The organism is Streptomyces gobiensis (assembly GCF_021216675.1).
GTDB lineage: Bacteria > Actinomycetota > Actinomycetes > Streptomycetales > Streptomycetaceae > Streptomyces > Streptomyces gobiensis.
Map to the genome: position 1 here is coordinate 2634007 of NZ_CP086120.1, position 56723 is coordinate 2690729.

52 protein-coding genes, 1 tRNA gene and 1 riboswitch (2 of these 54 only partly in view) are annotated in these 56723 nt (G+C 69.3%); of the genes, 25 read left to right on the plus strand and 28 right to left on the minus strand.

The window, feature by feature from the left end; genetic code table 11:
• Both test1122_RS12180 and test1122_RS12185 read left to right on the plus strand, forming a co-directional pair.
• On the plus strand, positions 1-253 hold the end of the coding sequence (locus tag test1122_RS12180; RefSeq protein ID WP_232269191.1) for an ABC transporter permease. Its footprint begins 599 nt before the window's first position; the window shows 253 of its 852 coding nt (coding positions 600-852); its start codon lies beyond the left edge, outside the window; its stop codon occupies positions 251-253.
• Positions 246-2024, plus strand: a complete 1779-nt coding sequence (locus tag test1122_RS12185; protein ID WP_232269192.1) for an ABC transporter ATP-binding protein — start codon at positions 246-248, stop codon at positions 2022-2024. Before test1122_RS12180 ends, test1122_RS12185 begins: the two co-directional genes overlap by 8 nt.
• A gap of 550 nt (positions 2025-2574) precedes the next feature.
• Here the strand turns inward: test1122_RS12185 and test1122_RS12190 are convergent.
• Together test1122_RS12190 and test1122_RS12195 are read right to left on the minus strand one after the other, a co-directional pair.
• Complete coding sequence (locus tag test1122_RS12190; protein ID WP_232269193.1) at positions 2575-3432, minus strand: NAD(P)-dependent oxidoreductase; 858 nt, start codon at positions 3430-3432, stop codon at positions 2575-2577.
• Positions 3433-3841: 409 nt separating this feature from the next.
• Complete coding sequence (locus test1122_RS12195; protein WP_232269194.1) at positions 3842-4870, minus strand: SCO1860 family LAETG-anchored protein; 1029 nt, start codon at positions 4868-4870, stop codon at positions 3842-3844.
• A 566-nt stretch (positions 4871-5436) separates the two neighbouring features.
• Between test1122_RS12195 and test1122_RS12200 the strand changes: the two genes are divergently transcribed.
• A complete protein-coding gene (locus test1122_RS12200) occupies positions 5437-7929 on the plus strand; it encodes a SpoIIE family protein phosphatase (RefSeq protein WP_232269195.1) in 2493 nt (830 codons plus the stop codon).
• Between the two features lie 36 nt (positions 7930-7965).
• Here test1122_RS12200 and test1122_RS12205 read toward each other — a convergent pair whose 3' ends face one another.
• Together test1122_RS12205 and test1122_RS12210 are read right to left on the minus strand one after the other, a co-directional pair.
• Complete coding sequence (locus tag test1122_RS12205; protein ID WP_232269196.1) at positions 7966-8499, minus strand: hypothetical protein; 534 nt, start codon at positions 8497-8499, stop codon at positions 7966-7968.
• Positions 8499-8720 carry a hypothetical protein gene (locus test1122_RS12210; RefSeq protein ID WP_232269197.1) on the minus strand — a complete coding sequence of 74 codons (222 nt, stop codon included), beginning with the start codon at positions 8718-8720 and terminating at the stop codon, positions 8499-8501. The genes test1122_RS12205 and test1122_RS12210 overlap by 1 nt, the downstream gene beginning before the upstream one ends.
• A gap of 111 nt (positions 8721-8831) precedes the next feature.
• Between test1122_RS12210 and test1122_RS12215 the strand changes: the two genes are divergently transcribed.
• Entirely contained in the window at positions 8832-9419 is a 588-nt protein-coding gene (locus tag test1122_RS12215) for a TetR/AcrR family transcriptional regulator (RefSeq protein WP_232269198.1), read from the plus strand.
• On the opposite strand, the gene test1122_RS12220 is transcribed toward test1122_RS12215, so the two are convergent.
• Positions 9376-9807 carry a heavy metal-responsive transcriptional regulator gene (locus tag test1122_RS12220; RefSeq protein WP_232269199.1) on the minus strand — a complete coding sequence of 144 codons (432 nt, stop codon included), beginning with the start codon at positions 9805-9807 and terminating at the stop codon, positions 9376-9378. The genes test1122_RS12215 and test1122_RS12220 overlap by 44 nt on opposite strands.
• 55 nt (positions 9808-9862) lie before the next feature.
• Here test1122_RS12220 and test1122_RS12225 point away from each other — a divergent pair, with 55 nt between their 5' ends.
• Positions 9863-10045, plus strand: a complete 183-nt coding sequence (locus tag test1122_RS12225; protein WP_232269200.1) for a hypothetical protein — start codon at positions 9863-9865, stop codon at positions 10043-10045.
• A 67-nt stretch (positions 10046-10112) separates the two neighbouring features.
• On the opposite strand, the gene test1122_RS12230 is transcribed toward test1122_RS12225, so the two are convergent.
• The gene (locus test1122_RS12230; RefSeq protein WP_232269201.1) at positions 10113-10313 is read right to left on the minus strand and encodes a DUF5999 family protein; all 201 of its coding nucleotides are present in this window, start codon (positions 10311-10313) and stop codon (positions 10113-10115) included.
• A gap of 367 nt (positions 10314-10680) precedes the next feature.
• Here test1122_RS12230 and test1122_RS12235 point away from each other — a divergent pair, with 367 nt between their 5' ends.
• The 4 genes from test1122_RS12235 to test1122_RS12250 all read left to right on the plus strand — a co-directional run bounded on the left by test1122_RS12235 (position 10681) and on the right by test1122_RS12250 (position 15854).
• Positions 10681-12057 carry an MBL fold metallo-hydrolase gene (locus test1122_RS12235; RefSeq protein ID WP_232269202.1) on the plus strand — a complete coding sequence of 459 codons (1377 nt, stop codon included), beginning with the start codon at positions 10681-10683 and terminating at the stop codon, positions 12055-12057.
• A gap of 145 nt (positions 12058-12202) precedes the next feature.
• Entirely contained in the window at positions 12203-13867 is a 1665-nt protein-coding gene (locus tag test1122_RS12240) for an SPFH domain-containing protein (protein WP_422396972.1), read from the plus strand.
• Positions 13864-15153, plus strand: coding sequence for an SPFH domain-containing protein (locus test1122_RS12245; RefSeq protein WP_232269203.1), 1290 nt, complete (start codon positions 13864-13866; stop codon positions 15151-15153). The genes test1122_RS12240 and test1122_RS12245 overlap by 4 nt, the downstream gene beginning before the upstream one ends.
• A gap of 113 nt (positions 15154-15266) precedes the next feature.
• Positions 15267-15854, plus strand: coding sequence for an HhH-GPD-type base excision DNA repair protein (locus test1122_RS12250; RefSeq protein WP_232269204.1), 588 nt, complete (start codon positions 15267-15269; stop codon positions 15852-15854).
• Between the two features lie 165 nt (positions 15855-16019).
• Here test1122_RS12250 and test1122_RS12255 read toward each other — a convergent pair whose 3' ends face one another.
• The gene (locus tag test1122_RS12255) at positions 16020-18746 is read right to left on the minus strand and encodes a helix-turn-helix transcriptional regulator (RefSeq protein ID WP_232269205.1); all 2727 of its coding nucleotides are present in this window, start codon (positions 18744-18746) and stop codon (positions 16020-16022) included.
• Positions 18747-19036: 290 nt separating this feature from the next.
• Between test1122_RS12255 and test1122_RS12260 the strand changes: the two genes are divergently transcribed.
• A complete protein-coding gene (locus test1122_RS12260; RefSeq protein ID WP_232271881.1) occupies positions 19037-19933 on the plus strand; it encodes an alpha/beta hydrolase family protein in 897 nt (298 codons plus the stop codon).
• A gap of 251 nt (positions 19934-20184) precedes the next feature.
• On the opposite strand, the gene test1122_RS12265 is transcribed toward test1122_RS12260, so the two are convergent.
• Positions 20185-21285, minus strand: coding sequence for a M20 family metallopeptidase (locus test1122_RS12265; protein ID WP_232269206.1), 1101 nt, complete (start codon positions 21283-21285; stop codon positions 20185-20187).
• 109 nt (positions 21286-21394) lie between these two features.
• Between test1122_RS12265 and test1122_RS12270 the strand changes: the two genes are divergently transcribed.
• Positions 21395-21637 (plus strand): hypothetical protein, encoded by a 243-nt coding sequence (locus tag test1122_RS12270; protein ID WP_232269207.1) that lies wholly within the window; start codon positions 21395-21397, stop codon positions 21635-21637.
• A 118-nt stretch (positions 21638-21755) separates the two neighbouring features.
• Here test1122_RS12270 and test1122_RS12275 read toward each other — a convergent pair whose 3' ends face one another.
• The 12 genes from test1122_RS12275 to test1122_RS12330 all read right to left on the minus strand — a co-directional run bounded on the left by test1122_RS12275 (position 21756) and on the right by test1122_RS12330 (position 38179).
• Positions 21756-22805: a hypothetical protein gene (locus test1122_RS12275; RefSeq protein WP_232269208.1), complete on the minus strand. Its 1050-nt coding sequence runs from the start codon at positions 22803-22805 to the stop codon at positions 21756-21758.
• Between the two features lie 328 nt (positions 22806-23133).
• Positions 23134-24501 (minus strand): glutamine synthetase family protein, encoded by a 1368-nt coding sequence (locus test1122_RS12280; RefSeq protein ID WP_232269209.1) that lies wholly within the window; start codon positions 24499-24501, stop codon positions 23134-23136.
• On the minus strand, positions 24498-26303 hold the full coding sequence (locus test1122_RS12285; RefSeq protein WP_232269210.1) for an IucA/IucC family protein: 1806 nt from the start codon (positions 26301-26303) through the stop codon (positions 24498-24500). The genes test1122_RS12280 and test1122_RS12285 overlap by 4 nt, the downstream gene beginning before the upstream one ends.
• The gene (locus tag test1122_RS12290; RefSeq protein WP_232269211.1) at positions 26300-27562 is read right to left on the minus strand and encodes an MFS transporter; all 1263 of its coding nucleotides are present in this window, start codon (positions 27560-27562) and stop codon (positions 26300-26302) included. The genes test1122_RS12285 and test1122_RS12290 overlap by 4 nt, the downstream gene beginning before the upstream one ends.
• Positions 27559-28962: a lysine N(6)-hydroxylase/L-ornithine N(5)-oxygenase family protein gene (locus test1122_RS12295; protein WP_232269212.1), complete on the minus strand. Its 1404-nt coding sequence runs from the start codon at positions 28960-28962 to the stop codon at positions 27559-27561. The genes test1122_RS12290 and test1122_RS12295 overlap by 4 nt, the downstream gene beginning before the upstream one ends.
• Positions 28959-30716 carry an IucA/IucC family protein gene (locus tag test1122_RS12300; protein ID WP_232269213.1) on the minus strand — a complete coding sequence of 586 codons (1758 nt, stop codon included), beginning with the start codon at positions 30714-30716 and terminating at the stop codon, positions 28959-28961. Before test1122_RS12300 ends, test1122_RS12295 begins: the two co-directional genes overlap by 4 nt.
• 16 nt (positions 30717-30732) lie before the next feature.
• Entirely contained in the window at positions 30733-31980 is a 1248-nt protein-coding gene (locus test1122_RS12305) for an alanine racemase (protein WP_232269214.1), read from the minus strand.
• Positions 31981-32047: 67 nt separating this feature from the next.
• Entirely contained in the window at positions 32048-33541 is a 1494-nt protein-coding gene (locus test1122_RS12310) for a pyridoxal phosphate-dependent decarboxylase family protein (RefSeq protein WP_232271882.1), read from the minus strand.
• Between the two features lie 104 nt (positions 33542-33645).
• Positions 33646-34977 (minus strand): diaminobutyrate--2-oxoglutarate transaminase family protein, encoded by a 1332-nt coding sequence (locus test1122_RS12315; protein ID WP_232271883.1) that lies wholly within the window; start codon positions 34975-34977, stop codon positions 33646-33648.
• A gap of 213 nt (positions 34978-35190) precedes the next feature.
• Positions 35191-36093, minus strand: a complete 903-nt coding sequence (locus test1122_RS12320) for an ABC transporter ATP-binding protein (protein ID WP_232269215.1) — start codon at positions 36091-36093, stop codon at positions 35191-35193.
• Positions 36090-37166 (minus strand): FecCD family ABC transporter permease, encoded by a 1077-nt coding sequence (locus tag test1122_RS12325; protein WP_232269216.1) that lies wholly within the window; start codon positions 37164-37166, stop codon positions 36090-36092. The genes test1122_RS12320 and test1122_RS12325 overlap by 4 nt, the downstream gene beginning before the upstream one ends.
• A gap of 53 nt (positions 37167-37219) precedes the next feature.
• A complete protein-coding gene (locus test1122_RS12330) occupies positions 37220-38179 on the minus strand; it encodes a FecCD family ABC transporter permease (protein ID WP_232269217.1) in 960 nt (319 codons plus the stop codon).
• Between the two features lie 178 nt (positions 38180-38357).
• Here test1122_RS12330 and test1122_RS12335 point away from each other — a divergent pair, with 178 nt between their 5' ends.
• Positions 38358-39368, plus strand: coding sequence for an ABC transporter substrate-binding protein (locus test1122_RS12335; protein WP_232269218.1), 1011 nt, complete (start codon positions 38358-38360; stop codon positions 39366-39368).
• A 309-nt stretch (positions 39369-39677) separates the two neighbouring features.
• On the opposite strand, the gene test1122_RS12340 is transcribed toward test1122_RS12335, so the two are convergent.
• From test1122_RS12340 to test1122_RS12355, 4 genes are all read right to left on the minus strand, one after another.
• The gene (locus tag test1122_RS12340; RefSeq protein WP_232269219.1) at positions 39678-40307 is read right to left on the minus strand and encodes an HhH-GDP family DNA glycosylase; all 630 of its coding nucleotides are present in this window, start codon (positions 40305-40307) and stop codon (positions 39678-39680) included.
• Between the two features lie 49 nt (positions 40308-40356).
• The gene (gene mgt, locus test1122_RS12345) at positions 40357-41583 is read right to left on the minus strand and encodes a macrolide-inactivating glycosyltransferase (RefSeq protein ID WP_232269220.1); all 1227 of its coding nucleotides are present in this window, start codon (positions 41581-41583) and stop codon (positions 40357-40359) included.
• Positions 41580-42224 (minus strand): phosphatase PAP2 family protein, encoded by a 645-nt coding sequence (locus tag test1122_RS12350; protein ID WP_232269221.1) that lies wholly within the window; start codon positions 42222-42224, stop codon positions 41580-41582. The genes mgt and test1122_RS12350 overlap by 4 nt, the downstream gene beginning before the upstream one ends.
• 199 nt (positions 42225-42423) lie before the next feature.
• The gene (locus test1122_RS12355) at positions 42424-42789 is read right to left on the minus strand and encodes an SH3 domain-containing protein (protein WP_232269222.1); all 366 of its coding nucleotides are present in this window, start codon (positions 42787-42789) and stop codon (positions 42424-42426) included.
• Positions 42790-43094: 305 nt separating this feature from the next.
• Between test1122_RS12355 and test1122_RS12360 the strand changes: the two genes are divergently transcribed.
• The 3 genes from test1122_RS12360 (at position 43095) to test1122_RS12370 (ending at position 45975) form a co-directional block, all read left to right on the plus strand.
• Positions 43095-44681 (plus strand): M28 family metallopeptidase, encoded by a 1587-nt coding sequence (locus tag test1122_RS12360; protein ID WP_232269223.1) that lies wholly within the window; start codon positions 43095-43097, stop codon positions 44679-44681.
• A 251-nt stretch (positions 44682-44932) separates the two neighbouring features.
• Positions 44933-45229 carry a type II toxin-antitoxin system VapB family antitoxin gene (locus test1122_RS12365; protein ID WP_003999914.1) on the plus strand — a complete coding sequence of 99 codons (297 nt, stop codon included), beginning with the start codon at positions 44933-44935 and terminating at the stop codon, positions 45227-45229.
• A 104-nt stretch (positions 45230-45333) separates the two neighbouring features.
• On the plus strand, positions 45334-45975 hold the full coding sequence (locus tag test1122_RS12370) for a LytR C-terminal domain-containing protein (protein ID WP_232269224.1): 642 nt from the start codon (positions 45334-45336) through the stop codon (positions 45973-45975).
• A gap of 12 nt (positions 45976-45987) precedes the next feature.
• Here test1122_RS12370 and upp read toward each other — a convergent pair whose 3' ends face one another.
• Positions 45988-46623: a uracil phosphoribosyltransferase gene (upp, locus tag test1122_RS12375; protein WP_232269225.1), complete on the minus strand. Its 636-nt coding sequence runs from the start codon at positions 46621-46623 to the stop codon at positions 45988-45990.
• 103 nt (positions 46624-46726) lie between these two features.
• On the opposite strand from upp, the gene test1122_RS12380 reads away from it, so the two are divergent.
• The 8 genes from test1122_RS12380 (at position 46727) to test1122_RS12415 (ending at position 51595) form a co-directional block, all read left to right on the plus strand.
• Positions 46727-46915, plus strand: coding sequence for a hypothetical protein (locus test1122_RS12380; protein ID WP_232269226.1), 189 nt, complete (start codon positions 46727-46729; stop codon positions 46913-46915).
• A gap of 145 nt (positions 46916-47060) precedes the next feature.
• Entirely contained in the window at positions 47061-47597 is a 537-nt protein-coding gene (locus test1122_RS12385; RefSeq protein ID WP_232269227.1) for a tRNA adenosine deaminase-associated protein, read from the plus strand.
• A 30-nt stretch (positions 47598-47627) separates the two neighbouring features.
• A complete protein-coding gene (gene tadA / locus test1122_RS12390) occupies positions 47628-48131 on the plus strand; it encodes a tRNA adenosine(34) deaminase TadA (RefSeq protein WP_232269228.1) in 504 nt (167 codons plus the stop codon).
• A gap of 10 nt (positions 48132-48141) precedes the next feature.
• A tRNA-Ser gene (locus tag test1122_RS12395) sits at positions 48142-48228 on the plus strand.
• 303 nt (positions 48229-48531) lie between these two features.
• On the plus strand, positions 48532-48699 hold the full coding sequence (locus test1122_RS12400) for a hypothetical protein (RefSeq protein ID WP_232269229.1): 168 nt from the start codon (positions 48532-48534) through the stop codon (positions 48697-48699).
• Positions 48700-48878: 179 nt separating this feature from the next.
• Complete coding sequence (locus test1122_RS12405; protein ID WP_232269230.1) at positions 48879-49670, plus strand: RNA polymerase sigma factor SigF; 792 nt, start codon at positions 48879-48881, stop codon at positions 49668-49670.
• A 200-nt stretch (positions 49671-49870) separates the two neighbouring features.
• Complete coding sequence (locus test1122_RS12410) at positions 49871-50755, plus strand: RNA polymerase sigma factor SigF (protein ID WP_232269231.1); 885 nt, start codon at positions 49871-49873, stop codon at positions 50753-50755.
• Positions 50756-50827: 72 nt separating this feature from the next.
• Positions 50828-51595: a hypothetical protein gene (locus test1122_RS12415; RefSeq protein ID WP_232269232.1), complete on the plus strand. Its 768-nt coding sequence runs from the start codon at positions 50828-50830 to the stop codon at positions 51593-51595.
• A gap of 19 nt (positions 51596-51614) precedes the next feature.
• Here the strand turns inward: test1122_RS12415 and test1122_RS12420 are convergent, their stop codons facing one another.
• Positions 51615-51824 (minus strand): hypothetical protein, encoded by a 210-nt coding sequence (locus test1122_RS12420; protein ID WP_232269233.1) that lies wholly within the window; start codon positions 51822-51824, stop codon positions 51615-51617.
• A 208-nt stretch (positions 51825-52032) separates the two neighbouring features.
• On the opposite strand from test1122_RS12420, the gene test1122_RS12425 reads away from it, so the two are divergent.
• On the plus strand, positions 52033-53532 hold the full coding sequence (locus test1122_RS12425; RefSeq protein WP_232271884.1) for an MDR family MFS transporter: 1500 nt from the start codon (positions 52033-52035) through the stop codon (positions 53530-53532).
• A gap of 13 nt (positions 53533-53545) precedes the next feature.
• Here test1122_RS12425 and test1122_RS12430 read toward each other — a convergent pair whose 3' ends face one another.
• Together test1122_RS12430 and test1122_RS12435 are read right to left on the minus strand one after the other, a co-directional pair.
• Positions 53546-54310 (minus strand): TetR/AcrR family transcriptional regulator, encoded by a 765-nt coding sequence (locus test1122_RS12430; RefSeq protein WP_232269234.1) that lies wholly within the window; start codon positions 54308-54310, stop codon positions 53546-53548.
• Positions 54311-54452: 142 nt separating this feature from the next.
• Complete coding sequence (locus test1122_RS12435; RefSeq protein ID WP_232269235.1) at positions 54453-55325, minus strand: amidohydrolase family protein; 873 nt, start codon at positions 55323-55325, stop codon at positions 54453-54455.
• Positions 55326-55881: 556 nt separating this feature from the next.
• A riboswitch (cobalamin riboswitch) is annotated at positions 55882-56094 on the plus strand.
• 139 nt (positions 56095-56233) lie between these two features.
• Between test1122_RS12435 and metE the strand changes: the two genes are divergently transcribed.
• Positions 56234-56723, plus strand: the start of a protein-coding gene (metE, locus tag test1122_RS12440) for a 5-methyltetrahydropteroyltriglutamate--homocysteine S-methyltransferase (RefSeq protein ID WP_232269236.1). Its footprint extends 1826 nt past the window's final position; 490 of the gene's 2316 nt are visible here — the first part of the coding sequence; it begins with the start codon at positions 56234-56236; its stop codon lies beyond the right edge, outside the window.

The following is a 56723-nucleotide window of genomic DNA, read 5'->3' on the forward strand; positions in this document are numbered from 1 at the left end:
CGTGACCCCCCTGCTGGCCGATGTCGGCGTACGGGCCACGGCGGTGATCGGCCTGGTCGGCACCGCGAACTTTCTCGGCCTCGGCCTGCAGCCACCGCTCGCCGACTGGGCGCTGATGATCGCGGAGAACCGCTCGGGCCTGATGCTGCAGCCCTGGGCGGTGCTGGCGCCCGCCGGGTGCATCGCCGTCCTGGCCATCGGGATCAACGTCACCGCTGACGCCCTCGTACACACCAGGAGCCGCCATGCCTGACGTTCTCGCCGAGGTCAGCGGGCTGCGCGTCGAAGCGCCCGCAGGGGCGGTGCTCGACGGCGTCGGCCTCACCGTCTTCCCGGGCGAACTGCTCGGCGTTGTCGGTGAGTCCGGCTCCGGCAAGACCACCCTCGCGCTCGCCCTGCTCGGTGCCTCCCCTCCCGGTACCCGCGTCACCGGCGGGCAGGTCACGGTCGCCGGGGCCGCCATGCTGCGCGGCACCGAGGCCCAGCGGCGCCGGCTCCGAGGCGATCTGGTCGCGTACGTGCCGCAGGACGCCGCGCTCGCGCTCAACCCCGCCATGCGCATCGGGGACCAGGTCACCGAGGTGGCCCGCGCCCATCCCGGCCGCACGCCCCCCGACGAGCTGGTGGCCCGTGCGATGCGGCGCGCGGGTCTGCCGTCCGAGCGCCGGTACCTGCGCCGCTGGCCGCACCAGATCTCCGGGGGCCAGCAGCAGCGGGTGACGCTTGCTCAGGCGCTGGTCAACGAGCCACGGCTGCTTGTGCTCGACGAGCCCACCACCGGGCTCGACGCCGACGCCCGGGACGCACTGCTGACCCGGCTGCGGCAGCTCGGGGAGGACACCGGCTGCGGCATGGTGTACATCACCCACGACATCGCGGCGGTCACCACCATCGCCGACCGGCTCGCCGTGCTCTACGCGGGCCGGATGGTGGAAACCGCACCCACCAGCGAACTCCTGAAGCAGCCCCGGCACCCCTATACGGCGGCGCTGCTGGCCGCGGTGCCCGGCCCGGCGCTCGACCGCCGACCCGTGGGACTGCCGGGCAGCGTCCCGCCGGTCGGTGCGCGGGAGACCGGTGGATGCGGCTTCGCGCCACGGTGCGCGCTCACCGAGCCCGGGTGCAGGACGACGGCGCCCACCGCGGTGGCGCTCGCCGAGCGTCACTTGGTCGTGTGCCACCGGCACGATGTGGTCCCCGCCACGCCGCCGCACACCGAGCCGCTTCCATGGCGTCCGGAAGCGCCGGGGCCGGAGGCACCGAGCGTGGTCACCGTAGACGGCCTGCATGCCGTACACCGCGGACCCCGGCGGCACACCGTGGTCGCCGCGGCGAGTGTGTCGTTCACCCTGGCCGCTGGGGAGTGCCTCGCGCTCGTCGGTTCGTCCGGCTCCGGCAAGAGCACCATCGCCCGGTGCCTGGCAGGGCTGCACCGGCCGGAAGCGGGCAAGATCCGGCTCGGTACGGCCCTGCTCGCCGCCCGGGCGCGCAAACGCAGCCGGGAGCAGCGGCGGGCCATCCAACTTGTCCCGCAGAACCCGGCGGACTCCCTTGACCCCTCCCGCACGGTGGGTGAGCAGGTGGCCCGGCCCGCCAAGCTGCTCCGTGGACTGAGCACCCGTGACGCGGGCGTGGCGGCCCTGGACATGCTGGACCGCGTGCGCCTGCCCTCCCCCGTCGCCACCCGGTTGCCGGGCGAGCTGTCCGGCGGCGAGCGCCAGCGGGTGGCCATCGCCCGCGCCCTGGTGGCCCGGCCCGAGCTGCTCATCTGCGATGAGATCACCTCGGCCCTCGATGTCTCGGTTCAAGCGGCCGTACTGGAGCTGCTGGCCGAACTCCAGCGTGACCTCGGTCTTGCGATGCTGTTCATCAGCCACGACCGCGCTGTCGTCGCCACGGTCGCGGACCGGATCGCGGTACTCGCCGAAGGCACGCTGAGCGAGCTCGGGGCCGCGGATCACCTACCCCAGGACGCGGCGAACCGTTCCCCGACGGACCCGAGTCGCCCGACCACGACGCGATGACCCACGCCTCTGGAGCCCATGCCCCAGCGGACCCTTACTCCGGCGCGGCATCTGTACCAGCGAGGCGCGGACCCGGGCGACCGCGGTCTCTCCGGGGCAGAAGCAGGCCGCGCCTGGCGGCGGCGCATCGACGCCCAACGGCGCACGCGTTGAGCGTCTTACTTGAAGCGACTGTCAGCAACGCCGCCGAGGTGCACCAACAGGGCGACAAGGAGCAACCCAAGCGCCATGAAGCACCCGCAGCCGCCACTCGTGAGTGACTCGATGGAGTCCTTACGTCCTTCGCAAAGGTAGAACGCGACCGCCAGCCCAATACAGATGATCGCTATGAGACTGGCCATGAATCCTCCATCTGGCAGGGGCCAGCCTCATCGGCGCACGACGTTACCTGCCGAGAGAGGGCCCGCTGCGCCGTTCTTGAAGGTTCCAGGAGACCGAAGGCCGACATTCGAAACAACACGTTGAACCACCTACGCCTGACCCGCCGTCACCCACCACACTCCCAAAAACAGCATCTGACCAGCGGCAATAGCGAAGTACCACTGGAGTACTAGTCGTGGTGGGCGTCGTGGCTCGTTGAGCGCAGATGCGTGAGGGTGTCTTCCAGCGTGAGGTTGTTTTTGTCTTTGTCCCGGTTCCAGTGCTGCATGGTGGTGGCTGCGGCTTGGGCGAGGTCTGGGGGCAGGCCGGCTTCCCGGAGGGCGTTTGCGACTTCGTGCATTTCCGGGCCCCAGCGCCAGGCGCGGGCGGCGACGCTGGGCAGATAGTCGGTGTCGGCCAGGACGGCTGCGGCCATGGTCCGGCCCTCGGCGGTCAGTTCTTCTGTGACGTCGTGGGTGGCGGCGAGTGCGTGCGAGACGGCGGCCAGGGTGCGGGCGGCTTTCTGGTAGCCGCCGAAGGCCATCTTCAGTGCTGAGGCCGCGCCCAGGGGTTTGTCCAGGGGACGTGCGGTGACCTGGGTGCCGGTGAAGAGGGCGGCGGCCTGGGTGACGGCTGGGGTGTGACCGGCAAGGTAGAGCCGGGCGGTGGCGGTGCCGCGTGGTGCTGGGCCGATGATGGCTCCGTCCACCGGGGTGGCTCCTTGCGCCTGCTGGCGGTCGGCTATACGGCGCATGCGTTCGGGGCTGATGGCGTTGGCGTCGACGTAAACGCCGTTAAAAGCGTGGCTGGCGACGATTGCGGCGACATCTTCGGCGGCTGCCGGAGGGCAGACGGACAGCACGATGTCGCTTGCCGCCAGAGCGGTGGGCAGGTCTGCTGCGGGGGTGAGTCCAGCGGCCTCGGCGCGGGCCTTGGTGGCGGCACTGCGTTCGGCGGGGAACCAGAGGACGGTCGCTCCGGAACGGGCCGCCTGTGCGCCGATGGCGACACCCATCGCACCGGGGTGGAGCAGGGTCACGGTGGTCATCGGGGGCCTCCTGGCGGCAGCTCGCGAGCGCGTTGCTCGTGGTACGCGGCAATGCTGTCCTGCATATTCAACCCCTGTGCGAGCTTCCGGCCGGTGCTCCTCGCGCACCCGCCAGGGGGTGATGGAGGCACCGTCCGCGATCTCCAGGTTCCGCGCACCTAAGATGTCCTGCTCGGCGATGTTGATCCGGGCCACCGTGATCCAGGGCGATGACCAAGTCCATTGGAGTAGCGCACGACGGGCGCCACCGCGACCGGGCGGGGTCGGGGCCCCTGCTGTCTGCCGTGCTCCGGCTGCCTGTTGGCGAAGGCCGAAGCTCATCGCCGCCCCCGGGTGCGGGGCTGCGATGAGCTTCGGCCAGGTGCGATCCGGTCGCCGAGCGGGAGCGCGGCCTGTGACCGTTCCCGCGTCAGCTGTCCTGGGCGCTGCTGCTCCGGCGGCGGATCACGTACATGGCCCCGCCGGCAAGGAGTAGGGCAGCGCCCACACCGGCGATGATGGGTGTGGCAGAGCTGCTGCCGGTCTCGGCGAGGTCACCGGTCTGGGTGGTGGGCTGGTTGTCCGCGGAACCGCCGTCCTCGGCGCCGTTCGAACCGGCGGAACCGCCGGAGCTGCCCTCGGTCGAGCCGCCGTCCGAACCGCCGCTGGTCGAGCCGCCGTTGGTCGAGCCGCCGTTGGCGGAGCCGCCATCGGTGGACCCGCCATCGGTGGAGCCGGAGCTGTCCGGCATGGCGCAGGTGGCCTCGGCGAGGACGATCTCACCGGATGCCTTCACGACGTCCAGCTTGGCCGGCTTCACCGTGTACGTCAGCCGGAGCGCGGTGGCGGTAGCCGTGCTGTTCGTCGTGGCCGTCTCCTCCAGAGCGAGGTCAACGGTGCCGACGCCGGGCACCTCAACCTGTGTGGCACCCGTCCCGTTGACCGTGACCGGCTTGCCGAGGACGGACAGGTCCGCCAGCGCGGTCTTGGCGGATGGCTTCTTGCCGGTCTCACAGGAAGCGGTGGCCTTCAGCAGGCCGGCGCTCAGCAGCGGGGTGGCGGACAGGCCGGGTGCGTAGGCCTTGACGCCGACGAGCTTGACGTCGCCTATGGACCGCTGTGTGTTCGCCTGCGCGCTGGCATGTGCAACCTCGGCCTTGACCAGCGTCACGGGCCGGCCGTTGTTCGCGCCCTTCACCTCGGCCGTGAGCAGTTTCTGCTCGGCGTCGGCGGGTGCGCTGACGTCACTGAGAGACGCCTTGACCGGAATCTCGCCGACGCCCTTCACGGAGACATCCAGGTCGGCGCGCGCCGCGACGGCGGTTGCCTTGCCGGTGCCACCGGAGTGTGCGTCCGCAGGCGTGGCATAGGCCGGGCCTGCGGTGAGCGCACCGCCGGCCGCGAGGGCAGCGGCGCCAAGGAGAGCGGCTGAGCGTGCGGGGATACCAAGGACTCGCATGGACAACTGAAACCCCTACAGAGGTATGAGGCAGTCGACGTAGCGACATGGGGGGACGGGATGCGTTCGCCGACGGCCTTGGCTTGGGTGGCATGGCGTGCAGACGGTCTGCTACGACCATCTGATGGCTGGTCACTCTAATAGACTGCCGCCCCGTCTACATCGAAACTTACGTCACAGTAATAAGCTTGAGACCTCCTGGTCCGGTCCAGGGCACCGTGGCTGACCGGGCCGCCGCGTGCTGATGCGATCATCCGGGAATGTCGGGAGCGCCCACGACAGGAAAATGGCGTGCAGGAATGCGTCTTCCGGCCGATGTGGATGTCATGCGGACCAGCTTCAAGGTCCATGCGGCGTGGCCTTCGCGGTGAGCGCGCTCGCGCTGCGGGTGTCCGTGCCCGATGACGTACCGCCATCGTCCGGCTTCCGTAGGTAACCCATCGTGTGCCAGCTGCTTCGCCGGCAAGGTTCTTCAGCACTGATGCGACATCACCGTACAAAGCCTGGTAAACAAGATTAAAGCGGCCATTGCAGCGATGGGGGCCAAGGTGTCAGGCAGGAGTACGGTGCCGGACGCGCACCCGTTCGGCGCTGCGAGCACCGACAACACGGCGGAGCGTGACGACGCACTGGCTGGTGCCGTTGTCAGGGCCGTCGAGGTGACCGGGGCGCATGCGGGCAGCGTGTTTCTGCTCTCGCGTGACCGTCACTCGCTGGTGCTCACCGCGACGTCAGGGACGCCGCCCTCGCTGCTCGGCGGGTGGCGGCGGATCCCGGTGAACAGTCCCATCCCCGTGGCGGAGGCGTTCCGTTCCGGCCGGACGGTCCATCTGGCCGACAGCGACGAGACCATGCGCCGGTATCCCCAGCTCGCGGTGGCACTGCCCTACGCGTTCGGCTCCGCCTCCGTGCCGGTCAAGGCGGGCAAGGACACCTTCGGGGCCATGGCCGTGGTGTGGGGTGCCGGGCTCGGTGAGCATGGGCTTTCCAAGGCACAGCGACGGCAGTTGCGTGCCACGGCCGGCCGTCTCGGCGCGTCGCTCGCCGAGCTGGAGGCACGCGGCGCTCTCCCCGAGTGCGACGCGGAGACCGTTCTCGAGGTCCCGGTGGACTCCGCTCCAGCGGTACGGGTGGGCCTGTTCGACTGGAACCTCGACACCGGAGCCCTCGTAGCGGATGACGAGCTGTGCGCGATGTTCGGTCTCGCCCCGGACGAGTTCGACGGACGGGCGGCCACGCTGGCGGCCAGGATCGACCCCGCTGACCTTCCCGGCTTCCGGGCCGCCGCCCGCACCGCGGCCGAGAAGGGCCGCATCCTCGCCCCGCGCCTGCGGGTGCGGGAGAGCAGCGGCGGTCACCACACCGTCGAGCTGTGGGGCCGCGTACCCGACACCACCGCCGACCAGGAGGCACGTTCTCACCTGGTCGGCACCGTCCTTGACCCGGGAGCCGGGATGGCCGCCGTCGCGGCGGTCGAACGGCTCACGGACGGCTTCCTCTCCCTCGACCGGGAGGGATATCTGGCGTACGTCAACCACAGCCTGGAGCGGCTGCTGGACGTCCGCCGCGATGAACTGCTGGGCCGACGCCTGTGGGACGTCCTGCCCTGGCTGGCCGATCCGGTGTACGAAGACCGGTTCCGAGCCGCCATGATCACCCAGCAGCCGGTCTCCTTCCTGGCCTGCCGCCCACCCGGCCAGTGGCTCGTGTTCTGCCTCCACCCGGACCCGCAGGGCATGACCGGATGGGCGACACCCGCCGGACAGCCGGTCCCGGCCGAGGCCGAGCCCGGGGCACCGGCCGCCGGAGAAGAGCCGGTCTCCCGGCCCTCCGCGCGGCCCGCGCCGACGCGTCTGGGCGTCCTCTACCGCGTCCTCCAGCTGGGCAGCGCCCTGACCGAGGCGGTCACCGTACGGGAGGTGTGCGATGCCGTCGCCGACCAGCTCCTGCCCGCTTTCGGCGGCCACCGGCTGGCGATGTACGTGGTGCAGGACCGGTCCCTGCGCCTGCTGTCGCAGACCGGCTACCGCGAGAGCTTCCTGGCGCGGTTCGAGGGCACGCCGCTCCACGCTCACCTGCCCGTGACCGACGCGCTGACCTCCGGAGCCCCGCTGTTCGTCGAGTCGCCGCAGGAGCTCTCGCGTACCTATCCCGGACTTGAACCGGAGTCGAGCTCCGCTGCCTTCCTGCCCCTGATCGCCTCCAGCCGCCCGGTGGGCGCCTGCATCCTCGGCTTCGACACGCCCCACCGGTTCCCCACCGAGGAGCGAAGCATCCTGACCGCGCTGGGTGGCCTGATCGCCCAGGCACTGGAACGTGCCAGGCTCTACGACGCCGAGTTCGCCCTCGCCCGCGGCCTGCAGAACGCGCTGCTGCCGCACCAACTACCCACCCTGCCGGGCGTCAGCGTCACGGGCCGGTATCTCCCCGGCACTCGCGGGATGGACATCGGCGGCGACTGGTACGACGTCATACCCACCGGCCGCGGCGTCGCACTGATCGTCGGAGATGTCGAGGGCCACAATGTCACCGCTGCCGCCACCATGGGCCAACTGCGCAGCGCGGTAAGGGCCTTCGCCACCGCCGGCCACCGGCCGGGCGACGTGATCGCCCGTACCAACCAGCTTCTCCTCGACCTCGACCCCGGACTGCTCGCCAGCTGCTGCTACGTCTGCCTCCATCCCGATGCGGGGATCGCGCAGGTGGTCCGCGCGGGCCACTGCCCGCCCCTGCTGCGCCAGCCCGACGGACGCACCCAGGTCCTGGCGGTGCCGGGCGGACCCATCCTCGGTGTGGAGCCCGCCGTCACCTACCCCGAATCAGAGCTGAGTCTCCAGCCCGGTGCTGTCCTGGCCCTCTACACGGACGGGCTGATCGAGACCCGCGACTCCGACATCGATGTGGGTATCGACCGGCTCCGTACCTCGTTGGCCCACAGCGCGACGGAATCCCTGGAGGAGCTGGCCGACGAGCTTCTGCGGGAGGTCCGCCGGGCGCCGAACCGCATGGACGACATCGCGCTGCTCCTCACCACATACGCTCCCGCCCCGGCCCACTGAGTACGCGGAAAACCCGGAAACCCTGGAAAATCCGGACTACCCCACCGGCGCCGTGCGTTGCCCGCGCTGCTGACGACGCTCCTCCTGCTGCTTACGCCACCCGTACCGGGTCAGCCCCCGAGGCTTGAATACCGAGAGGACCACGATGATGAGCAACACCACCAGGCCGCCGGCGGAATGGAGGAGCGTCCCAGGAAGCTCGCCGGGATCGGCACTGGACGCTGCCGTCTCCGCCAGGTAGCTCACGGTCCGGGTCTGTATCAGCAAGACGGCGGTGGCGAAGATGGTGAGCAGGAGTTTGACCAGGACCCAGTAGTGCCGGAACAGGCCCCACGATGTGCCCAGCGCGTTGACGATCCCGATGAGTACCGACGCCAGGGCCAGCGGGGCTATGACATACAGCACCATCACCTCCATCGCCATATACGCGGCACGCACCTTCTGAACGTCCTGGCTGGTCACAGCAGTGACATCGAGGGCGAGGTAGGCAAGGACGGCGCCGAGCCAGCCCACCGAGGTCGCGATATGCGTGGTGAGCACGACCCTGCGGAGGCGGGGAGGCACGGTCATCAGGAGTCACTCTTGAGCAGCGTGTAGCCGCCCAGGCCGGTGCCGGTGTGGCGACCCGGGCCGTGATCGCCGCCACCGAGGCCGGTGACCTTCACGGTGATGGCCAGCAGGACAAGTGCGGCCACGACGATCCCGGACACCTTCACCCAGCGTGGCATGCCTGGTGGCGATCCGCGGTCGGACCCCAGGCCGGTGTCGGGGCGGCGGGGCACGTCAGCCATGTGTTTCCTCCGGGGCGCGGGACCGTCAACATCGTTCTGAGCCAGTTTACGAGACAATGTGTCTATCGTCGATCAAAGTGTTGTGAGCCCGTCGTCACGTATACTGCGGTGGTGCCGAAGCTGTGGAACGAGACGATCGAGGCGCACCGTCACGCGGTGCGCGAGGCGATTTTGGACGCCACGTGGGCACTGGTGACCGAGCACGGGCTGACGTCGGTGACGATGTCGCAGATCGCCGAGAAGACCGGCATCGGACGTGCGACGTTGTACAAGTACTTCCCGGACGTCGAAGCGATCCTGGCCGCCTGGCACGAACGTCACGTCACCGGCCATCTCGAATATCTCACCGAACTCCGCAACCAGCCCGGCGCCGCCGACGAGCGGCTGGAAGCAGTGCTGACGGCCTACGCCCTCATCTCCCACCACCGCGGGCGCCACGGCGCCGACCTCATGGCGCTCCTGCATCGAGGTGAGCCCGTCGCGCGGGCGCAGCAGCGTCTCAGCGACTTGATCCAAGATCTGCTGAGGGAGGTCGCGGCTACCGGCGACCTCCGGGATGACGTCGCTCCGGAGGAGCTCGCGAGCTACTGCCTCCACGCCCTCGCAGCAGCCAGCAGCCTGCCGTCCAAGGCGGCGGTCCACCGGCTTGTCACGGTCACCCTGGCCGGGCTGCGCCCCCCGGAGAGCTCTCCTCGATGATGGCGCAGACGACGGCTGACGCGTCGTCGCAGGCCTCGGCCCCCTGGCGGGTGGCGACAAGGCTTTCCCGGAGGGCGAGGAGCTCGCTGACGGCGGTGTCGATCTCGGCGAGACGGGCGTCGAGGACGTCCCGGACGGCGGCGCAGGGCGGGGCACCGCCGTTCTTGATGCTCAGGATGGACCGGATGTCATCAAGGTGCAGGCCGAGGGTGCGGGCGCGGCGGATGAAGGTCAGCAGCTCAACGTCGGCCTGGTCATAGAGCCGGTAACCGGCCGTGCTGCGCTCGGCCTCCGGCAGCAGCCCCTTGGCCTCATAGACCCGGACGGCCTTGCGGGTGACTCCCGCGGCGCGGGCCGCCTGCCCAATGGTCAGTCCGTGCGGTGCCATAACGGTCACCTCCCGCTGTCCAGTGTTGACCTTACCCCTGGGGCCGGGTTCTAGCGTGACGGACGAAAACAACGAACCGGAGGTGAGCGCCATGCCGCTGCGTGAAGGTGAGATTTACCGCTGCCCGCTGCAGGAGTGCGGGTGCGAGGTGACCGTGACCAAGGGGGCACCCACGAGCTGTCAGGGCCAGCAGGCCCCGACCTGCTGCTGTGGGCAGACCATGGTCAAGGGCGACTGAAGGCCCGTACACGGCTGAGGGCCCGGACCGTCAACGGTCCGGGCCCTCAGTCCTGGATGCCTCTGCCTCACTTGGCCGACGCGAACCCGTCGGTCGGGCGACGGGGCGGGAGGACCGTCCCGTCGGGCAGCAGCTCACCGTTGTCCTCGAAAACCACCACGCCGTTGCACAGCAGGCTCCAGCCCTGCTCCGGGTGGAAGGAGACAACGTGGGCGGCCTCTCGGTCATGCGCACATGCTTCGGGGCAGTGAATCCGGTGCTGGCACATAGTGCCACCTTCGTTCCGAGTGGGGGTCGGTCCGGCGTCAGGCCGACCGGGTTTTCCGATAGATCAAGATTCCCCGAGGATGAATTGCTGAGCCCAGTGAGAAACGGCTCGGAAAGTATTCCATCCACCTGACTCGCCTGGAGGCAACCGTTTGTGACGCCAATCACTCTGATTCTTTGAGTAACCGGCCGATGAACTGGGCACTGCAGGTCAACTGGCGGTCCACTCTGCGTGCACGACCGTGCACCACCGTGCGCCCCGGCCCGGGCCCGTCGCCGAGATCAGACAGAGCTGCCTCTGACCGCGCGTAGGCCGTGCCGGCGGGGGTACCCGGCGGCGGTACTTCTCCGGCGGAGGTGAGCGGGCCGTGTTCTTCGTCGACACCCTGGAGCTGGCGGGGCTGGGCAACCACAGCTATCTCGCGGGTGGCCGCGCCGGTGCGGTCGCGGTGGATCCGCCACGGGACATCGAGCAGGTCATCACGGCAGCAGCCCGGCGAGGGGTGCGGATCACCCTCGTAGTGGAGACGCATCTGCACAACGACTATGTGTCCGGTGGCCTGGAGCTGGCCCGGGTGACGGGCGCGTTGTATCTGGTGCCGGAGGGTGCCCGGGTGGAGTTCCCGCACGGCACGGTCGCCGACGGAGACACCGTGGCCGTGGATGAGGGCCTGACGCTGCGGGCCATCGCCACCCCCGGTCACACCCCGCACCACATCTCGTACGCGCTGCAGGAGGAGAAGCGGCCCGTAGCGGTGTTCACCGGGGGATCGCTGCTGATCGGCGCGGTGGGCCGCCCGGACCTGGTGGAGCCGCGGCTGACGGAGCAACTGGCTCGCGCACAGCACGCGTCCGCCCACCGGCTGGCCGTCGAGCTGGACGACGACGTCTCGGTGCTGCCCACCCATGGCTTCGGCAGTTTCTGCGTCTCCGGCCGGACGGAGGGGGACGCCACCACGATCGGGAGGGAACGGACCAGCAATGACGCGCTGGTGATGGACGTGGACCGGTTCGTCGCCAAGCTGCTGGCCGGGCTGGAGGATGTGCCCGCGTACTACGCGCACATCGGACCGGCCAACGCGGCGGGGCCGGCCCCGGTGGACCTGACACCACCACGGCGGGCGGACAGCGAGGAGATTGCCGCGCGGCTCGCGGCCGGAGAGTGGGTGGTGGACCTGCGCAACCGGGTGGCGTTCGCGAGCGGCCATGTCGCCGGGTCGTTCAACTTCGAGGGCGACGGCAGGCTCGCCACCTATCTGGCCTGGCTGATCCCATGGGGCAAGCCGGTCACGCTGCTCGCCGGGACATCTGGCGAGCTCTTCCGGGCGCACCGGGAACTGACCAGGGTCGGCATCGACCGGCCCGCCGCTGCCGCCACCGGTGCCCCTGACTCCTGGGTGACCGACGGACAGTCACTGAGGTCGTACCCCCTGGGTACGTTCGCGGACCTGGCCGCCGCCCGCGATCAGGGCAAGGCCGTGGTGGTGCTGGATGTACGCCGGAACTCCGAGCGCGCGCGAGGGTACGTCCACGGCTCGGTGCACATCCCCATCCATGAGCTGCGCGGCCGCCTGCGAGAGGTGCCGGACGGGGTGGTGTGGGTGCACTGCGCGAGTGGGATGCGGGCGACCATCGCCGCCTCCCTGCTGGACGCGGCCGGCCGGGAAGTGGTCACTGTTGACGACAGCTTTGCCGCCGCCGCGGACACCGGCTTGACGGTCGTGCCGGACGCCGCCGCACGCTGACGTGTCTCCGTGCGGACACAATAGCCGCCCCCGCCTTATCTCTTGGCCGCCGCATGGTGTGGGATAGCCCCGCACTCTGCACAGCTACGACGACGGATGACGACCGAGAACCGGCGTGAACAACCGGCGTGAACAAGGGGGAGTTTTGGCACGGGCCCAGAATCTACGGAGAGTCGCGCGGGCGGTGGCCGAAGGGGCCGATCCGCGTGCGCTGGCCGAGGAAGAGCTGCGCAGCCGCAGCGGCCGCGGACGGGGTGGCGGCGGCCAGGGACAGCCCGCCGAGTCCGCCGGGGCGCATGAGGAGAGCGATCCCCAGGACAGCGGCCAGGACAACGGTATGGACCCTGCCGACTTCCCGGCCGCCCGGGAGCAGGGCGGCAGCATCGACACCGTCATGGCGCAGCAGACGGTCCCGCTGGATGAGGCCGGGGAAACGCTCAACCGCAGCGGGCAGAGCCGGGTGGACGGACAGCAGGTGCACGCCATCTGTCCGATGGTGATTCCGCGCGGCCGCTCGTTCCTGAGCATGCTGCCCGTGCTGCTGCTGCTCATCGTGGGCGCCATCGGCACCGCCGTAGCGGCGGCCACCGCGTCCGTCACCGGCGGCAGCGTGCTGACCAACCCGCTGTTCGGGGTCCACTACTGGGTGCTGGCACTGCTGGCGGTGGGCTTTGTGTGGTGGCGGCAGGGCATGGTGATGGTGCCGGACGGCTGCCAGGCGCTGATCACCCGTTTCGGCAAGCTGGAGCAGGTCGTCGGCCCGGGCCGGGTGATCCTGCTGAACCCGTGGAAGCGGGTGTCGTACATCCTCAACACCACCCGCGAATACCCGTTCAACGCGCCGGTGCGCGAGGCGCCGACCCGGGGCGGGGTGAAGGCCTCGATCGATCTGTTCATCCAGTTCCGGATCAGTGACCCGGTGGAGTTCGTCTATACGCTCGGCGCGGTGCGCGGCTTTGAGGAGAAGCTGAGCAACGCCGTGAGCGAGACGATCCGCAGCCTGATCTACGAGCAGGAGGCAGCGGGCATCTACGACATGGTGGGTGAGGACACCGGCCGCCTGCTGGAGCAGCTGAACCAGCAGTTCCGTCCCGCGGTGGAGCTGACCAACGCCAACGTCACCCACGCCGAGCCCTCCGATCGCCGCTACCGCATGGACCTGGCGGCGCCGGAGATGGTGCGGGTCGCCAAGGAGGCGTATACGCATGAGTACGCGCTCCAGCTGCGCAAGGAGCAGGACGAGGGTGACCTGACCAAGGAGCTGGCCGCCCAGCAGGAGGAGCTGTCCGCGATCGAGGCGGACATCGCCCACTACCAGGCGCAGATGGACACCGCCGTGGAGCGGGAGACCAACCGGGCCGAGGCGCTGGCCCGGCAGCGGTACGTACAGGCCGAGTCGGAGGCGAAGGCCAACGCGGCGCTGCTGGAGGCGCAGGCCCTGGACCTCCGTGCGGTGACCGCCGCGGAGGCCCCGGAGATCCTTGAGTACCGCTATCAGCAGCAGGTCCTGGACACCCTGGAGGAGGTGGCGGACCACCTGCCCCGGCTGGTACGGATCGGCGGCTCCGGCGGCCCCGAGGGCGGCGCCGGGGTCGACTTCCTGGCACTCGCCCGCGAACTGGTCGGCGAGCGGGGCGCGGAGCTGTTCTCCGCCGACGATATGGCGGCCGTACGGGGCAGGCTGCCGGAAGTCTCCGCCCGTATCGCCGGGCGTGAGACGGAGATCAACGCCCTGCTGGAGGCCGAACGCCCGACCGTCCCGGCCGCCAGGGCCGGGGACGGGGACGCATCCGAGGAGGCCGGAGAGTGAGCGCCGCACGCATCAACCGGAGGTCGGTCATCTCGGAAGAGGTGGCGCCCTGGAGCGAGATCCCGCAGCTGCTGCGCGGCGGCGAAGCGGGCACCCTGGTGCCGGTCATCATCCCCCGCCACCGGCGCCGGCTGTGGTGGCTGCTGCCGCTGTGGCTGGGGCTGTTCGCGGTGCTGACCGGCGTGATGCTGACCGTACGCGGGGCGGACAGCGCCGCCGAGGTCGCCTATGACGCCCTGGCCGTGCTCAGCTACGTCTTCGGGGCCTGCATGCTGCTGATCGGTGGGCTGTGGTGGTGGCGCTCCTCGATCGTGGAGATCGAGCAGGGCACCAACGGCGTCCTCACCCACTACGGGGCCATCTCCCGGACCCTGGAGCCGGGCCGCCACTATCTGTGGCACCCGTGGTCGCGGGTGGACTTCGTCGTGGACACCGCCACCGAGATTCCGTACTCGGCCCCGGTGGTGGCCTGCCCGACCCGGGAGAACGTTCCGCTGCGCTCGATTGAGTTCTTCCTGAAGTTCCGCATCACCGACGCGGTGCTGTTCGTACGGACCATCGGCGCGGGCAACTTCGATCTGGTGCTGTCCAGCGCCGTGCAGGACGCCATCCGGCAGCGGGGCCGCCAGGTGCCGACCGAGCGGGCGTATGACCTGCGGGGCTCGGATGTGGCCGATATGCAGGAGCTGCTCACCCGCCAGCTGTCCCACTACGGGGTGCGTATCACCGGCTGCAACATCCCGGATGTACAACTGCCCGCCCAGTACCAGCAGCACCTGGCCACCCGCGAGCGGGTGGCCAAGGAACGCACCGCGTACGACCAGGAGTGGGGCCTGATGCGCAAGCGCCGCATCGACAGCCTGCAGATGGACATCGAGCGGGCGAAGAAGGTGCGCGACGCACGCATCGTCGAGGTGAAGGCCGCGCTGAACAAGGCCCGTGAGGAGGTGGCCCAGCTGCTGGAGGAGCAGGAGACCAACGCGCAGCGGGTCCGGTTCGAGATCGAGACCCGTGGCCGCAGCGGGCTTATCGCCGCCGAGAACGAGGCCAGGGCCCAGCGCCGGCTGGCACAGGCCTACCGCGACAACCGCGCCGTGCTCCAGTACGAGCTGGCCCGCCGACGGCTGGAGGTGGGCGCGGTCCTGGCCCAGAAGGCACCGCGGCCGGTGGTGGTCCACACCGATGGCGCGGGCGGCAGCCCCGACGGCGGCGCGCTGTCCACGCTGCTCACCGCGCAGCTGCTGCCGAGGCTGTCCGCTCTGCCGCCCGCGGACGGCGAGCAGTAGCGAGCCGACGACGGGCCGGGCCGGGTCCGGTGTGCTGGGTCCGGTGTGCTGCGGCACGCCGGACCCGGCCCGGTGCGTATGCGGCGCGACCGCGCTCGGGGGATCATCAGTGGATGAACATCACCCTTCGCCTCGCACAGCGCCCGGAGGCCGACGAGCTGCTCGGCCGCAGCCCACTGGCCGCCCTGGTGGGCATGCTTCTTGATCAACAGGTGCCGATGGAGTGGGCGTTCTCCGGCCCCTACACCATCGCCCAGCGCATGGGCAGCAACGATCTGGACGCGCACGAGATCGCCGCCCGTGACCCCGAGGAGTTCGCGGCGCTGCTCTCCGCCAAGCCCGCCGTACACCGCTACCCCGGTTCCATGGCCGGACGGGTGCAGACCCTGTGCCAGTACCTGGTCGATCATTACGACGGTGACGCGAGCGCGATCTGGCGCGACGCCGCCACCGGCAAGGAACTGCTGAACCGGCTGAACGCCCTCCCCGGCTTCGGCAAGCAGAAGTCCCAGATCTTCCTGGCCCTGCTGGGCAAGCAGCTAGGCGTCACCCCGGAGGGCTGGCGCGAGGCAGCGGGCCCTTACGGCGAGGAGGGCTGCCACCGTTCGGTCGCCGATATCACCGGCCCCGAGTCCCTGGACAAGGTCCGCGCCTACAAACAGGAGGCCAAGCGGGCCGCCAAGAAGTCGGCCGCGACGTAGGCGGAGATCGGGAGTGCGGCACCGCATCAATGGACAGCGCCGGCAGGAGCCCGAGGGCAGCGACGCGCTTCTGGGCTGAGCGATCAGCCGTCCGCGAGCCGTTCGACCGCCGCGACGGCGGCCAGCCTGTCCTAACAGGGGAGCCGGGCAGGTGACTTGGCGCCCTCAGTCCTGGAATCGTTTGATGAGGGCGGCCCGGGAGGTGATGCCCAGCTTGGTGAAGATGTTGCGCAGGTGGTAGTCCACGGTCCGAGGGCTGACGAAGAGTTGGGCCGCTACCTCGCGGTTCGTCTCGCCACGGGCCACATGGCGGGCGATCTGCAGTTGTTGAGGGGTGAGCACTCCCAGGGTAGGGGTGTCGCTGTCGGCAACGGTCTCACCCGCGGTGCGCAGCTCGTGTCTGGCGCGCTCGCTCCAGTACTCCATCCCGAGCCGCTGGAAGACCTCCCACGCCTCTCTCAGGAACGGGCGGGCCTCCGCGCGGCGGCGGTGCCGGCGCAGATGGGAGCCGTAGAGCAGCGCGGTCCGGGCTCTCTCCACATCGCGCTGGCTGCGCCGGTGCAGGTCCATGGCCGTGTGGAAGTGGGTGTCGACGTCGTCTCCGGTTGCCATCAACGCCCGGCACCGATGAATCAGGGCCTCGGCCCAGGCGCACTCGACGCTGTCGGTCCAGTCCGCGAAGACGGTCAACGCCCGCTCAGCGCGAACGCGTTCGCCGCTCAACACGGCCGCCTCCACGTAGTGCGGGATGGACAGGACGGTGAACCAGCCGTGGCTGTGCCCCGGTCCGGCGCGCGCCATGGTCCGCAGGCGTACCGCGGCCTTGGCGAAACGGCCTTCCACGAGATCTCCCACGGCCAGCGCCCAGGAGGCGACGGCGGCGCTGAGCCCGAGGTGGTGTGCGCGGGCCTGCTCCAGGGCCTTGGCCGCCTCGTCCCTGCTGGTGGCCACGTTGCCGGCCAGCGCCGCATGGAGGGCAAGCAGGGCCCGCAGGTGGCAGGCGGAGTTCACCTGACCGGTCTCCGTGGCGAGGCGCAGACCCTCGGCCGCGTTGGCTCCGGCCAGCGGGAAGCGGCCGGTCCACAGCTCGCTGTACACCACCAGTTCCAGCGCCTGGGGAGCGGTCGCGACCGCTCCCTTGGCGCGGGCGTGGCCCAGGGCGCGGGCGGCCAGGGCGTGCGCACAGGTGTCGTCGCCGGCCATCAGCGCGACCGTTGCCGCCCAGATCAGGGTGGGCGGGTCGTCGGCGCCGGTTGCGAGGTTGAGGACAGCCCGCAGGGAGGCGAGCGCTTCCTTCATGGAGCCCGCGGCGGCCCGCTCGACGCCGTGCAGATAGCTGCGGATGAGGTCGGCGTAGGCGCCCTCGACGCCCCGCAGACCGGCGAGACGCCGACAGGCCACAGCGAAGCGCGCCCGGTCTCCCGCGTACGTGGCCGACTCCGCGGCCCGCATCAGTGCGGTGAGAGCGAGGGTCGGGTCCTCACCGGTCAGCCGGTCTACCGCGGACATCAGGGCGACATAGGCATGGAGGGTGACTCCGCTGCGCAGCCAGATGGAGCCTCGCTGGAAGTCGATCGCACCCAGTACCCGCGACATGCCCTGCTGTTCGGCCATCGGCCAGGCACGGTCCATGAGGGCGAGTGCCTGTCCGGGCAGTCCGGCCAGCCAGCTGTTCCAGGCGGCTGCCACGTTTCGGCGGGCGCGGTCCGCGTCGTGCTCGCTCAGCTCGGCGGCACGTTCCAGCGCCCGGGCCGCGGCGGCGTACCCGCTGCGCACCTGTGCCCGGGCCGCCGTTCGCTCCAGATCGGTGGCCAGGCGTTCATCGGGGGCGTAGGCGGCGGCGGCCAGATGCCACACGCGGTGCTCGGCCGCGCCTGTGCGGGCCAGCAGCAGATGCGCCCTGCGGCGGCACGAGGGCGGTGCGCCGCGGTATACGGCCGACCGAATCAAGGGGTGCCGGAAACGCACGGCCGTGTGGGTCACCTCGATGAGCCCGGCGGCCGCCGCCGCGTCCAAGCCGCCGAGACCGAGGCCGCCGCCGCGCGCGGCCTGTTCCAGCGAGCCCAGGTCGCCCGTTGGCTGGATCGCGGCCAGCAGGAGCAGTTCCTGTACCGCGGGAGCCAGTGCCGCGACCCGCTCCTCGTACGCCCGCTCCAGCTTGGGTCCGATGGGCAGCAGACAGGGCAGTGCCGACCGTCCGGCCAGCTGCTCTTCCGACAGCGCGGCCAGAATCTCGGTAAGCGCGAGTGGATTCCCCGCCGTCTCCGCGACGATGCGCGCCTCCACTACCCGGGCGACGAAGTGGCGGCACTCGGCGGTGATGAGTTGTCGGCACGCCTCGCGGTCGAGGCCGCGCAGCTCCAGCTCGGGCAGCCCGGGAAGGGCCGGGGAGGGCTGCGGCCGGGATGCCGCCAGCAGCACGACGCCTTCGGCGTCGAACCGCGATGCCGCGAACGACAACGCGTCGGCGGACGGGCGGTCCAGCCAGTGGGCGTCGTCGACGACGACCAGTAGCGGCCGCTCTTCGGCGAGCTCCGAGAACACGCTCAGCACGGCGAGCGAGATCAAGAACCGGTCCGGCGGAGGACCGGCGCGGATACCGAGGGCTACCTCGAGGGCATCGGCCTGGGGGCGGGGAATGGCGGTCAGCGCGTCGGTGAACGGGATCAGCAGCCGGTGCAGCCCCGCGAAGGGCAGGTCTCCCGCGGCGAGACCGCCCTGCGTCGAAATCGCACGGCAGTCGGCGGTGGCGACGCTTCTCGTAAGAACGGCCGTCTTGCCCACGCCTGGCTCGCCCACGAGCACGAGTGCGCCGCTGCGTCCCTCGTACGCGGCGGCGACCAGTGCCCGGATCTCCCCCAACTCTCTCTCCCGGCCGAGCACTTCGCTCACACCAGCCCTCATCACACGGCAGGAGTTTACCGCTGGTTACCAGTTGCGTGAACAACGTGAACAACGTGAACACCGTGAACAACGTGAGGACCGTGAACACCGCGTCATAGGCCGCAGGCGACCCGTTGAGGAACCAACGCCCTTTTAAAGACTGGTGACTTCGCCGGTGACACCTCGCAGACGGCTCCCCACACTGGCCCGCAAGAGCTCAGACCAAGCCCCCAGCGCGACCCCCACCCTCAGGCGGGGCTTGGCGGAACCCTTCCCCCAGAGAGGTGAGAGCCGTGACCATGCGTACCGGAACCCCCACGTCCGCAGCGTCCTCAGCGTTCCCGCACCGCCGCCACCGGCTGACCACATGGCTGATCGCGGGCATCACCGCGAGCGCCGTCGGTCTGGTCCATGTGCCCCAGGCCCAGGCTCAGACCCAGGCGACCGGGGAACCGGGCGCCAGACCAGCCGTCACGGCCGCCTACGACGTCGCCACCGTTACCGTCCCCCGCTGGGCGACCGGCGGCAGGTTCGGCGGCGGCACCATCTACTACCCGACCACCGGCGGCCCCTACGGCGCGATCGCCGTGTCGCCCGGCTACACCGGGACCCAGTCCTCCATGGCCTGGTACGGACCGGCTCTCGCAGCCGAGGGCTTCGTGGTCTTTACCATCGACACCAACAGCATCTTCGATCAGCCCGCCTCCCGCGGCACCCAACTGCTCGCCGCACTCGACTATCTGACCGGCAACAGTTCCGTGCGTGACCGGGTGGACGCGAGCAGGCTGGGCGTCATGGGGCATTCGATGGGCGGCGGGGGCACCCTGGAGGCTGCCAAGACCCGGCCTTCGCTGAAGGCCGCCATCCCCCTGACCGGGTGGAACCTCGACAAGACCTGGCGCGAAGTGCGCACCCCCACGCTCGTCATCGGTGCCGAGAACGACTCCATCGCTCCGGTCGCCACGCACTCCGAGCCGTTCTACCGGAACCTCCCCGCCAGTTTGGACAAGGCGTACCTGGAGCTCAACAACGCTGATCACTTCGCCCCGAACAGAAGCAACCCCACCATCGCGAAGTACACCACCGCCTGGCTCAAGTTCTTCCTCGACAACGACACCGGCTACCGGTCGACCCTGTGCCCCGGCCCCTCCCCCGACGCGCGGATCGAGGAATACCGCAGCACCTGCCCGTTCTGAGCACGCCGCCTACCCCGCGGCGCAAGACGGGGGCCGCGGTGGCGGTCCTCCCCACAACACGCAAAGAGCCCCGGCCTGATCCCCTGACGAGGATTCAGGCCGGGGTCTCGTCTCATGTGCGATTGGCCAACGGTGTCGGCCCTGCTGGGGCCATGCGCCGACGTGGGGCAATGCACGAACGGGCCGGTCTTGTAACGGTGGTGCGCCTCCACCCGCACCACGAGGTGGCCGGGCCCGCAGCTCTCGGTCCCCTATGCGTTCTGAATCGCGTTCACCAGTCCAGCAACAAGGTTCGCCCGCTCGGCCATGGCTTCGATCACCAGGTACTCGTGGTCGGCGTGGGCACCGCCCCCGACCGCTCCAAGGCCATCGAGCGTCGGCACCCCCAGTGCGGCCGTGAAGTTGCCGTCGCTTCCGCCGCCCACTGCCTTGCCTTCGAGGCCAGGAAGCAGCTGCTTGGCCACCGCAAAGAGCTGGGCCGACGCCGACTCAGGCATCGGGGGCCGGCTGACAGCTCCCTGAACCGCGATCTCCGCCTCATCGAGATGCGGAGTCAGCGCTGCGAACGCAGACTCGATGCGTTCTTTCTCGTCGGCCGACTCGACCCGGACGTCGACGATGACGGTCGCCTCTGCGGGAACGACGTTGACCAGGGTTCCTGCGGACGCGACGGTCGGGGTAACCGTCGTGCCGGTGTCGGGTCGACCGAGCGCTGCGATGTCCAGTACCTGGTGTGATGCTTCGATCAGAGCGTTGACCCCGGCTGCGGGCTCAAGACCTGCGTGCGACGCCCGGCCCGCGATGGAGACTTCGAACGCGCCGCAGCCTTTACGGCCGGTTTTCAGGGCTCCGCCATCAGCGGCGCCCTCACACACAAGTACTGCGCCGCAAGCAAGGGCTCGTTCTTCGATAAGAGCTCGAGAGGAACGGGAGCCGGCCTCTTCGTCGGCGGCCACCAGGATCTCGACGCCTGACCGGTCATCGAGCGTCGCCAGACCATGGACGGCCTGTACCAAACCGCCAAGCATGTCAAAGACCCCGGGGCCGGTCGCATGCCCGTCTTTGACCATGAACGGGCGGCGTTCAAGGGTGCCGAGCGGAAACACCGTGTCGTGATGACCGAGGATCAGCACTTTGGGATCGCCACCAGCTGACCAGTGGACGTGCGGCCCCGCTTCGCTCTCAACGAGGGTGGCCTGCCCACCAAGGCGGCTCTCGATGACAGCGGCGACAGCTTTGGCCGATGCCATCAAGGCGTCAAGATCGCGCGATGGAGACTCGATTTCGACGAGCGTCCTGAGGTCCTCAATCATCGCGTCGACACTCGGATGGACGGCCTTGTGCATCGTCATGTCGCAAGGGTAGCTGGCAGGCCGTGGCGGAAAGGGGGCGCCACTGATTCGGTTGGTCTCCGCGCGTTCTTCTAGACTGCGGAGAGGAGGGCGACCGACAGGAGGGGACATGAAGTATCCACCGATGGCAGTGATCTCACTGACCGCAATTGCGCTGGCTGTAGCGAGCCTTGTCGCCTTGGGTTTTGCCATCATCGGGCTGTTCGCTGTCGTCGGTATGTATCTCCAGTCCGCATCCGATATTGGCGGCGCCATACGCACCCTTGGGCTGGTGACGGCCTTCGGCGTGGTGAGCGGGGTATTGTCCCTGCGCATGCGTTCCTTCGTACGGCGTTCGGAGCGTTCCCGGTAATCCGCCTGACGGAAACGGCCTGATGAAAACGGCCCTGATGAATACGGCCCTGGTGAAAACGGCCGGTCAGGGACGGCTCTTCAGCCGTCCCTGACCCTCTATGGCTCCCGGTGAGCCGTCAGCAGCTGGTGCCCCACCCCTTCGGCAGCTTGTACTGGATCACGAACTGGGACTGGTCGTTCGCCCGGAAGAAATAGCCTTCACCGAGCGAAGGAGCGTCGAGACCAGCCGATCCGAAGTCGGTCTGGGCGGACGCACCGGCCCCGAAGATGGGGCTGGACGTCGAGGTGGTCTCCGTGCGTACCGTGAAGTGGTACTGGTGCCCGGGTGTGGAGTCGATGTTGGCGTAAAGCGCCCGGCCATCGTTGTAACCGGGCCAGTTCCAGCGCTCCATGACGGTAGTGCCGTCATTCCTGGTGAGGCTGAGGTCCCAGGGCGTTTGCCAGCGAGCATCGTTGTCCCGGGCGATGCCCAGCTGAATCTTCTCGCCACCGGTGGCCTTGGACTGGGCGAAGGTGAAGGGCGAGTGATTCGACTTGACGCGGGCGGCACCGTCGAAGGAGGGGTTGACGAATCCGGTGATCTGGGACGGCTGCGGCCAGTTGGCCCCGATGTTGATCGCCAGGTCGTAGTTGATCGTGGCCTTTGAGGTGTGCTCTGTCTGGCCGAATCCGCCTTGCGAGTCAAAGGACTGCGCGAAGCCGTAGAGGTTCGCGGCCGAAGCACGCGCCAGCGGGTACTGGTTCCCCTGCGCAGGCGGCGCGGGTGAGGCATCGACCGTCGTGGGCGTGTAGGTGCACACCACGGTCGACCAGTCGTCGTCGGCGGCTGTGCGTGCGGAGTCCGTCCGGTAGGCCCGCGGCTGGGGAACCTCTCCCGGTGCCAGGCGGACAGCATTGCCGGAGACCGCCTGAGGTGTCTTCGCGGTGCCGAAGCGCGCCCCGTCCACCGTGGCCGGTGGTATGGCCGGCGGCACAAGCCGGGACGAGGGCTTGGCGTCGGTGGCGTCGGCGGAGTCAGCCGGCTTTAACTCTCTCGGAGCCGATCCTTCCGAGTAATCGTTCCAGGAATCACTGGATTCCGCGCTGGCCGTAGCCATCGGCATGAGGAGTGAGATCACGGCGGCCGCGCCTATAGTGAGCCCGGACTTCCGTTTGAGAAACCGCATGAATGCCTCCTGCACTGTGGACAGTAGCTGTGAGGACCCAACGGAAGTTACTCAATGCATCACACATGCGCCATGGCATACTTCTCATTCCGGCCAGTATCGACTGCGGTGCTCAACTCTCCCGGCCAAGCCCCATACGACCGTCCGGTCGCGCCGGGAGGGGCTTTTTCACTCGCAGGCCGCTATGACGTCCGGGGCCTCCTGGCCGACATATTTCCTCTCTTGTGTCCCCCGCGCTGGCCGCCCTAATATGCCCCGCCCGTGGTCAGTCGCTTCCCTGACGATGTCTCAAACAGGCCTCTTGAACATAAGCCGCAGACGGCTGGAGCTAGAGGCGTTCGAAGCCGCGTACGCGTTCCCAGTCCGTCACCGTCCGCTCGAAAGCGGCCAGTTCCGTACGGGCGGCCTGGGCGTAGTGGCTGACCACCGTGTCGCCGAAGACCTTGGCGGCAATCTCGCTGGTCTCCCAGCGGTGCAGGGCCTCGGTGAGGGTGCTGGGGAGACGGGGGACGGCGGGGTCGGCCAGGGCGTTGGAGGCGTGCGGGGCGGGGAGGGGGAGACGGTTCTCGATGCCGTGCATGCCTGCCGCTATGGCTGCGGCTACCGCGAGATAGGGGTTGGCGTCACCGCCGGGTACGCGGTGTTCGATGCGCAGGGAGTGCCCGGAGCCGATGACGCGGACGGGGCAGGTGCGGTTGTCCCGGCCCCAGCCGATGCCGGTGGGGGCGAAGGCGCCGGGCTGAAGACGCTTATAGGAGTTGATGTTAGGCGCCATCAGCAGGGTGAAGTCGGCGAGGCAGGCAAGCTGTCCGGCGACAAAGTGGCGCATCAGGTCGGACATGCCGTCGTGCGATGCGGGGTCGGCGAGGGCGGCTGAGCCGTCGGTGCCGCGCAGTGAGAGGTGGATATGGCAGGAGTTGCCCTCGCCTTCGTCGAACTTGGGCATAAAGGTGACGGCGTGGCCCTCCTGCGCGGCGATCTCCTTGACGCCGTTTTTGAAGAGGACATGGTTGTCGCAGGTCGTCATCGCCTCGTCGTAGCGGAAGACGATCTCGTACTGGCCGGGGTGCACTTCGGCGCGGGCGGTCTCCATGGTGAGTCCGGCCCGGGTCATCTCCCGGCGGATGCGGCGGACCAGGGGTTCGAGGTCGCCCAGGCCCTGGAGCGCGTAGTCGACGTTGTAGCGGGTGGCGGGCTCCAGGCCGTGGTAGCAGCTTTCCCATGCCTGGCGGTAGGAGTCGCGGAAGGTCAGGAATTCCAGTTCGGTACCGGCGTAGGCGGTGAGTCCGCGCTGGGCCAGGCGGTCGAGCTGGGTGCGGAGGATGTGCCGGGGGGCGATATCGACCGGTGCGCCGCTGGGCCAGGTGGCGTCGGCGAGGACAAGGGCGGTGCCCGGGTCCCAGGGGAGGGTGCGCAGGCTGGCCGGGTCGGGGTGCAGGGTGAAGTCGCCGAAGCCGGTGTTCCAGGCGTCGATGGCGTAGCCCGGGCCGGTGTCCATCTCGACGTCGGTGGCGAGGAGATAGACGCAGGCACCGAAGCCGCTGTGGGCGGCTTCGTCCAGGAAGTGGGATACGGACAGGCGGCTGCCCTGGAGACGGCCCTGGAGGTCGGGGACGGCGACGATCACCTCCTCGACGCGTCCTGCGGCGGCCTCGGCGCGGAGGTGTTCATAGGTCTCGGTGGTCTCGGTGGTCACTGCTGCTCCTGGGGGGTGGCGGTGGCGAGGGGGTTTCTGATGCGGCCGTGGACTACGTCGAATCCCTCGTCGCGCTCGGCGCGGTCGTGGAAGCCGCCGCCGAGGAGCTGTTCGCGGTTGAGCGCCACCCGGTCGAACTCGGGGGCGAGCAGGCCAAAGGCCGGGAAGCGGTCGGCCAGTTCGGGGAAGCGGGTGTGGTAGCGCTCGATTTCGGTGCGGACCATCGCCCAGAACTCGGCTTCGGGGATGGACAGATGCTCGTCCAGCAGCGGGGCGAAGAAGCGGAAGTGGCCCGCGAAGACGGCGCTGAGGAGGGAGTGCGCCAGTTCATGGGCGGGCCAGCGGAGCAGGATCTTGTTGGCGCGCTCGGACAGGCCGGCGTATTCGGGGTGGTCGCCGGGGAGGAGGTTGACGTCCTCCGCGAAGTCCTTGACCGCGATACCGACCGGGGTGTCGTCGGCGTCGTAGAGGATGACGGTGTTCTCGCCGTGCGGGCAGAAGGCGACGCCGTAGCGGTAGAGGTGGTGCAGCAGGCCGGGGAGCAGGGTGCCGAGGAAGCGGCCGAGCCAGTCGTGCGGGGTGCGGCCGGAGCGCTCGATGAGCTCGGTGACCAGGGCCCGGCCGTCGGAGCCCACCTTGAGCAGCGCGGCCATGGTGCGGGCCTGCTCGCCGTCGTGCAGCTGGGCCGCCACGGGTTCGCGCCAGACCGCGCCCAGCAGCTCGTGGTAGCGGTACGGGGCGTCATCGACGGCTTCGTAGAGGGGATGGCTGACGGCCACAGCGGCGACCTCACCCAGCGGGTGGAAGCGCAGTTCATCGCGGAGGTAGGGGTCGGCGTCGCGCAGGGTGTGCAGCCAGGCGCTGACATCGGGGGCCGCGTGGGTGGGTTCGGTGGACAGGCCGCGCCAGACAAGGGTGTTGCGGATGAGGAGGGGGACTTTGACGTTACGGCGGTGGGGGTGGTCGATGTTGGCGAGGGTGCGGATGGACTGGAGGGGACGGTAGCGGTCCGGTCCTTCGCCGAGGCGGACGATGCGGCCGTCGGCGAGGTAGGCGGCGAAGAGGGTTTCCACGGCCTCGTCCCAGTGGAAGGGGTGGACGGGCAGCCAGGTGAAGTCGGCGGGCGTGTGGCCGCCTTCGCCTTCGGCGCAGGCCTCTTCCAGGGCGGCGGTGAACTGTTTACGGGTGTCCGTGTCCAGTTCCTCCGCCAGCAGCGTATCGGCGTCGAGTCCGGGGACGCCGGAGTAGCGGGCGAGGCTGGTGTGGACGGCGGCCCAGATGAGATGTACGGCGGTGGCGGTCTCCGGGGCGTAGGCGGCCGAATCGGCGGCGGAGAAGCCCAGCCGTCCCTTGTTGAGGAGCATGCAGGGGTGGCCGTCCTGGTGGGCTTCCAGGTCGAGATGGTCCAGATCGGCGAGGTCGGCCGCGGGCAGCGCGCGGGCGAGGGCTTCGGCGTCCACCCGCTGGGTGGCGCTGAGCTCACGCAGGGCCTCGGCGGTGGTGGGGCCATCCCAGCCGAGGACGGTACGGGCGTCCAGGAGGAACCGTTCGGGGCCCGGCGCCCCCTCGGTGGGTGCGGGGTGACGGCGGAGGGTGCCGTCGATGAGCCGCCAGGTGCCGAAGGTGCCGCGCGTGGCCCGGAAGGTCCAGTGGACGGTGTCGGAGAAGTCGAGCCGGTAGGCGTCGTCGGTGTGCGGCTCGGGGACGGGGGTCAGCAGCTCTTCGTAGGCGAACTCCTCGATGGCCTTGACCAGCAGCCGTCGGCCTGCTTCTGCCCAGGTGGCGCGGTTGGGGCGGTTCATCGGTGGTTCTCCTCGGCTCTAGCGGGGGCGGAGAGGGATATCAGGCTGGCGGGGATCAGTACGGCGGCGGCGATGGCCAGCGGAAGCGCGAGGTCCTGGGAGACCGCCGCCGCGGCGACCAGCGGGGCGGCCAGCAGTCCGGCGGACCGGACGGTTTCCACGGCGGTGAAGGCCGGACCGGCCGTACCGGTCGCCCGGAACATCCGCAGCTCAACGGCGACTTGGCCGAGGCCCAGCCCCAGCCCGAACAGCAGTCGGCCGCCCGCCAGCGTGGGCAGCCCGGCGGCCAGATACTGCGAGGCGAGCCCGACCGCGCCCAGGGTGAGGGCCACCGGCAGCAGCCGGTCGCCCAGCAGATCATGGCAGCGGCGGGCGGCGGGCAGCACGGCCAGCGCGGCGACGCTGGGCAGGAAGAACAGTACGGCGGCCCCGGTGGGCCCGCTGTCCAGGCTGAGGGAAAGCTCGGTGAAGAAGGGCCGGGCCACGCTGACCGCGAAGTCGAACGCCACCCCGATCAGGGCGGCCTGAGCGAGCAGCAGCAGCCAGGGCACGCTGAGACGGGCGACGGGGGTGGTCCGTGAGGTGGGCTCTTCCGGTGCTGGTGGCGGCAGCTGGCCGAGGACCCGGTAGATCAGCACGGCGAGCACCACGTCCAGGAGGGCGAACGCGGAGATGCCCACCCGTGGCTCCGGCAGCGCGAGGACTCCGGCGCCGGTCACGGTCGCGGCCACCGAAGCCACATGGAAGACCACCACAAAGGAGCAGATCCCGGCCAGCCTGGCGTGTGCGCTGCTGGTTGCTCGCTGTCCCGATACCGCCTTACGGCTGTGCTCGGCGATAAAGGCCGGATAGGCGAGAAGCAGTGCGGCGTTGGTCGCGACCGAGGCGGCGGACAGCGCGGTGAACGACGCGTAGTTGGGCGCGAAGCCCAGCAGCAGGTCAAGTACGGCGGCCGCGCACAGCCCGGTGAGGATCAGCCGGTGCAGCGTCCAGCGCCGGGCGGCAAGGCCCCACAGCGGTAGCGCGGCGAGGCCGACGATGCGGCAGATCCACAGATACAGGCCGGTCGCACCGGGGTCGCTGATGCCGTAGAGCCGCTGGAACAGCTGCGGGAGAAAGGGTGCGAGCGCGGTCTCCGCGATGATGTAGAGGCCGATGACCGAGATCAGGACGGCTCTGGCGTGCCATCCGGGCCGGGGGCTGTGCCGGTTGAGGGCCTGCCGGGTCCCGGACCCGGGTGCCTGGTCGACGACGGTCACCGTACGGTCCCCGCGGTGGCCGGCAGCGGCGGTACGCCGGGCGTGGCCGGGCTCTGTGGCGCGCCGAAGGTGGTCCAGGCGGCCCGTTCGGGTACCGGGAGAACGGTGTGTCCGGCGGCGGCGTTGAGGATGGTGGCGGCTCGCCAGGCGCCGAGGGTGAGGTCGGGGGCGCCGACGCCATGGGTGTGCGTCTCGGCGTTCTGTACGTAGAGCGTGCCGCGGACGCGCGGATCGAGGGCGACCCGGTAGTCGCCGTCGACCTGATAGCGGCCCTTGTGGTCCCAGTCGACGAGGTCGGCGAGGGTGTTGAGGAAGGCCGGGCGGGACGCGGCGTAGCCGGTGGCCGAGACGATGGCGGAGGTGCGGAAGGTGAACTCGGTCTGCTGCTGGCTGTGGCGGCAGGTCAGTACGTAACCCTCGCCGTCGGCCCCGGCCGCCAGGACCTCAACCCCCGGATGCAGTCCGGCGCGTGGCTGTCCGCCGCCGATGGTCCGCTCGTAGAGCTCATCATGGATGTCGCCCAGCGTCTCCTCGCTGACCCCCTTGTAGAGCTGCCACTGCTCGCGTACAAGCTGTTCGCGGCGGTCCTCGGGCAGGGCGCGGAAGTAGCGGATGTAGTCGGGCGTGAAGTGCTCCAGGCCGATCTTGGAGTACTCCATGGGGGCGAACGCGGGGGTACGGGCCAGCCAGCGGACAAAGGGGCCGCCCTGGCCGTCCCCGTCCTGCTGCCGGATGAGATCGAGGGCGACCTCGGCACCGGACTGACCGGCGCCGATGACGGTGACATCGTCGGCGTCGGCGAGCCGGGCGCGATGGGTGCGGTAGTCGGCGCTGTGCAGCACCCGGCCGGTGTGGTCGGCGGTGAGCAGTGCGCGCAGGGGTTCGGGTATGACGGGTTCGGTGCCGACGCCCAGGACGACTTGGCGGGCCAGGACCCGGCTGGCGGTCCCGTCGGCGGAGCGGTGGGTGACGGCGAAGGCGTCGGCGGCCTCGTCCCACTCCACCGCGGTGACCCGGGCGTCAAAGCGGCAGGAGGGCAGCCGCTCGGCGACCCAGCGGCAGTAGTGGTCGTACTCCCGGCGCGGGATGTGGAAGCGCTCGGAGAAGAAGAACGGGAACATCCGGTCGTGGGAGCGGAGATAGTTCAGATATGACCAGGGGCTGGTGGGGTCGGCCATGGTGACGAGGTCGGCAAGGAACGGCACCTGGAGAACCGTTCCTTCCATCAGCAGCCCCGGATGCCAGGAGAAGGCGGGCTTGGCGTCCAGGAAGAGCGCGGACAGCTCCGGCACGCCGTCGGCGAGCGCGGCCAGCGACAGATTGAACGGTCCGATGCCGACACCGACGACGTCGTAGGGGGAGCTGTTGTTCGACTGGGTCGACTCCGTCAGCACGGTCATCGCTGGGCCTCCACGAGGGGATTGGGAAGGTCGATATAGATGGACTGGCTCTGCACATCGCCGACGAGCTCATCGAGGCCGTCCACGCAGGTGAGGTAGTTGCCCTTGCAGCGCAGTACGGGGGCGTCGAGCAGCAGGTCGAGCAGGCCCTTGGCGCCGGGCTCGCGGACGCGGAGCCGCTCAAGTGCGTTGCGCAGCACCCGCAGCAGGTCGTGCTCGTCCGCGAGGCCGAGCGCGCCGAACGCGCCGACCAGCCCGAGAAGATTGTTGATGCCGAGGTAGTAGACGACGCGTTCATCGACGAACGCGTCATCGAAGACCAGCTCCACACCATCGGTGGCGCCGGGCAGCAGCTGCTCGACCTCGCCCGCCTGGGAGGCGGCGACGTAGTAGCCCTGGCTGTCGCGGTACCAGCCCGCCGTGGGCAGGCCGTCCGCGTCCAGGGCGACCAGGGTGTTCTGGTGGTGCGGTTCCAGCGCGATGCCGTAGCGGGCCCGCAGGCGGATCAGCGGGACGGCGAGCACCTCAAGGTAGCGGGTGAGCCAGCGGGCGGAGGCCTCGGCGGTGGACACGGCATGGGCGCGGGCGGTGCGCTCGACGGCCTGGGCGAGCAGGGCACGGTGCCCGGGCCCGGTGCCATCGCCGGGCCCGGTGCGCTCGGCCAGCAGACCGGCTACGCACAGCCCTTCGCGGGTGCCGCCACGGAAGGGGTTGTCCCGGATCGCGGCCTCCAGGCCGGTTTCCGGTCCATCGGTGCCCACCGAGAGCCAGCCGAAGTCCCGCAGGATGGAGAAGTGCGGGTGCTCGGCCCGCAGCCAGTCGGCGGGCCCCGCGGCCAGCAGCCGGGCGGCCCTGACCCCCAGGCGCATCTCGCTACGCAGGTTGTTACGGCGTGAGTTGGTGATCCGCATGCCCAGCGAGAGCTTCAGCATCACCTCGGCGTCGGGGCGGTGCACGGTCCGTACCGAGGAGGTCGGATACCAGGCGGGACCGGCCGGACCGAGCGGGCGCAGCTGCCCCTCATCAAGGAGCCGCCGGACCTCGGGGCGGTGCGGTACCTCGCGGGCCTGCCAGGGGTGGACGGGAATGGGCAGGGTGCCCTCAGGCAGATCGACCCCGGTGGCCAGGGGACGCAGCAGCTCGGCCACGCTGCGGCCGTCGCTGCTCTCCCCCACCACGATGTCGGGGTGCGCCGCGAACCAGTACAGCGGGAAGGAGCCGCGCAGCTCCGGTGAGTAGGCGTCCAGTTCGTGGTCGGAGGCCTCTTCCCGGCTCTTGGGCGCGGGGTGGAAGGGGTGGCCCAGCAGCAGGGCCTGTTCGGCGTCGAGGAAGGGCGTCGGACCGGTGCCGTCGGGGCCCTCGGCGCGGCGGGCGGTGAGATGGGCGGCGGTGCGGCGGGCCGAGTTCAGCACCCGGGCGGCGGCGTCCGTACCGAGGTGGGGTGGCACCCCGCGTCCGATGGTGGTCTGGCGTATCGCGGCGGCGGCGACGAGCGCCGCGTCGGCGGGCAGCGGATCGGCGGCGGGGTCCGCCGGGAGGACGGTCGCCTCGCCGAAGCGGTGCCAGCCGGTGCGGGAGCGGTACCGCACCGGCACGTCCAGCCGGATGCCGCTGGCGGGCAGGTCGAGCGTCAGACGCTGCCCGGTGGCGGGCACCTCGGTGCCGGTCTCTCTGACGTACGCGCGCAGCAGGGTTTCGGTCGCGGCCGAATCGGCGGCGCGCTGTGGGTCTGAGTGGTCCAGGGGGTCGGTCATCGGTGGGGCTCCCGGTTCAGAGCAGCAGGCGGTCGGCGGTGGGGTGGCCGAGGAAGCTGTGCATGGCGAACTCCCAGCCGTAGGAGCCCGCGTAGGGGAACACCACGAGGTCACCCGCGCGTATCCGGTCCATCCGGACATCCCGCAGCAGGGTGTCCTCGGGAGTGCACAGCTCGCCGACGACGGTCACCCGGGTGTTCTCGGCCGTGGGGCGCGGGCAGTCCTCGGGCCAGTGCTCGATGGGGAGTACGGCGACGTTGTGCACGATGTCCCAGGAGGTGGGCAGCTGGAAGTGGTTGATGCCGCCGCGCAGCATGGCGAACCACTCGCCGTAGGAGGCCTTGACATCGGTGACTTCGGCGGCGTACCAGCCGCAGTCGGCGACGAGGAAGCGGCCGGGCTCCAGGATCACCTTGACGCCGGGCGGCGGCGTTGTCTCGCCGACGAGCGCGCCGAAGCGGGCCACATCGAAAGGTTCCTCCCCTTCGAAGGCGACCCCGATGCCGCCGCCGATGTCGATATGCCGCAGCTCGATGCCGTGCGCGGCGGCGGTGGCCACGCTCCACTCCACGCACCAGCGCAGGTACGCGGCCTGGCTGTCGGCGTCGAGGTTGTTGGAGGCCGCGTGGATATGGAAGCCGGTCAGCTCGATGCCGGGGAGTCGGCGGGCCTGGCTCAGCACCTCCGGGACATCGGGCTCGGCCACCCCGAACTGGGAGGCCTCGCCGCCCATATGCAGCGAGCCGGTCACCGGGATGTCCGCGGGGTTGACCCGGAGGGCCACCCGGGCGGTGGTGCCCAGCTGGACGGCGATCCGGCTGATCCGGTGCAGCTCAAGCAGGCTCTCGGCGTTGATGGCCGCCACACCGGCCCTGACCAGATCGGTCAGCACGGGCACGGACTTGGCGGGGCCGGCGGCCACGATGGGCGCCGGGCCCGGCGCCTCCCGGTCGCGGGTGGCCGCCACGGCCAGCTCCAGTTCGGAGCGGGAGGCGACCTCGAAGCCGTCCACATACGGGGCCAGCCCCTGGACGATGCCGGGGAAGGAGTTCGCCTTCACCGCGTAGTAGACCGCCGCCCAGTCCGGCAGCGCCGCCCGCAGCTCGCGGGCGCGCCCGGCGGCGACCTGCGCGTCGTACAGATAGGCCGCCACCGGCGTCTCGGACCGTGCCAGCTCCAGCAGTCGGCGGCGCACTCGCTCAGGGAGCACCTCCAGCGGGTAGGCGGAACGGGGGGCTGCGGACGGCGGGAGTTCGATGGACACAGGCTGCCTTGGGTTGGGGAAACGGTTTCGGAGTCGGCTGGACGTCGGGAACTTAGGCGAGGCTAAGCTAACTCATCGCCGGTGTCTTACCAAGGCCGGCCAACGGGCCCGAGGGGGCCGACGGAGCCGAGGGAGCCGACCGGGCCGAGGGAACCGAGGGGGCCACAGCGGTCTCCCGGCCGGTCAGCAACTCCGCGCGCTCAGCGACCAGCTTCAGGAGCCCGTCCAGGTCAGCGGCCGTGGTACGGGGATGCAGCAAGGTCGCCTTGAGCCAGAGGCGCGAGCGGCCGTCGCCGTCCTCGGCCCAGGCCCGGCCCAGCACGGCCAGCCCCTCGGCGAGCAGCTCCCGCCGGATGGCGGCGACCAGTTCATCACCGGCGTCGGGGGACAGCGGGTCGGCGGCGGTGGGCCGGAAGAGCACGGTGCTGATCCCGATGTCGCCGGGGCGGCGGCGCAGTGCCGGGTGTGTGTCCACCGCCTGGCCGAACTGCCCCGCGGTCGCCACACAGTGCTCCACGAGCTGGCCAAGTCCGTTACGGCCGAGGGCACGCAGCGTTGTGGCGATCTTCAGCACGTCGGGGCGGCGTGAGGTACGGATCGAACGGCCGAGCAGATCCGGCATCCCGGCCTCGGTGTCATCATCGGCGTTGAGATAGTCAGCGGTCAGTGACAACGCCTGCAGAGCGGCCGTGTCAGCGACGGCGAGCACACCGGCCGCGACCGGCTGCCAGCCCAGCTTGTGCAGGTCGTAGGTGACAGAGACCGCGTGCTCAATCCCCCGCAGCCGGACGGCGAGTTCCTCGCTGAACAGCAGCGGACCGCCGTATGCCGCGTCGACATGGAGCTCAGCGCCATGGCACTGGGCGACCTGGGCCAGCTCCGGGAGCGGGTCGATCAGCCCTTCATCGGTCGTGCCCGCGGTGGCCACCACCAGAGCGGGACCGCCGCCCACCTCGGTGAGAGCCCGGTCGAGGGCGGCCGGAACCATCCGCCCGGCGCGGCACTCCACGGTCACCGGCGTCGGCAGGCCGAGGATCCAGGCGGCGCGGCGCACACTGTGGTGTGCGTTGGCGCCGCACAGCACCTGAACGCTACGGGCGCCCTGGGCGCGGGCGCGTTCCCGGGCGAGCAGCAGGGCGACGAGGTTGGACTCGGTACCGCCGCTGGTGATCAGGGCATCGGGCTCGGCATGGCCGGGGTAGACCAGCGCGGCCAGGGCGGCGGTGACCTCTTCCTCGATGACGGCGGCGGCCGGTGCCTGGTCCCAGGAGTCCATGGAGGGGTTGAGGGCGGAAGCCGCGAGGTCGGCGGCGGCGGCCACGGCCAGCGGCGGGCAGTGCAGATGGGCGACGCAGTAGGCGTCACCGGGGTCGGCCGCGCCCTGCGCCGCAGCACGTACGACGTCATAGAGGGCGTCATGTGCGCCCACCCCCGCCGTGGGGAACAACGGTGCGCACAGGGCCCGGGTACGGGCGGCCACCGCCTCCGGGCCGCCGATGGGCAGCGGCCCACCACGGGCGGCGGCGCCATCGGCGAGCGCGTCAAGGGCCACGGTCGTCATGGCCCGCAGGGCACGCGGGTCTTCCGGACCCGCGGCGACGGCGGTGTCGGTGGCGTTAACGGTATCGGTGGTGTCAGCGGTATCGGTGGTGTCACGGTACGGGGTCACGCGGCACGCTCCACATCGGTCAGGGCGTCGGTGAGGCGGTTCATTACGGAGTCCGCCTGGGCATCGGTGAGTACGAGCGGCGGCAGCAACCGCAGCACGGTGTCGCCGCGGCCGCCGAGTTCGAGCATCAGGCCACGCTCGAGACAGGCTGCTTGCAGAGCCCTGGCGTAGCGCGGGTTGCCCGGCAGGGAGCCCAGCCGGTCGGGTTCGGCGTCGGGGTCGACAAGTTCGGCGCCGATCATCAGGCCGCGGCCGCGTACCTCACCGATCGCCGGGTGATCCAGGGCCAAGTCGCGCAGGCCGCCGCGGATCCGGGCGCCCAGCTTCTCGGCGTGCTCCGGGAGTTGCTCCTGGGCCACGGTACGCAGCGTGATCTGGCCGGCCACCATGGCCAGGGTGTTGCCGCGGAAGGTTCCGGTGTGGTCGCCCGGCTGCCAGGTGTCGAGGTCCGGCCGGTAGGCGATGAGGGCCAGCGGCAGCCCACCGCCGACGGCCTTGGAGGTGACGAGGACGTCGGGGGTGACACCGGCCCGTTCGCAGGCCCAGTAGTAGCCGGTACGGCCGATGCCGGTCTGCACCTCGTCGATGATGAGGAGCACACCATGTTCAGCGGTGATCCGGCGCACCTCACGCAGCCAGGCGTCCGGGCCTTCGACCACGCCGCCTTCCCCCTGGACGACCTCCAGGATGACGGCGGCGGGGGTGGCGACACCGCTGCTCGGGTCGGTGAGGAAGCTCTCCAGGAGACGGGCGGAGAGTTCACCGGCCTGCTCGGCGCCGACGCCGAACGGGCAGCGGTAGCCATAGGGGTAGGGCAGCCGGGTGACGGGCTGGGCGTCGGTCAGCTGGCCGCGCATCCGCTCCGGTCCGGAGACCGCGGACGCCCCGAGGGTCATGCCGTGGTAGGCCCCGGTGAAGGCGAAGACCCCTTGGCGACCGGTGGCGTTGCGGGCGAGCTTGAGCGCGGCCTCGACCGCGTCGGTCCCGGCGGGGCTGCAGAAATGCAGCTTCGCCTGGTGACGCAGGGTGCCGGGGAGCTGGCCCAGCAGCTCCTCGCTGAACGCGTCCTTCGCCGGGGTGATCATGTCGAGGGTGTGCAGCGGAGCCCCGGAGCGGAGTGCCTCGCGCAGTGCCCCGGTCACCTCGGGGTGGTTGTGGCCGAGGGCGAGCGTGCCCGCGCCGGAGAGGCAGTCGAGGTACGTACGTCCATCGGCTCCGGTGACCTCCGCTCCGGCGGCGGCGACCGGAGCCACCGGAATGGTCCGGGCATAGGTGCGGGCGGCGGACTCGCGTTGTGCTTGGCGGTCGAGGAGTTGAGCACGCAGCATTTTTGCTTCAGGCCCTTCGGTCACGGTACGGAGCGAGCGTGCGGTGGCAGCACACACGGCGCCAACCGTGAGGTCTCACGGCCAGCTCGCGAGAAGTTAGGTTAGCCTAACCTTCATGATTCTTAAAACGGGGCCCCGCCGGTATTCGGCCATGACTGACGCACCGGACGGCGAACACCGTCGGTGCCAGGGCGCGTTGGGAGTTACGGCTCGTCAGACCCCTGCCGTACCCGCTTCCCGTGCCTGCTGCCGTGCCTGCTGCCGTGCCTGCTGCCGGCTCAGCGGAATGACCAGCGGCGCTCCGGTCTCCTCGTCGTGCCGGATCCGGGCGGTCAGCCCGAACACCTCGCTCAGCAGCTCCTCGGTCAGCACCTCCGCCGGGGCGCCGCGCGCCACGATCCGGCCGTCCTTCATCGCGATGAGCCGGTCGGCGTACCGCGCGGCCAGGGACAGATCGTGCAGCACCAGTACCACCGTCCGGCCGGTGTCCTGGTGCAGCTCCCGGACGAGGTCCAGCACCTCGATCTGGTGCGCCAGATCCAGATGGTTGGTCGGCTCGTCGAGCAACAGCAGCTCGGTGTTCTGGGCCAGCGCCATGGCGATCCAGGCGCGCTGCCGCTGGCCGCCGGACAGCTCATCGAGGGTGCGCTCGGCCAGGTCATATGTGCCGGTGCTGCGCAGCGCCTGCTCTACGGCTGCCTCATCCTCCGAGGACCAGCGCCGGTACCAGGTCTGGTGCGGATGACGGCCACGCGCCACCAGGTCGGCGACGCTCAGCCCCTCCGGGGCGATGGGCGTCTGCGGCAGCAGACCGACCAGACCCGCGACCTGCCGGGTGGGCATCCGGTGGATGGGCATGCCGTCCAGCAGCACGTGGCCGCTCCGGGGTTTCATCAACCGCCCGAACGCGCGCAACAGGGTGGATTTGCCGCACCCGTTGGGGCCGATGATGGCCGTAACCGAACCATCGGGGATATCCAGCTCCAGCTCATGGACGACGGGCTGGTCACCATAGGACAGGGTCAGCCGCTCCGCCCGCAGCCGCACCCCCGCACCGGGCACCGCGACATCCGGCGGCTCGGCTGTCTGGAAGGCCGTCCCGAGGGTCTCCGTCATGGCTTCCGGCCCTTTCCACTCCGAATGAGCAAATACAGCAGGTAGGGCGCGCCCAGCGCCGCGGTGAGAATGCCGACGGGGAGTTCGAAGTCGCCGAAGGCGGTACGACCCAGCACATCGGCCCACACCGTAATGGCTGCCCCAAGGAGAGCCGAGGCGAGCAGCGGGGGCGTGCCGGTGCGCAGCAGGCGCACCGCGAGCTGTGGGCAGGCGAGCGCGACAAAGGCGACCGGGCCTGCCGCCGCGGTGGCGGTGGCGGTCAGCAGTACGGCGGTGAGCAGCAGTGCGGCCCGGGCGGCGGTCATCCGTACCCCGAGGCCACGCGCGGTGTCCTCGTCGAAGGCGAGCGCGCCGAACTGGAAGGACAGCACCAGAGCCGCGGGCAGCAGCAGGGCCAGCGCCCAGGCGACCGGCCGTACGGTGTCCCAGTTGGCGGCGTTGAGACTCCCGTTGAGCCAGAGCAGGGCGCGCCCGGCGTCCACGATGTTCGCCTTGATGAGCAGCCAGGACGTCACGCTGGTGAGTACGGCGTTCACTCCGACGCCCACCAGCAGCACCCGGTAGCCGGACAGCCCCCGCCGTACGGCGAGCACGTAGATCGCTACGGCCGTCAGCAGCCCGCCCAGCACCGCGGCGGTCGGCACGCCGATATCGGCCAGCGGCCCGCTGACGCCCCCATAGGCGCCGCCGAAGACAATGACCGTGATCGCGCCCACACCCGCGCCGGAGGTAATGCCGAGAATGTCCGGACTGGCCAGCGGATTACGGGCGATCCCCTGGAAGATGGCCCCGGCCAGCGCCAGCGAAGCACCAACGAGCGCGCCCGCCACAGAACGCGGCATCCGCAGCTCAAGCACAACGAGCCGGTCAACCGACTCGCCGCCGCCGAAGAGTACGTGGACCACGTTGGTGACCGGCAGCGAGAAGTCTCCCCGGCCGGTGTTGATGACGATGGCGGCGAACAGCGCGAGTGCGGTGACCAGCGGCACCGCCACGATCCGGGGGCGCCATACCGCGGAGGCCGGACCGACCCGCACCGGTGACCGGCCAGGGACGATGGGCTGGTTCTTCATGCCGGTTCTCGTACCGGTTTCTCTGCCAGTTTCTATGCCGGTTTCTGTATCGCTCATAGCCTCACCGGCTTACGGCGGCGCACCAGATGGATGAAGACCGGCGCCCCGATGAGCGCGAGCATGATGCCCACCTCGAGCTCACCGGGCCGGGCCACCAAACGGCCGAGGACATCCGCACCGACCGTCAGCACTCCGCCCAGCAGCCCCGCGTAGGCGAGCACCCATCGGTAGTCAGGACCGGCGAAGTAGCGTGCGATATGGGTGGCCACCAGGCCGACAAACCCGATGGGTCCGCAGATGGCGACCGCGGTCCCGGTGAGCAGGGTGATCGCGGCCATGCCGGTGGCCCGGGTCAGCCCGACCCGTACCCCGAGTGTGCGGGCCACATCCTCGCCGAGGGACAGGGCGTTGAGACCGGAGGCGTTGAGCGCTGCCAGCAGCAGCCCGGCCACGATGAACGGAAGTGCCTGCGCGGTGAGTTCAAGGGGCCGGCCACTGACCGATCCGACCGTCCAGAAGCGGTACGTATCCAGCGCCTGCCGGTCGAAGATGACCATGCCCGCGGTGAGGGCGGTGAACAGGGCATGGGCGGCGGCCCCCGCGAGCGCCAGCGTTACCGGCGTCGCCCCGCCACGGGCGGCGGCGCCCACCAGATAGACCAGGACACTCGCGATCGCCGCTCCCAGAAAGCCGAACCAGACATACCCGTAGAGGCTGGTGACTCCCAGAAGAAAGATGGACACCACGACGCACATCCCCGCGCCGGCACTGATGCCGAGCACCACCGGATCGGCGATGGGGTTACGGGTGTGCCCCTGCATCAGCGCCCCGGCCACGCCCAGCGCGACCCCGGCGGCGATCCCCAGCGCGGTACGCGGCACCCGGAGCGAGCGGATGATGATGTCGCCCTCCGCCCCGACAGGGCTCCACACCCCGTGCCACACCTGCGTCAGGGTGAGGGTCTTGGCACCGAGCGCGATGCTCAGCAGCACCGTCACAACCAGCAGTCCCACCAGGACAAGCAGCCCAATCCAGCGTTTTCGGGCACGTCCTGACGCAACCTGCCGCATCACCCGCTTCCGGGGTGGCGCAGATAGCGCTTCTATCACGATCTCCTCCGCCGTGCCGCGCATGTAAGTTAGGTGAGCCTATCCTTACAGCGCACACCCCCGTGAGAGAAGGGACCCCCTGATGAGAGCCCGTTGGCTCACTCGCTTCGGCCGAACCGTCGGCGCTGCCGCCGTCACCGCCAGCCTGCTCGCCACCGCCGCTTGCGGCGGCAGCTCGGACAAGGATACGGATGCCAAGGACGGCAAGTCCGGCTCCTCCGATTCCGCTTTCCCGCGCACGGTCGAGCACGCCATGGGCAAGACCGAGCTCAAGAAGGCCCCCGAGCGGGTCGTCGCGCTCGATATGACGTTCGTCGACGCGACCCTGGCGCTGGAGACCGAGGTGGTTGGCTACACCACCTTCGAGAAGCCCGACGAGAAGCTTCCGGAGTACTTCGGCGGGGACGTCAAGAAGTACGCCGCGAAGGCCACTCCGGTCGGCCTGCTTGAGGAGCCGAGCCTGGAGAAGATTCTCTCGCTGAAGCCCGACCTGATCATCTCTGCCAAGGTGCGGCACGAGAAGCTGTACAAGCAGCTTCAGGAGATCGCACCGACCGTCTTCACCGAGGACACCGGCGCCACCTGGAAGGAGAACCTGGACCTGGTCGGCAAGGCCCTCGGTAAGGAGGAGCTGGCCAAGGAGAAGATCTCCGCCTTCGACAAGCGCGCCAAGCAGATCGGTGACAGCGTCCGCAAGAAGGAGGACGGCAACCCGTCGGTCTCCGTTGTGCGCTTCGTGGACGGCCCGACCCGGCTCTACAAGGAGGACACCTACATCGGTGTCATCCTGAACGACTTGGGCTTCGACAAGCCCAAGGACGCCCAGGGCACCGGCTTTAACGCCGACATCTCCGAAGAGGAGATCAAGAAGGTGGACGCGGATGACATCTTCGTGACCGCCTACCCGGACGCCCAGGGCGCGTCAAAGAAGAGCCAGCGGAAGTACCAGGCCAACCCGCTGTGGAAGCAGCTCAAGGGTGACGTCCACGAGGTCGATGACACCACCTGGATGCTCGCCGTGGGTCTGTACGGCGCGGAGGCTGTGCTGGACGATATCGCGAAGACGTACGAGGTCGACGCGGCGAAGTCCTGACTCCCCGGCATGCCCCGTACTGATTCGTACGCCCCGCCACGCGGCGGGGCGTACGTCTCGGGGTCCGGCTGCGGGGTGCTGTGGGTGGGTTTCCCCGTATCCCGCCCCTTCCCGGAAACCGGGGCGTAGCCCCGGGCCCCGGGGTTGGCCGGTGCGGGACGGTGGCCGGGTGTTGTGCCCACCCTCCCCCAGCTAACGCTGGGAGGTGCCCCCACGCCCTGCGGAACGACTGCCCACAACACTGTGGGGGTCTGGGGGCGCAAGCCCCCAGTTTCGGGAAGGGGTGGGTTAGGGGAAACCCCTCCCGGGTCAAGCGGAGCGGACTGATTCTGCGGCCTGCTTGTCGAGGGCAACGCGCACGAGGGCCGCCGCGAGACGGGGCAGATCGGCCTCGTCCACCAGCCGCGCAAGCGACTTCGGCGTCTTCGGCAGCCCAACACGCTCGGCCCCCTCGAGCGCCTTGGCGTCGAGGTACGGCGCGAACTCCGGCCAGACGCCCTGCGCCTCCCGGAGAAAGATGTTGACCCCGGCGGGCCCTATCCCCGGGAACCCCTGCAGCAGCTTCTCCGGGTCACCCTGCTCGCGCATCCGCCGCAGATCACCCTTGTACTTGTCCAGCAGAATTTCGGCCGCCTCACCCAGCTGGGTGGCGGTCCGCTCGTCATAGCGCCGGTAGCCGCCCTCACCGAGCGCGTCGACGCGCTGCTGCCAGGTCGCGTCGATCATCTTCCGTGCGTCCCGCATTCCGGCGTCAAAGAGCGCACGGGCCGCCGCCACCGCGATATCCGCCTTGATCCGGGCGGACAGCAGATGGGAGAGCACCAGGAGCTGGTACAGGGGCCCAGGGGTGTCCCGGAGCTTGATGCCCGCCTCAGCTGCGTAGGTCTGGCCTTGCTGGTCCAGCAGGGCCTGGACCACGGCTTCGCTCTTCTTGCTCATTCGCTTCACCACCCTCGGTCCCCTGCGCGGGTTCCCGGCACGGTCTGGATTACTCCGCGCTCACCCCCGCGCTCACCCCCGCCCACAGCTCCGCCTCGATCAGACCGGCTGCCCGCTGGGTGCCGCCTTCCGACGCCATCCGCCGCCGGAGCGCCGCTGACTTCGCGGCCACCTCAGGATCGTTCACCAGGGCGAGGACCGTCTTACGCAGCGTCCCCGCGGTGGCCTCCGCCATCGGCACATGCCGGGCGACGCCGAGCGACTGCAGCATGTCGGCGTTCCCGAACTGGTCGACGGCCTGCGGGACCGCGACCATCGGTGTGCCGGTGGCCAGGCCCTCCTGGCTGCCGCCGGCGCCCGCGTGGGTGATGAAGGCGTCGGCCTGCCTGAGAACGGCCAGTTGCGGCACCCAGTCACGCACCTCCACATTGGCCGGGAGCTCCCCGAGCTCGGACACTTCGACGTGCTTGCCGATCTGCAGGACGACATGCCAGCCGGGCAGATCACCGAATGCACCGACGCACTCGCGGTAGAAGCCGGGCTGCTTGGTGAAGGTCGAACCGAGCGAGACCAGCAGCACCTTCTCCGCATCGGCCGGACGCTGCCATTCGCCCTGTTCCGCCCGGTCACCCTGGCAGGCGCCGACGAAGGTGTAGACGGTCGCGTCGACCCGGTCCGCATGGGGCTGAAGGACCTCGGGGATCAGCACGAGACACCGGCGTGGACGGCCGATCAGCCGGTCCGGGTCGGTGTGTGTCATGCCGTGCTCATCGAGCCACGCGCGGTAGCGCGCGTAGTAGGCCTTGCCGCGCTCGGACTGCCTGAGTTCAGCGAGCATCGGCTCCGCCACCTCCTCCTCGTACCCCTCCCAGGCGACCAGGTTCGGCGAGAGCTGTACGGCCGGAACACCCCAGCGGTGGGCGAGGACAGGCGCTGGGTATGCGGTGATGTCATGGATGACGAGGTCAGGGCGGTCGCTCTCATACGCCCCGGCCAGCTGCGGCAGCGCCTGGACGGCGTCGTTCAGGAACAACTCGAAGTAATCGATGATTTCACTGCCCCAGGCGTCCGGCTCGTCTTCGGTGGGGAGCGTCGAGGTGTAGACAACGGGCTCGGCGCCGGCAGCGGCGACCTTCTCGGCGAACGGGCCGGGGATCGCGTAGGTGACGCGGTGTCCACGGGCGACAAGCTCCCGGATCACTTCGATGCTCGGATTGACGTGCCCGGGCGCGGCGATGCTGAACATGGCGATGTGGGCACTCTTCGAAGAGGTCATGCCTCCAACATAACGAGACGATACGTCTCGTTCAAATGAATGGTGAAGACGGACGCGGCGACAGCGGCGCCGACCAACGCCCCCACCACCGTCTGGGCCGGGCTGTGAACCCGCAGCCGCACACGCGACCAGCCGATTAACGCCACCAAGGGAGCGCCCATCACCAGCGATGTGCCGTAAGTGAGCACAAGGATGGCGACCGCGCCGCCTGCCACAGCGGTGTGCACGGAGATCTTCCACCAGCTGGTCACAGCGAGCGTGACCACCAGCCCTGTCAGCATGGCGGTGACCAGTGCGACCACTTCCCGGGGGCCACCGAGGACGGCGAGCGCGATGTTCCCCGAGGCCACGGACCCCATGGTGACCAGGAATGGAACGAAACGCTGCCGTCGGACACGGAGATGCCGGTCGGTCCAGCGTCCGCGCCGGACCCCGACCGCGATGAACGCGTACGGGACAACGCCACAGAACAGTCCGGCGAGGAGACCCCAACCGACCCCACGCAGGCTGTGGGTGCTGTGCCACCCGACGGCGAGCAGGACGGCTATGACCAGGATGCCCGGAGCGAACACATCGGTGACGAGCTTGGCCAGCCGATGGGCGGCAGCAGAGCCCGGAGAAGCGGTAACGGTGTCGGTCACGGATGATTCCCTGCCATATCGCGGCTCGCAGCGGCCTGAAGATACAGCAGCCCGCGTAGCGGTCAGCCGCCTTGACACACCGTCGACGCACCGGCGCAGTGGTGGGCCAGCGCCCTGCGCAGGACATGACCAATAAGAAGCATGACCAATGAGAAAGGGGCACCCGCAGAGCCGTGCGGGTGCCCCACCGCTCAGCCGCTCAGCGGCAGAACTTCACCGGGGCAAGGTTGACGACATAGCGAGCGGAGACAAAGCCGGAGCGGCCAGCCAGCCTGTACCAGATGTTGTTGCCGTTGACCCGCTCTCCGCGGACCTTGCAGGACAGCTTGATGATGGCACCGTGGCGGAAGGCGCCCAGCACTCTGGACTGTGTGTTGGCCCTGGCACGAATGTTGATGCCGGTGCGCGCGATGACCCTGCCCTTGACGTGGGCGGCGGCAGCGGACGGCCCCGGAGCTGGCGCAGGCGCAGGCTGTTCAGCCGCCAGCGAGGGCGCCGCGCCCATCAGACCGACGGCCAGCGCGCCGGTGGTCAGCGCGGCGGCGAACTTCCCGTTCTTCAGCATGGGCGGTATCTCCTTGTCGATGGACTGATCCCTTTCCCGCTGAAGACGATGAGTCCCGGAGGGTCCGAGGCGTCGCTGCCATACCGCCAAGTCACCCGATGAGCCCATCACGGCCCCACACCTGACGGCGTGTCCGGGCGTTCCGCCCACCGTGACGCAGAGTGAAATACGGCACATCCGTTCCCACGAGGCCGTCGTGGCACTAACTTTCACTTTCATCGTGTTCGTATCCCGAACACGGATTCACCCCCCTCGAACAGCACTGTCCCTCTGTCCCCACCGTATGAACCGGAAGGACCCTGCCTGTGCACGCTTCACTCCGCAGCAGACGCCGCGCGATCGCGGCGCTCTCCGCTGCCGCGCTCGCCACACCGCTGCTGATCGCCGCGACCGCGTCGCCCGCCACCGCCACGTCGGATCCGGCGCACCACGGGCGGAAGTTGGCCAGACAGCTGGTCAAGAAGACCAGCGCCGACGGCGCCATGAAGCATATGAAGGCCTTTCAGCGTTTCGCCGACGCCAACGACGACAACCGCGCCGCCGGTACGCGCGGGCACGAGCTGTCCGCGAAGTACGCGGGCTCCCTGCTGAAGGCCGCCGGTTACAAGGTCACGTACCAGGACTTCACCTTCACCTACCGCGAAACCGTCGCGGAGAAGCTGACGGTGCTGACGCCCGAACGGCGTGACGTCCCGATCAAGCTGATGACGTACACCAAGAGCACCCCCGAAGGCGGCATCGAGGCGCCCGTCGCCGAGGTACCGGCAGACGAGGACGGCACCACCGGCTGTGAGGCCGAGGACTTCGCCGCCGGAGACTTCACGGACAAGGTCGCGCTGATCAAGCGCGGCGGCTGCACCTTCGCGAAGAAGCAGGCGAACGCCGCCGACGCCGGTGCGGTCGGCGCCGTGATCTACAACCACCTCGATGGTGACCTCAATGGCACCCTGGGCGACGCCGACGCGGCCCGTGTCCCGACCGGCGGGCTCAGCAAGGAGGCGGGCGACGCCCTCTCCGATGAGGTCGCCAAGGGCGATGTGACGGTCAATCTGGAGCTCATCGAGTTCCAGGAGGACCGCAGGACGCCCAACGTCATCGCCGAGACCCGCGGTGGTGACCCGGACAACGTGGTCATGCTCGGCGCCCACCTCGACTCGGTCGCGGACGGCCCCGGCATCAACGACAACGGCTCCGGCTCGGCCGGCATCCTGGAGTCCGCGCTGCAGTTCGCCAAGGCCACCAAGCAGTGGCACGGCAAGCACCACAAGCAGCCCGCGAACAAGGTGCGCTTCGCGCTGTGGACCGCCGAGGAGGTGGGCCTGCAGGGATCGACGTACTACGTCGAGAACCTCTCCGAGAAGGAGCGCGAGCAGATCTCGCTGTACCTCAACTTCGACATGATCGCCTCGCCGAACTACGGCCTCTTCGTCTATGACGGCGATGGCTCCGAGGGACTGTCCGACCCGGGCCCGGAGGGCTCGTCCCAGATCGAGTACGGCATCAATGAGTTCATGAAGTCGCAGGGCCACCAGCCGCGTGGCACCGCCTTCAGCGGCCGCTCGGACTACGGTCCGTTCATCGAGGTCGGCATCCCCGCAGGCGGCACCTTCACCGGTGCCGAGGGGATCAAGACCGAGGAGCAGGTCAAGCTGTGGGGCGGCCAGGCCGGGGTGGCGTACGACGAGAACTACCACCAGGCCGGTGACGACATCACCAACCTCGACATGTTCGCGTTCGACGCCAACATCAAGGTGATCGCCAACGCGGTCGGTAACTACGCCTGGGACACCAGCTCCCTGAACCAGCCGGTGCCGGACTACGACCAGCCCAAGGGCGGCACGGACAGCGGTGGCGGTCTGCACGAGGACCACGGCCACGAGGTCACCGCATAACAGGCACGCGGAGCGTGTGAAGCATGAGCACGCGAAGCATGTGAAACAGAGGAAACGCGCGCAGGCGCTGAGCCACTCCCCCGGCTCAGCGCCTGTGGTGTGCCGGGCGGAGAGGAGACAGACACCCTTCTTTCGAGCGAATGAGCCGCCCCGAGCAGAGCTCTCCCATGCCCCGTATCGAGTGAGAGGAGAGGTTATGTCCCGTCGCCACGAGGCTGCGCCCGGAGCCGCTCGCCCGGTAGGCTTTCCGTGTGATCTTCAAGCGAATCGGAAACGGTCGGCCGTACCCTGACCACGGCCGGGAAAGCACCCGCCAGTGGGCGGATGTTGCCCCACGCCCGGTGCGCCTTGACCAGCTCGTCACCACCAAGGGCCAGCTCGATCTGGAAACCCTGCTCGCCGAGGACTCGACGTTCTACGGCGATCTCTTCGCGCATGTCGTGAAGTGGCAGGGTGACCTCTATTTGGAGGACGGGCTGCACCGGGCCGTACGGGCCGCGCTGCAGCAGCGCCAGGTGCTGCACGCACGGGTTCTTGAGCTGGACTGAGCCCAGCATGCGGCCCAGCCCGCTTTGACCCTTTTGGGTTGGGCTGCCCGGCACCCATTGATCATCTAGTAGGCAGCACCCGGTCCCCGGGCTACGCTGCGCTCATGAGCATGCTGACGCCCCCTGGCATGGGCGGTAAGTACCGCGTCACGGGTGACCGCTATCCCCGTATGCGACGGCCCCGAAGCCGCCGCAGAATCGTTCTTGGCGCCATCGCCACGGTCTCCGCGCTGAGCCTGATCGCGTGGGGGACGCTGCAGCTCATCAGCGTCTTCGGCGGAGACGACGAGAAGAGGGTGAGCGCCAAGCGGAACCGCGGCGACTGCAAGCCCCCGGACGAGCCGGAACCGAGGAAGCTCCCCCAGCCGTCGACGATCACCGTCAATGTCTATAACGCCACGCCACGCAGCGGTCTCGCCAAAGACACCGCGGAAGAGCTGAAGAAACGCGGCTTCAAGATCGGTGAGATCGACAACGCCCCGCCCGAGTTCGACAAGAAGGTCAAGGCGACCGGTCTGCTCCTGGGCACGCCCAAGGCGAAGAAGAGTGGCCACCTGATGGTCCTGGGCGCGCATCTCGCCAAGGCGCAGACCAAGACGGACAAGGCCCGGGAGGGCAAGGCCGCGAAGAGTGTCGACCTGATCATCGGGAGCGGCTACAAGGACCTGACGCAACGACGAGAGGCCAAGAAGGTCCTGGCCGCCCTGGCCAGCCCCTCCCCCAAGCCATCCGCTGCGCCCTGCTGAGACCGGGCGGGGCTACCCCGCCGTGCCGTACATACGGTCACCCGCGTCGCCCAGGCCCGGCACGATGTAGCCGACCTCGTTCAGCCGCTCATCGACGGCCGCCGTCACCACCGTGACCGGCGTCCCCGCCAGCTCCCGCTCCATCAGCTCGACCCCCTCGGGGGCGGCCAGCAGACAGATCGCGGTGACATCATCCGCACCCCGTGCGATGAGCTCCTTGATCGCCGCCACCAGCGTGCCACCCGTGGCCAGCATCGGGTCCAGCACGTAGACCTGCCGCGCGGAGAGGTCATCCGGCATCCGCGTCGCGTAGGTCGACGCCTGCAGCGTCTGCTCGTCGCGGATCATGCCCAGGAACCCCACCTCGGCGGTCGGCAGCAGCCGCATCATGCCGTCCAGCATCCCGAGCCCGGCCCGCAGGATCGGCACCACCAGCGGACGCGGGTGCGACAGACGTACGCCCGTCGTCGCCGTGACCGGGGTCTTGATGTCGACCAGGTCCGTACGCACATCGCGCGTGGCCTCATACGCGAGCAGGGTCACCAGCTCGTCGGCGAGCCGCCGGAAGGTGGGAGAGTCGGTGCGCTCATCGCGCAGCGTGGTGAGTTTGTGCGCCACCAGCGGGTGGTCGACGACGTGGGTCCGCATGCCTCGACAGTATCCGAGAACGCTGTGACCAGGGCCCACGCGGGGGTGGCGGGAATAGGGCAGCCCGGGGGAGAGTAGGGGCACAGGCCGGAGGTGAGGCCATATGTCCGACCCGGACAGCCGCCGTGAGGAGATCGGCGAGGAGTTCGTCGACGCGGATCGCCGACGCCGGCGCGCGCTCTTTCTGCGCGAGCTGAGCGAGGCCAGGGCGCTGCGCGAGCGAGTACGGCCGCGCCGGGCGCGTGCCGCCCGGATGCGGCAGCAGATGCGGATGCGGACCTTCCGTTGGTGACGTGCACCCGGTCGATCCGCAAACACCTGCCCGACGCATAGCGGAAGACCCCTCACCGAGCGCCTGTTTCTGTCACGATTCCGAGTGAGCGGGGCGTCGCCCCACTTGAGCACTCGGAACGCCGGATACCAGTGGGAGAGTCACGGTGTACTTCGCCGCACTGCTCGCGCGCACCGAAGAAGGTTGGGAAGCGAGCGACACGGAACTCGACGAAGTGGAGACCTTCGCCGATCTCACCGAGCTGGCCCGTGAGGCCGCGGACGGGGACGATACGGTGCTGGTCTGCATTGAACAGGAAGGCGCATGGTTCGGTGTCGTCCGCGTGGACGGCGAGGACGACCCCCGGATCTATGTCTCCAGCGCGGCGGCCGCCGCCCGTAGCGCGTACGGCGAGATTCTGCTCACCGACGAGCTGCTGGGCCGCGTCCCCGAAGCCCCGGAAGACCTCGACAGCCTCGTCGACCTCGATGGCACGGAGGACGGCGAACCGGAGCCGGACGGCGACGACGCCGCGCCCGAGCCCGACGCCCAGGCGATGCCCGAGGGCCCGGTCGGGGACCCCGGACTCCTTACCGACCTCGGCATGGACGAGAAGGTAGTCCTCTCGCTGGACGCGGAGGACGCCCTCAACGAGATCGCCGATGTGCTGGGCTGTACGGATGTGCTGGAGGCGGTCCGGTAGAGCCGCATGGGGAAGGGCCACACTGGGGGCATGGCAGACCCCCTGCGTGACCCCTGGCTGGATCCGATGCGGCTTGCCCTGACCGAGGCCGTACGGGCCACGGAGACGGGCGATGTACCGGTCGGCGCGTTGGTGCTCGGGCCGACCGGCGCGGTGCTGGGGCGTGGGCGCAACGAACGGGAGGCGACCGGCGACCCGACGGCGCACGCCGAGGTGGTCGCGGTCCGCGAGGCCGCGCGGTCGGTCGGTCAGTGGCGGCTGTCCGGCTGCACCCTGGTGGTCACCCTGGAGCCGTGCACCATGTGTGCGGGCGCCATCGTGCTCTCCCGGCTCGACCGGGTCGTGTACGGCGCCACCGACCCCAAGGCGGGCGCGGCCGGGTCGCTGTGGGACGTCATCCGGGACCGCCGGCTCAACCACCGGCCCGAGGTGATCGCCGGGGTCCTCCCCGGCGAGTGCGGCCGTCTGCTGACCGAGTTCTTCCGGGCAACCGGCCCGGATACCGATTTCGGGGCACGGCCCCCGGTGGGCTAAGCTTCCTCTCGGTAGCGTGTCCGAGCGGCCGAAGGAGCTCGCCTCGAAAGCGAGTGAGGGGGCAACTCCTCCGTGGGTTCAAATCCCACCGCTACCGCTTCATACGAAGGGGCCCACCCGGACTGATCCGGGTGGGCCCCTTCGGTATGTACGCGCGATGGCTGCCTGCCAGTTCTGGCGCACTTAATGTCCATCCTGCGCGCGTTTGCGCACGAAATCGACTGGCAAAGGGCCTTAGCTGTCAGGCCTTTGATCTATAACGACCCGATCAGGTTATAGCCATGGCCGGATAGACTCGCGACCGCACCGGCGCCCGGACCCAGGGACATGCCCAGGGATATCCGGCAGGCAGCAGGCAGTAGGTGGCAGGCAGCAAGCAGGCAGCAGCCATGGAAGGCAGATGACAGTGGACATAAAGAAGATCGCGATCTACGCCCTCGTCGTCTTCGTCCTGTACACGGTCATCACTTCCCCCCAGCGCTCCGCCGAACTGGTAGGGGTCGGCTTCGAGGGCATCTCCACTGCCGCGAAGGGCGTCGGCGAGTTTATGACGGAGCTGGTCAATTAGCTCAACTGACTCAGCTGAACGGGCTTCCACCGAACGGCCCCCGCCGGAGGCGGGGGCCGTTCACTTGTTCAACTCACCACCAACACGGAGATATACGATGCTTGCACACAGTGGACAGGAATTGTGATGCTATGACCGCTTTGGCCGGGATGCGTGGACCGTGAAGGGGATGGTCGGAGGTGGCGGCGACTCAGACCCGCGAGAGCCGGAGCGCGCAGACCCGAGCACTGACCCAGCTGCTGTTCGAGCAGTTGACCGAGCAGCGACCCGGCACGGCCGAGCACTCCCGGGTACGCGGCGCGCTCATCGAGGCGAACCTCCCGCTGGTCCGCTATGTCGCCAGCCGCTTCCGCAGCCGCAATGAGCCGATGGAGGACATCGTCCAGGTCGGCACCATCGGCCTGATCAACGCCATCGACCGCTTCGACCCCAAGCGCGGCGTGCAGTTCCCCACCTTCGCGATGCCGACGATCATCGGCGAGATCCGCCGCTACTTCCGCGACAATGTGCGCACCGTCCACGTCCCCCGGCGGCTGCACGAGATGTGGGTGCAGGTGAGCGGGGCGACCGAGGATCTGACCGTGCTGCACGGCCGTACCCCCACCACGGCCGAGATCGCCGAGCGGCTGAAGGTCACCGAGGAGGAGGTGCTGGCCTGTGTCGAGGCCGGACGCGCCTACCGGGCAACTTCGTTGGAGGCGGCGCAGGAGCGCGAGGACGGGATGCCCGGGATCATCGACCGGCTCGGCTATGAGGACCCGGCGCTGGACGGCGTCGAGCACCGGGACCTCGTACGGCATCTGCTCGTCCAGCTCCCCGAGCGGGAGCAGCGGATCCTGCTGCTTCGCTACTACAGCAATCTGACCCAGTCGCAGATCAGTGCCGAGCTCGGGGTCTCGCAGATGCATGTGTCCCGGCTGCTGTCCCGGAGCTTCGCCCGTCTGCGTGCCGCAAATCCCAGCGAGGCGTAACCGGTTCGAGTGAACCTCGGACGCGCTAACACATTCCCAGCTGTGCAAATTTATCGACATGGCGCTACGTCGCGTTGCTGACTTGTGACATTCTGCAAGAACTGCGTTTGCCGCAGCGGCGCCGCCGGTATTCAGGTGGAGGTGCTGTCCTCATCCCGAGGGCGGCCGCTGCGACCCGTCCGCGACCTCAAGGGGGTGGCATGTCCGTAGAACTGGGCAGCTCGAAGGTGCTCACCGACGTGATCAAGACCGACGCACCGCACAGCGACTCAGGGGATCCCGGGCTCACCGAGCTCTCCAGGCTTCCCGCAGACTGCGACGCCATCGACACCCGCACCCTCTCCCGCTCCCTCTTCCTGCGGCTAGCCGCACTCGACAAGGACAGTCCGGAGCGCACATATGTCCGGGACACGCTCATTGAGCTCAATCTCCCGCTTGTGCGCTACGCGGCTGCCCGCTTCCGCAGTCGCAACGAGCCGATGGAGGACATCGTCCAAGTCGGCACCATTGGTCTGATCAAGGCGATCGACCGGTTCGACTGTGAACGTGGCGTGGAGTTCCCGACCTTCGCGATGCCGACGGTAGTCGGCGAGATCAAGCGGTTCTTCCGGGACACCTCTTGGTCCGTGCGGGTGCCCCGCAGGCTCCAGGAGCTACGGCTGGCACTCACCAAGGCCAGTGATGACCTCGCTCAGAAACTTGACCGATCACCGACCGTACCCGAACTCGCCGCCTGCCTCGGAGTGTCCGAGGAGGACGTCGTCGACGGGCTGGCCGTGGGAAACGCCTACACCGCCAGCTCGCTCGACTCACCCTCGCTGGAGGAGGACGGCAACGAGGGCTCCCTGGCCGACCGGCTCGGCTATGAAGACAGCGCGCTGGAGGGCGTGGAGTACCGCGAGTCGCTGAAGCCACTGCTGGCCAAACTGCCCGCGCGCGAGCGGCAGATCATCATGTTGCGCTTCTTCGGCAATATGACCCAGTCGCAGATCGGGGAGGAGGTCGGCATCTCCCAGATGCATGTCTCGCGACTGCTCACCCGCACCCTGGCACAGCTACGGGAGGGCCTTATCGCAGAGGAGTGACCGGCCCGAGGGGGATCGTGAGTCATCACGCGTGGGGTTCACAACTGACGCTACGTCAGCAACACTGCACGGATGCGATGGACGCTGACATCGACCCGCCGAGGCGGCACAGCCGCCTCGGCGGCCGTGCTGTGTCTCGGGGCGCTGCTGGCAGGCTGCGGCAGCGGGAGCGGCGACGACGGCTTTCTCGCGGTCGGTGCCGTCGGTCCCGAGGGCGAGGCGGGCAGCAGCCAGCCGGTGCCGCCCAAGGGCAGCGTCAAGCTGTTTCCCCTGGCGGACGAGAAGGCCGGGGGCAGGAAGCCGGACAACGGCAAGAGCGGCGAGCGGACTCAGCGCGCCGACCCGTCGTCCCCCACACCCGGCAGCGGCGCCACGGACCGCACCGGCCGCACCGACGGTACGGACGGGACGGGCGGTACAGGCGCTAAGGGCGGGACGGAGCCGCCCGCGCCTCCTGTCTCCCCCGACTCCCCCGACACCCCTGCACGGCCGCCCAGCCCGCCGCCCAGCCCGCCGCCCAGCCCGCCGACTGGGCCCGCCAAGCTGGTGGTCAGCGAACCAGGGCTCGCCGCGGCTGACAAACGGTGGTGCGAGAAGGTGACCCTGGGGTTCCGTAACACCGGTGGAAAGCCGGTGACTTCGGGCACCGTCACCTTCGGCACACATATCATCGGAGCACTCGGCGTCGACTGGGCGACAGTCGAGACCCAGCGACCGCTCCCGGTACCGATCAGGCCCGGTGAGAAGACCGAGAAGACCTGGACCATCTGTGTGGACGCCTGGCGGGTGCCGCTGGGCATGCGGGTGGAGACCCAGGACGTGAAGGTCGACTGGAAGTGACCCGGAGGGCCACCTGGAATCAGGACAGGGCGAGCCAGGCGACCACGGCGACGACTGCGACCGCCACGATCACGCCGACAATCAGGCCGACCCGGGGTCCTGCCGCCGGAGCCGGTGCGGCGGGGCGCTGGGGGCCGCCCTCGTCAACGAAAGCGCGGAACATCTGCGTGCTGCCCGCAGGGTCATGGTTGCCCTCGGGGCCTTGGGGTGCATGGGGGTTGTGAGCCATGGCCCCTGACCCTAGCGAACGCACCTCCGGGGAGACACCCCCGGCTACTTTAAGGATTATTTGCCTCGTGTGCCCGGATTTTGTTTGGCCCGGCGACACCTCACTCGTATAGTTGCTTAGAGCAACAAAGCACGGAGGGCGCTGAGTGACCGCGACAACGGCGGAGATACCGCACCAGGCAGACGGGACCGGGACAGACACCGCACCGATGACGCATCGGCAGATCATGGAGGCTCTCTCCGGGCTGCTCCTGGGGATGTTTGTCGCGATCCTGTCGTCGACAGTCGTCTCCAACGCACTGCCGCAGATCATCTCCGACCTGGGCGGCAGCCAGAGCGCGTACACCTGGGTCGTCACGGCTTCACTGCTCGCGATGACGGCCTCCACCCCGCTGTGGGGCAAGCTCGCCGACCTGGCCAGCAAGAAGCTGCTGGTGCAGATAGCGCTCATCATCTTCGTGCTCGCCTCGGCCGGCGCGGGCTTCTCCCAGTCCACCAGCACCCTGATCGGCTTCCGTGTCATCCAGGGGGTGGGCGTCGGCGGTCTGGTCGCACTGTCTCAGGTGGTGATGGCCGCGATGATCGCGCCCCGCGAACGCGGGCGCTACAGCGGCTATCTCGGTGCCACCTTCGCCATCGCCACGGTCGGCGGACCGCTGCTCGGCGGTGTCATCACCGACACCTCCTGGATGGGCTGGCGCTGGTGCTTCTACGTCGGAGTGCCCTTCGCGGTCATCGCGCTGATCGTGCTTCAGAGGACCCTCAAGCTGCCGGTGGTAAAGCGCGCGAACGTCAGGATCGACTGGCTGGGGGCCCTCCTCATCAGTGCCGCGGTCTCCCTGCTGCTCGTATGGGTGACACTCGCCGGGGGCTCCTACGACTGGCTCTCCTGGCAGACCGCGGCGATGGTCGGCGGCTCGGTTGTCCTCGGCCTGCTCTTCGTCTCCGTGGAGTCCCGGGTCACCGAGCCGATCATGCCGCTGCGGCTCTTCCGCAACCGCACCATCACGCTCACCGCGCTGGCCTCGCTCCTCGTCGGTGTCGCGATGTTCGGCGCGACGGTCTTCCTCAGCCAGTACTTCCAGCTGGCGCGCGGCCAGTCGCCGACGATGTCCGGTGTGCTGACCATCCCGATGATCGCGGGCCTGTTCATCTCCTCGACCGTCTCGGGCCTGATCATCACCCGTACCGGGCGCTGGAAGGGCTGGCTTGTGGCGGGCGGTGTATGCGTCACGGCCGGACTCGGACTACTGGGCACCATGCGCTATGACACCGCGTACTGGCATGTGGCGGTCTTTATGGCCCTGCTGGGGCTCGGCATCGGCATGATGATGCAGAACCTGGTGCTGGCCACCCAGAACCAGGTATCCACCGCCGATCTTGGTGCCGCCAGCTCAGTGATCACCTTCTTCCGCTCGCTGGGCGGCGCGGTGGGCGTCTCCGCGCTCGGCGCGGTCCTGGCCGGTCGTATCTCGCACTATGTGAGCGATGGCCTCACCCGGGCCGGAGTACGGCATGGCGGACCGACCGGCGGAAACGGCAGCGCCATCCCCAACCTTGACGAGCTGCCCGGCCCGATCCGGACCGTCATCGAGAGCTCATACGGCCACGGGATCGCCGACATCTACCTCTACGCCACACCGTTCGCGCTGCTGGCGCTGGTACTGGTGCTGTGCATAAGGGAAGCCCCCCTGAAGACCAGGCCCTAGCCACAAGCTCCGGCTAAGGGCGAGACCGCATCGCTTCGATCCCGGCGATCAGAAGGTCCAGAGCAACCTCAAAGTCCTGTTGCCGCATCTCCTCGACACTCCCGGAACCCCCCGCCTCCCGCAGCGCCAGCGAATCCGCGTACTCCGGGCGACCCTCGACCTTCGCGTAGATCTGCCGGTAATACGCATCAGTGCTGATCCCAGCCGCAGCACAGCGGCCGTTCCAGTTGGCCTCGATGGTGCCGAAGCCATAGACGAACTGGAAAACCGCGGCCAGCGCCCCGGTGAGCCGGTCGGCGGGCAGGCCCGCGCGCCGCATAACGCCCTGAGCAGCGTTGGTGAAGGCCATGGCCTTCGGTCCAACGTTCAGATACTGACCGATCATCTGCGACACCCACGGGTGGCTGACCAGCATCCTGCGGTATTCGGAGGTGAGTTGGCGCAGCTGTTCCCGCCAGTCGGCATCCTCGTCGTCGAGGTCCGGGAGGGTCAGCTCGCCCTCGACCGAGTCCAGGGCGAGCTCCATGAGGTCATCCTTGGAGTCGACATACCAATACACCGACATAGCAGTGACACCGAGTTCGGCGGCGAGGCGGCGCATCGAGAACTTCGCCATACCGTTGGCATCGAGCAGCCGGACCGTGGCGGCGGTGATCCGCTCCCGGTCGAGCCCGCCGGGCTGTTCCTGGGCGACGGCCCTGGTGCGTTTCGGAGCGGGGCGCTCCGCCAACCACACGCTGGTCCTGGGCGGACGGCTGGTGCGGCCGTCGGGTGCCATAAGCGCGCTCTCCTTCGAAGCTGGGCCCTCTGGGAAGGCGACGGGAACATACGGACCGGGGGATTCCGGAGGGCATGCCCCCCGATGCTATGCGGACCGCCGGGCCGTGTGATGAGCGTCTGCCCCATCCCCCGCCGCCGGGCTACCGAAAGAGCCGTGCGCCGTTGTCATGACAGACCGCGCGCAGCCAGTCATCGTCCTGATCGAGCCGGGTAAGTGCCTCCAGAGCATGGGCGTAGCCGTACGGAATGTTGGGAAAGTCGCTGCCGAACAGGATCCGGTCGCCCAGGGCGGCCAGACGTGGCCGCTCGGCGCGTGGGAAGGGCATCAGCCGCTCGGAGAAGTCGGTGAAGGCCATCGTCGTATCGAGCATGACGCCCTCATAGGCCTCTGCCAGATCCAGGAACTCCGCGTACTCCGGCATCCCCATGTGCGCGATGATCAGCGGCAGCCGGGGATGCCGGGACAGCAGGGCGGCGATCGGCTCCGGCCCGGTGTGCTTGCCCCGAGCGGGGCCGGAGCCGCAGTGGATCACGGTGGGGACACCGGCCTCGGCGAGCATTCCCCACACGGGGTCCAGGAGCGGGCTGCCCGGGTCGTAGTCACCGACCTGTATATGGGACTTGAAGACCCGCGCACCGCCCTCCAGCGCCTGCCGCACATAGTCAGCCGCTGCCGGCTCCGGGAAGAAGGTCGCGGTGTGCAGACAGTCGGGGGTGCGGGCGGCGAAGTCCGCGCTCCAGCTGTTGAGCCAGGCGGCCATGCCGGGCTTGTGCGGATAGATCATCGAGGTGAAGGCCCGCACCCCGAACCCGCGGAGCACGGAGAGCCGTTCGTCCTCCTCGTGCCGGTAGGTGATGGGCCACTCAAGCCCGGTCATCGGGCCGACCGCGTCAAAGTACGCCCAGACCTTGTCCAGCACCCGCTCGGGCATGAAGTGCGTATGCACGTCCACCAGCCCGGGCAACCCGAGCTCCCGCCAGAACGCGGTGACGCGGTCATCCCCGGCAGCCATGGTCACCCATCCCACCGGTCGCGATATATGTAGCCTGCATATGGCGACCCTAAGCCGCCCACGCACCCCCCAAGCAAGACTTTCACTCCCCTACCCCAACCCTCCCCCGAAACCGGAGGCCGACGCCCCCAAACCCCCACCCGTGTTGTGGGCACTGGCCCACCCGAGCGTTGCGGGCACCGACCCCAACCCCCGTTGTGGGCACTCGCAGCCCCGCGAGGGACGTGGGCCCACCCTGCTACGCAACCACCCACCCACACCAGCCACGACGCTCCGACCCACCCCGCAACAGAGCTCGCGACGCTTGGTGGGCACAACCCCGTGGCCACCGTCCCGCACCCGGCCAACCCCGGGGCCCTGGGGCGAAGCCCCGGTTACGGGAAGGGGCGGGATACGGGGAAACCCACCCACGGCACCCCCGCAGCCGTACAGCCGGGAAGGGGTGGGCACCTCCCTGGGGGCACCTCCCTGGGGGCACCTCCCTGGGGGCACCTCCTGGGGGCACCTCCCAGCGGTAGCTGGGGGAGGTAGCTGGGGGAGAACACAGAGGAAACCCATAGACTGGCCGCGCAGTTGGTTCGGCCCGTCAGCCAGGCGGGAGCGTCGCAAGAGGGAATCCGGTGCGAATCCGGAACTGCCCCGCAGCGGTGAGTGGGAACGACCGCCGTCATACGCACTGGACGCCTCCGCGTCCGGGAAGCGACGGCCATTAGGCGCCCCTAAGGGCCTGCCCACGAGTCCGAAGACCTGCCACTGCCCGCACGCCACCAGGCGGGCGGTCGTACCGGAGGACCTCGTGGGCAGGTCGGCGGTGGCAGGGCGGCCGTACACACGCCCGGCTCCTTCGCATGCCATCCCCGGCCACCCGGCCACGGGTCACCGGAGAACTCGCGAAGGAGAGTTCCGTCATGCCGATCAAGCCAACTCAAGCCACGCTGCACGGATACCCCCGGCAGGGCCCCAACCGGGAGTTGAAGAAGGCCGTCGAAGGCTACTGGGCGGGCCATATCACCGCCGACGAGCTGCGGGCGACCGCGGCCGCACTGCGCGCCGCCACCCGTCAGGAGCTGCGCGCGGCGGGCATCGCAGAGATCCCCACCGGCGATTTCTCGCTCTATGACCATGTGCTGGACACGGCCTGGATGGTGGGCGCGGTGCCCAAGCGGCACCGCGGCGCCGCCGGCACCAGCCTCGACACCTACTTCGCCATGGCACGCGGCACGGCCGAGGCCGAGCCGCTGGAGATGACGAAGTGGTTCAACACCAACTACCACTATCTGGTCCCGGAGCTCAGCGCGGACACCGTCTTCACGGCCGACTCCCGTAAGCCGGTCGAGGAGTTCACCGAGGCCCGGCAGGCAGGGCTGAACGCCCGGCCCGTGCTGCTGGGCCCGATCA

What these genes read in the sequence shown, in the direction of transcription:
- test1122_RS12410 (WP_232269231.1), top strand. Translation starts at nt 49,871, where the DNA reads ATGTCCGTAGAACTGGGCAGCTCGAAGGTGCTCACCGACGTGATCAAG.
- test1122_RS12295 (WP_232269212.1), bottom strand. Translation starts at nt 28,962, where the DNA reads ATGACCGTGCTGACGGAGTCGACCCAGTCGAACAACAGCTCCCCCTAC.
- test1122_RS12230 (WP_232269201.1), bottom strand. Translation starts at nt 10,313, where the DNA reads ATGTGCCAGCACCGGATTCACTGCCCCGAAGCATGTGCGCATGACCGA.
- test1122_RS12220 (WP_232269199.1), bottom strand. Translation starts at nt 9,807, where the DNA reads ATGGCACCGCACGGACTGACCATTGGGCAGGCGGCCCGCGCCGCGGGA.
- test1122_RS12325 (WP_232269216.1), bottom strand. Translation starts at nt 37,166, where the DNA reads ATGAAGAACCAGCCCATCGTCCCTGGCCGGTCACCGGTGCGGGTCGGT.
- upp (WP_232269225.1), bottom strand. Translation starts at nt 46,623, where the DNA reads ATGCGGACCCACGTCGTCGACCACCCGCTGGTGGCGCACAAACTCACC.
- test1122_RS12370 (WP_232269224.1), top strand. Translation starts at nt 45,334, where the DNA reads ATGAGCATGCTGACGCCCCCTGGCATGGGCGGTAAGTACCGCGTCACG.
- test1122_RS12205 (WP_232269196.1), bottom strand. Translation starts at nt 8,499, where the DNA reads ATGACCGTGCCTCCCCGCCTCCGCAGGGTCGTGCTCACCACGCATATC.
- test1122_RS12210 (WP_232269197.1), bottom strand. Translation starts at nt 8,720, where the DNA reads ATGGCTGACGTGCCCCGCCGCCCCGACACCGGCCTGGGGTCCGACCGC.
- test1122_RS12195 (WP_232269194.1), bottom strand. Translation starts at nt 4,870, where the DNA reads ATGCGAGTCCTTGGTATCCCCGCACGCTCAGCCGCTCTCCTTGGCGCC.
- test1122_RS12310 (WP_232271882.1), bottom strand. Translation starts at nt 33,541, where the DNA reads ATGACGACCGTGGCCCTTGACGCGCTCGCCGATGGCGCCGCCGCCCGT.
- test1122_RS12355 (WP_232269222.1), bottom strand. Translation starts at nt 42,789, where the DNA reads ATGCTGAAGAACGGGAAGTTCGCCGCCGCGCTGACCACCGGCGCGCTG.
- test1122_RS12185 (WP_232269192.1), top strand. Translation starts at nt 246, where the DNA reads ATGCCTGACGTTCTCGCCGAGGTCAGCGGGCTGCGCGTCGAAGCGCCC.
- test1122_RS12340 (WP_232269219.1), bottom strand. Translation starts at nt 40,307, where the DNA reads ATGAGCAAGAAGAGCGAAGCCGTGGTCCAGGCCCTGCTGGACCAGCAA.
- test1122_RS12270 (WP_232269207.1), top strand. Translation starts at nt 21,395, where the DNA reads ATGAAGTATCCACCGATGGCAGTGATCTCACTGACCGCAATTGCGCTG.
- test1122_RS12250 (WP_232269204.1), top strand. Translation starts at nt 15,267, where the DNA reads ATGAACATCACCCTTCGCCTCGCACAGCGCCCGGAGGCCGACGAGCTG.
- test1122_RS12415 (WP_232269232.1), top strand. Translation starts at nt 50,828, where the DNA reads ATGCGATGGACGCTGACATCGACCCGCCGAGGCGGCACAGCCGCCTCG.
- test1122_RS12430 (WP_232269234.1), bottom strand. Translation starts at nt 54,310, where the DNA reads ATGGCACCCGACGGCCGCACCAGCCGTCCGCCCAGGACCAGCGTGTGG.
- test1122_RS12275 (WP_232269208.1), bottom strand. Translation starts at nt 22,805, where the DNA reads ATGCGGTTTCTCAAACGGAAGTCCGGGCTCACTATAGGCGCGGCCGCC.
- test1122_RS12320 (WP_232269215.1), bottom strand. Translation starts at nt 36,093, where the DNA reads ATGACGGAGACCCTCGGGACGGCCTTCCAGACAGCCGAGCCGCCGGAT.
- test1122_RS12435 (WP_232269235.1), bottom strand. Translation starts at nt 55,325, where the DNA reads ATGGCTGCCGGGGATGACCGCGTCACCGCGTTCTGGCGGGAGCTCGGG.
- test1122_RS12335 (WP_232269218.1), top strand. Translation starts at nt 38,358, where the DNA reads ATGAGAGCCCGTTGGCTCACTCGCTTCGGCCGAACCGTCGGCGCTGCC.
- test1122_RS12265 (WP_232269206.1), bottom strand. Translation starts at nt 21,285, where the DNA reads ATGACGATGCACAAGGCCGTCCATCCGAGTGTCGACGCGATGATTGAG.
- test1122_RS12315 (WP_232271883.1), bottom strand. Translation starts at nt 34,977, where the DNA reads ATGCTGCGTGCTCAACTCCTCGACCGCCAAGCACAACGCGAGTCCGCC.
- test1122_RS12425 (WP_232271884.1), top strand. Translation starts at nt 52,033, where the DNA reads ATGACGCATCGGCAGATCATGGAGGCTCTCTCCGGGCTGCTCCTGGGG.
- test1122_RS12400 (WP_232269229.1), top strand. Translation starts at nt 48,532, where the DNA reads ATGACAGTGGACATAAAGAAGATCGCGATCTACGCCCTCGTCGTCTTC.
- tadA (WP_232269228.1), top strand. Translation starts at nt 47,628, where the DNA reads ATGGCAGACCCCCTGCGTGACCCCTGGCTGGATCCGATGCGGCTTGCC.
- test1122_RS12420 (WP_232269233.1), bottom strand. Translation starts at nt 51,824, where the DNA reads ATGGCTCACAACCCCCATGCACCCCAAGGCCCCGAGGGCAACCATGAC.
- mgt (WP_232269220.1), bottom strand. Translation starts at nt 41,583, where the DNA reads ATGACCTCTTCGAAGAGTGCCCACATCGCCATGTTCAGCATCGCCGCG.
- test1122_RS12300 (WP_232269213.1), bottom strand. Translation starts at nt 30,716, where the DNA reads ATGACCGACCCCCTGGACCACTCAGACCCACAGCGCGCCGCCGATTCG.
- test1122_RS12380 (WP_232269226.1), top strand. Translation starts at nt 46,727, where the DNA reads ATGTCCGACCCGGACAGCCGCCGTGAGGAGATCGGCGAGGAGTTCGTC.
- test1122_RS12190 (WP_232269193.1), bottom strand. Translation starts at nt 3,432, where the DNA reads ATGACCACCGTGACCCTGCTCCACCCCGGTGCGATGGGTGTCGCCATC.
- test1122_RS12260 (WP_232271881.1), top strand. Translation starts at nt 19,037, where the DNA reads ATGCGTACCGGAACCCCCACGTCCGCAGCGTCCTCAGCGTTCCCGCAC.
- test1122_RS12285 (WP_232269210.1), bottom strand. Translation starts at nt 26,303, where the DNA reads ATGAACCGCCCCAACCGCGCCACCTGGGCAGAAGCAGGCCGACGGCTG.